Below are 56,789 nucleotides of genomic sequence, written 5' to 3'. Positions count from 1 at the left end.
GGCGATGCGGCGGTTGATCGGGAAGCCTTTGCCAAAAAAGTGATTGAACGGGCGGAGCACTACAGGGAAACGGGGCTGCCAATACGCGCCAACGCCTTTTATTGTGCGTTGACGCGCTACTATCGTCATCACGCGCCTCTTGCAACGGCTATTGAACATGGCAAAGCGGCATTGTTTAGCCACGCTTGAGGCCCAGAGGTTAAACGGGCTCGGTTAGCTGTTGGTGCAGCGACAGCATTACCTCAATTTCGTGTTCGGGGCGCATTGGCTCAAGCCCCAAGTCGCTGAAGGTGTCACCACGCAAGCGATGCCAGTCACTGGCGCTAATCTGCTCATAAAGCACCGTGGCGGGGGCAAGCTCAACAAACGGGTCGAGCCCGTAGGTATCAAACAGGCGCGCAAGCGCCGCTTCATCATCGCCATTGTCGCTGGTGTAGAGTGTTTCTGAGAAGTGATCGTTTTCCAGCTCGCGAATCACATCCAGCGGGCTCACACCCAGGCTTTCCAGCTCCTCAATGCTATATGCGCCCATCACGTTGGTATCCTCATCGATCCAGCTATCGTCTGGTTGAATCAATGTTTGCTTGATACGTCCGTCTGACAGGGACCAGGCAATAGCCAGTGGCAAGCCATTATCTTCGCCCGTCTCAATGGCAATAAATCCTGGGTATTCGGTCACGCGATAACTCCTTTTAATGTTCTGTTTAGAGGCGGAAAAATTGCTGGGCGGTCTGAGTGGTTGCTGCCCCCATTTCCGCTTCGCTAATACCTCGGCATTCGGCAAGCTCCCTCACAATCCAAGGTAGCAGGGCCGGTTCGTGTCGGCGTCCTTTTAATTTCGTAGGCAGATTACGCGGTAGCAGGTAAGGGCAATCGGTTTCTACCATCAGCCGGTCAAGCGGAATCTCACGCACCAGCGGGCGCAAATGCTGGCCGCGCCGTTCGTCACAAATCCAGCCTGTTAAGCCTATATGCAAGTCTAGATCGAGATAGCCAAATAGCGTATCCCGGTCAGCGGTAAAACAATGCACCACGGCCTGGCTAATGTCGTCCCGCCACGCATGCAGCATCTCGCGCATGCGTTGGCCGGCGTCGCGCTCATGAATAAACAGCGGTAAGCCGCTTTCAGCCGCCAGGGCGAGCTGTGCTTCAAAGGCCTGCTCTTGTTGCTGGGGCGTCGAGAAATTGCGATTGAAATCAAGCCCGCATTCGCCGACGGCGACGACTTCCGGCGCAGCATGCAGGGCGGCCATCTGTTCTGCAATATCGTTGTTCCACTGGCTCGCATCGTGGGGATGTATCCCGGCGGTGGCATAGAGACCTGGATAACGCTGTGCCAGTGAAACGGCTTGCGAAGCGTGCTCAATATCGGTGCCGGTGACGATCATGGTGGTCACCTGCGCCGCTTGGGCCCGCTGAATGACCGCTTCAAGGTCTCGCCCGAAACTCTCATGCGTTAGGTTTGCACCGATATCGACCAACGGAGTGCTTGGGCGGAACTGCAATGCATCGGGTAAAAATTCATCTACGTAAGCGGTAGCCAAAGGTCACTCCCCATCGAAAAACGTAAAGCGCCATTGTAACGGTCTGCGCGGGCATTGCTCTATTAATCGCGGGCTGCTAAAACGATTTAATCGTTATAAAAACAAGTTTAAAGGTGTGTTTATGTCCTCAGACACGCCGTAAATTTTACCCGCCACGTCTATCACCGATTCCTGGAGCGCGTGTATCAACTTGTCTATGCGTTAACGGCTCAGGGCGTGAAACCGCATTGCGGAAGTGGCGGTGACTGGGGTGACCGACGATAAGTGGGGCGAGCGAGCCGCAGCAAAATCTAGATATTCCTAGGGATCGAACGTTGCCCTTCGTATGCGCGCATGCGTTACACTGTGCGACTTATTACGAAGGAGGACACTGCGTGACCCTGTTACGACTCGAACAGCTGCAACTAGCCTATGGCACCCAAGTATTGCTCGACCGCGCCGATCTCACGGTTGAGAGAGGCGAGCGGTTGGCGCTGGTCGGGCGCAATGGCACCGGTAAGTCCACCCTGCTGAAACTGGTAGCAGGCGATATTCAAGCGGATGACGGTTCGATCTGGCGGGCGCCTGGCTTAAAAATTGGTGTGTTAGCCCAGGAACTGCCCGAATCCTCCGGTATGACGATCTTTGATATGGTCGCCCAAGGGCTGCCAGAGGCGGGGGAGTTACTTTCCGAATACCATCATTTGATTAATGATCCTGACCCGGACATGAATCGAATGGCGACCCTGCAAACGCGCCTGGAGGCGATTGATGGCTGGTCATTCCATCAGCGCATCGACGTTGTGCTTACCCGCTTGGGGTTGCCTCCCGAAGCCGAAATGAGCGCGCTCTCCGGTGGCTGGCGGCGTCGCGTGGCGTTGGCCCGTGCGCTGGTCGCCGAACCTGACCTGTTGCTCCTTGATGAGCCGACCAACCACCTGGACTTGGACACCATCGCCTGGCTGGAAGAGCAGCTACTTGCCTTTAATGGCGCGGTATTGCTGATTACCCACGACCGGGCATTTCTGTCTAAACTCGCCACCAATATTCTGGAATTAGATCGTGGTAAGCTGGGGCATTATCCTGGCAATTACGCCGAGTACCAGGCGCGTAAACAGCACGAGCTGGAAGTCGAAGCGCGGGAAAACGCCGAGTTTGATAAAAAGCTGGCCCAGGAAGAAGTCTGGATTCGCCAAGGGATTAAAGCGCGACGCACGCGTAACGAAGGCCGGGTGAGAGAGCTTGAGGCGATGCGTAATGAGCGTAGCCAGCGACGCGAGCGTCAGGGCACCGCCAATTTATCCGTGGATAGCGGCGAGCGCACGGGTAAACGTGTCGTTAAGCTAAAAGGCGTCACTCATCGGTTTGGGGATGCCGCCGTTATCCGCGATCTTAACCTGGAAGTCATGCGTGGCGACCGGATTGGTTTTCTGGGGCGTAACGGCGCAGGCAAAACAACGCTGTTGAAAATCCTGCTAGGTGAGCTTGAACCCACCGAAGGCACCGTTCAGTTAGGCACCAATCTGCAAGTGGCGTACTTTGACCAGCTGCGCGCAGGGCTTGAACTAAACAAAACCGTTTACGACAACGTGGCGCAGGGTAGCGACCGCGTCAGCGTGGGGGGCAAAGATCGTCACGTGATGAGCTATCTACAGGATTTCCTGTTCACGCCTGACCGCGTTCGCCAGCCCGTGAGAGCTCTGTCAGGGGGCGAGTCCAATCGACTGCTGTTGGCCAAGCTGTTTACCCAGCCAGCCAATGTGTTGGTGCTTGACGAGCCGACCAATGACTTGGATATGGAAACCTTGGAGCTGCTTGAAGAGTTGCTGTTGAACTTCGAGGGCACGCTGCTGCTGGTATCACACGACCGTACCTTTATGGATAACGTGGTGACCAGTATGCTCGCGTTTGAAGGTGAAGGTGTCGTGCGCGAATACGTGGGCGGCTACACTGACTGGATACGCCAGGGTGGCAAGTTACCCCCTGCTCCTTGGGAGGGCGCCGCCAGGCAAAACACCGAGCCAACGTCAAAAGCGCCGCAGGAAAAGCAAGACACACCGGCTACATCGTCGAATAAGCCGGTAAAGCTTTCTTACAAGTTACAGCGTGAACTGGATGGGTTGCCTGCTGAGATAGAGCGACTTGAAAACGACGTGGAAGCGTTGGAGAAAGAAGCCGGGGATCCGACGTTCTATCAGCAGGAAGCCAGCACTGTAACTGCTAAACTGCAAGCCTTAGAGCACGCTCAGGAAGCCTTGGAGGCGGCTATGCAGCGCTGGATGGCGCTTGAAGCCAAGGCCAACGGCGAATAAATAATGTATTGAAGGTGCCAATCCGTTGGCACCTTCAATAATCTCGCGTGCTATTCTTCGCTATTTTCGCCTTTCTTGCCCACGCGTACCGCCAGTACGTCGCATTGTGCGCCGTGTAGTACGCCGGTCGAGGTGGAGCCAAGCAGTAGCGCGAAGCCGTGCCGGCCATGCGAGCCGACCACAATCAAGTCGACATCATGTTCCTCGGCAAAGCGATGGATTTCAGTATCCGGCATTCCCACCACCACATGTTGATCTGCCTCGGCAACGTGGGGGGCGGCAATTTCGGCCAATCGCTTTTTTGCATGGTCGTCCAACTGATCCTGAATGCTGGTCAAATCCATTGGAATATCGCCGCCGTAGGCGAAGCCGAGAGGCTCAAGCGTATGCATGATGGAAATTTTAGCGCGTTCATTGCGTTCTGAAATGGCAACGGCGCGTTCAAGAATTTTATGAGAATCTTTGGTCAAGTCGACGGCAACCAAAATATGGTGATAGCTCATGGCGTATCTCCTTAGTGAGTAACAAGCGCTTTCTCAGTCGTATGTTCTCTACTTTAAGTGGCGTGCCCTCTCTTAACAACGACCTAGATCATGGTTTTTTATCTGCTTCTCTATTAAGTGTGGCTCAGTTTGAAGGAAATGTGGAAATGGAATGGTTAATTATTATATTCATCATGCTGTTTGTTTTAGCCCCGGTGATGTGGCTAAAACCCAGCCCACGCCAAAAAAGAACCATGGCGATGCGTCAGCATGTTATCCATAAAGGGGTGACGGTGAAGGAAGAAAAGCCGCCGCTGCACCAGTTTCGCGGCACCATGCCCGCTTACCGCTGGCACTATCCTAAGCAGCAGCCCGGGCCTGATTTTGTACTGGTGCGCGACCAATATGCCAGCAAGGCGCTTGAGCCGTATTACGCCGGTTGGCGTTGGCGTATCGCGCCGTTAAGGCCGATACCCGCGAGCGCAGTGGAACCGCTTAACGCCTTGCTTGAACGCCTGCCCTTGGATGCCCTGGTGCTAGAGTCGACGCCCAATTCACTGACGCTGTGGTGGTGGGAGTCTCAAAATGCGGCGCGTTTTGATACGTATTTAGCCGATTTTAATCAACTGCGCGACCAGCTGTCGGGGCAGGCCGATCGCTTACCCCAAGAACCACCCCTTTCAGGAAGTCGCACTTTGTGAGTCGCGTGTTTGAATCGCCAAGCCGTTTTGTTCAATGCGCTCTAGCCATTCGCCTAGCTGCTCTAAATCAGCTTCAGAAAGGCCTTCAAACATTTCCTTACGGGCCTCTTTAGCCACACTGTCGATCTGTTCAAGCAGTGGCATCGCGTCGGCGGTAAGGTGAATACGCTTGCTGCGGCGGTCACTATCGCAGGCGCGGCGCTCTACCAATCCCTGAGCTTCCAGCTGGCTAAGCGTTCGCACCAACGAGGGGGCCTCAACGCCTATCGCACGGGCCAGGTCGCATTGGGCTTGGCCGTCGCCGAGTCGCCAGAGGTGGTAAAGCGTTACCCAGCGCGTTTGCGTAAGGCCTAGTGGGGCCAGACGCCGATCCAATATCGAACGCCACAGGTGGGGAAGGCGAGCAATGCGAAAACCAATTGATGATGCCATGATCAGCTAGTTACCAGTCAAAGTGAATAAATGAATTGTCATAATCTCAAGCGCTGAATGCAAGGTACGATCATTATTCCGCGTCGTTTGGCTCAGCATCGCGATCACGACCGGGGATAAAGCGCTGAAGATTCAACTTGCTCAAGCCAGCTGGACGGATTCGACTGTCGGCTAACGTCGCCTGTTCGGGGTCGTCGCTAACGGTAAACCGGATCAGACCTAGTCGCTGGCCGCTATCGGTCATAATATCAACGCGCCAGCGACCGCTAGGATCCTCGGGGAAGTTTTGCTTATGGCTCCATGCCCGGTAGCCCTGTTCCCGTCCGCCGTCTATGTCTAAGTCGACAACGTCCAAAAGCTCACCGTTGTGATGCCACACATGGGAAATCGTTTCACTCAAACCACGTGGCGCCCGAATGGCCGTGTAAACATACAGCCCCTTATCGGTGATCGCCTGAGGCGTTAATGCGCTGGAGCCGCGGGGCTCTCGCTGTTGAATATTGAGTGCCGGCGAGAGTGCGCTACCTGTCATCCACAGGCTTGCCGGTGGCACCCAGGCGCGGCCGATCCAGGCGACACCCGCCAGCAAGGCCAGCAGTGTTAACAACATCAGCCAGCCCATAATGGAGCTCTGTTTCAATAGGTGCCAAACACTGGGTAGCGCCACGAAAATCGTTACGACAATCGCCAAGAGTAAGCTTTGTCCGGTGGTGAGGTGGAGCATGATGGGCAGGGTGACAAGCACCACCAAAAACACGCACATTGCATGAAAAATGAAGTAGACACTACGCCAGCGCCCGGCCATTTGGTAATAAAGTGGGTCGATGATAGACAAGGCGGCCATACCAATTACACATAGCGCGAACAGGCTTTGGCCACTGTTCCAAACGGTGGTGATTAAAATAAACGGCAGGGTGAAAAATAACGTTTCCTGGTGGATCATTTGGGCGATAAACGCGGCAATACCTTTGGGTAGGGTGGGATACCCGCGACGGGCAAGCCAGCGACCCAGTAAACTTTCTGATAGCAATAATACCCAGGCAAATAGCAACCCCAACGCCAATGCCGCGCCTAGCCATTGCTGACGGTCGACCAGAAAGAAGCTACTTAAGCCAGCCGCAAACGCCAATGGCGGCCAAAGCCAACTCCAGGGTTTTAAACGAACAACAAGTCGCTCAACGAACGACTGCAACGCGGCGATGCGCGCCTGTGTCAGCAGCGTGCTCATAACAAAGAAACCCAGGTGGTCAAAGAGCCATGATCCTATCAGCCTGAACGCATAGCGGGGAGCTCTGGTCGAAGAAGTGAATGAAATTAGCCGAAAGTATGGGCTTGACGTTCTTGGGTAACTCAACCAAGCTAACGCAATCAAACGACCGTATGAAATGCGCGGCGGGTTCAATCGCATGGGCCAGCCCGAACTTGTGGAGAGAGCGCGGATGATCTATCAAGGCAATGCCATCACGGTGGAGCGTCGTGACACCCAAGGTGGCCATAATATCGCAATGCTCACTTTCGATTTGAAAGACGAGTCCGTCAATAAACTGTCCAGCGCCGTCGTCTCCGAATTAGGGGACGCGGTAAAAGCGCTGCAGGCCGAGAGCGATTTGCAGGGCTTGGTGATTGGCAGCGCCAAAGACGCCTTCATCGTGGGTGCTGATATTACCGAGTTCCACAGCCTGTTCGATAAAGGCGAAGAGTACCTAGTGGAAATGAACCTCAAGGTACACGATATTTTCAATGCCATTGAAGATCTGCCTTTCCCGACGGTAACGGCCATTAACGGGCTGGCGCTGGGCGGTGGCTGTGAAGTGCTGCTGACCACCGATTTCCGCGTGATGAGCGAAAAGGCCAAGATTGGCCTGCCGGAAACCAAGCTAGGCATTTTGCCCGGCTGGGGTGGCTGTGTGCGCCTGCCGCGGCTGATCGGCGCCGACAACGCGATTGAATGGATTGCGGGCGGTACTGAAAATCGTGCAGATGCCGCGCTCAATATGGGGGCAGTGGACGCGGTTGTTGCCCATGAGCTTCTTCTAGACGCCGCGCTGGATATCCTCGACCGTGCCAACACCGGCGAGCTTGATTACCCGGCGCGCCGCGAAGAAAAAACCGGCCCGCTTAAGCTCAATGCTATCGAGCAGATGATGGCGTTTGAAACCGCCAAAGGCTATGTGGCGGGCAAAGCGGGGCCGCATTATCCTGCGCCGGTTGAAGCGATTAAAGTCATTCAAAAAGGCGCGGGTGAAACCCGTAGCCGTGCTCAAGCGATTGAGGCAAAGGCCTTTGCCAAGCTGGCGCTGAGCAGCGTGGCGTTTAATCTGGTCGGTCTGTTCATGAACGACCAGTTGGTCAAGAAGAAAGGCAGCAAGTACGAAAAGCAGGCGCAGCCGGTTAATCAAACCGCCGTGCTGGGTGCCGGCATTATGGGCGGCGGTATCGCCTACCAAAGCGCCTCGAAAGGCACGCCAATCTTGATGAAAGACATCAAAGACGACGCCATTGAGCTGGGCCTGAAAGAGGCGCGTAAGCTGTTTGCCAAACAGGTCGAGCGTAAAAAGCTGACCACCGAGCAGATGGCCGAAAAGCTGACCAATATTCGACCAACGCTGTCCTATGGTGATTTCGGCAACGTCGATTTAGTTGTCGAGGCGGTGGTCGAAAACCCGAAAGTCAAAGACGCGGTGCTCACCGAAGTTGAAGGCTTGGTAAGCGAAAACACCATTTTGACCTCCAATACGTCGACGATTTCGATCAATCGCTTGGCGCAAAATCTTAAGCGTCCGGAAAACTTCTGCGGTATGCACTTCTTTAACCCGGTGCACCGTATGCCGCTGGTGGAAGTGATCCGCGGTGAAAAAACCTCGGATGCTGCGGTTGCCGCCACGGTGGCCTACGCGCGTGCCATGGGCAAAACCCCCATCGTGGTTAACGACTGCCCAGGGTTCTTGGTTAACCGTGTATTGTTCCCTTATTTCGGCGGTTTCAGCTTCCTGGTTGAGCAGGGTGCTGACTTCCAGCACGTTGATAAGGTCATGGAGAAATTTGGCTGGCCGATGGGACCCGCGTACCTGCTGGACGTCGTCGGCATGGACACGGCGGTTCACGCCAATGACGTTATGGCCGAAGGTTTCCCCGACCGGATGGCGCGGGATGGCAAAACCGCCATCCAGGTCATGTACGACAATGAGCGCTTAGGCCAAAAGAACGACAAGGGTTTTTACGCTTACGAAGAGGACAAAAAGGGTAAGCCGAAGAAAGTCACCGATGATGCGGCTTACGCCTTAGTCAAAGACGTAGTCAAAGAGCACAAAGAATTTTCCGACGACGACATCATTGCCCGCATGATGGTGCCACTGTGCTTAGAAACCGTGCGCTGCCTGGAAGACGGTATCGTCGCGACACCCGCCGAAGCCGATATGGCGCTTATTTACGGCATTGGTTTTCCGCCATTCCGTGGTGGTGCGCTGCGTTACATCGACGCCATGGGCGTGGCCGAGTTTGTCAAACTGGCTGAAGGTTTGGCAGAGGAACTGGGACCGCTTTACGCGCCAACCGAGAAACTGCGCCAAATGGCTGAACAGAACGAGCTTTTCTACGCTGCCGGCGCTCAGGCCTAAGTCACCACGTACAGGAGTATTATGATGAGTTTGAATCCGAGAGATATCGTGGTGGTAGACGCCGTACGCACCGCCATGGCAAAAGCAAAAAACGGCGCGTTTCGTAACGTTCGCGCAGAAAATCTATCAGCGGCCGCTATGCAGGCACTGTTTCAGCGCAACGCCAACCTGGACGCCTCAGAAGTCGATGACGTGATTTGGGGCTGTGTGAACCAGACACTTGAACAGTCCATGAACATTGCGCGCAACGCCGCCATCATGACCGGCATTCCTCGTTCGGTGCCGGCGCAAACCGTTAACCGCCTGTGCGGCTCTTCCATGAGTGCGCTGCATATCGCATCGGCCAACATCAAAGCCGGTATGGGGGATTTCTACATCATCGGCGGCGTCGAGCACATGGAACACGTGCCGATGACCCACGGGGTTGACGTCAACCCTGCGGCCAGCAAGCACGCCGCGAAAGCCGCCATGATGATGGGCCTAACCGCGGAGTTGCTGGGTAAAATGCACGGCGTATCTCGCGAAGACCAGGACAAATTTGGCGTACGCTCGCATCAGCGCGCGCAAGCTGCCATGGAAAAAGGCTACTTTGACAACGAAATCATCGGCGTTGAAGGTCACGACCAGCGCGGCTTTAAAGTGATGGTTCAAAACGACGAAGTGATTCGCCCTGACGCGAGCCTGGAGTCGATGGGCAACCTTAAGCCGGTGTTTGATCCGCGCAATGGAACCGTTACCGCAGGAACATCCTCTGCGCTGTCAGTAGGGGCCTCAGCGATGGCTGTAATGAGCTACGAGCGTGCCCAGGCGCTAGGGCTTGAGCCCATCGCCAAAGTGCTGTCGACCGGCGTTGCCGGGTGCGATGCGTCGATCATGGGTTACGGCCCGGTGCCTGCTTCTAAAAAGGCACTGAAAGCGGCAGGCCTGTCCGCGGCGGATATTCAAACCGTCGAGCTCAATGAAGCCTTTGCCGCTCAGGGGATTCCCGTCCTGAAAGACCTTGGCTTCCTGGATGCAATGGACGAGAAGGTCAATCTTCACGGCGGCGCCATTGCGCTGGGCCACCCTCTAGGCTGTTCCGGATCGCGCATCTGTACAACGCTGCTTAACGTCATGCAGCAGCGCGACACCACCCTCGGTCTCGCCACCATGTGTATCGGCATGGGGCAGGGGGTTGCCACGGTGTTTGAACGGCTTAAGTAATCGTGGCTTGAGCAAGACAGTAAAACGGCACCTCTCGGGGTGCCGTTTTTATTACGTGCCACGTTATTTTGAAAAGTCGTTTATTCGCTTTGAAATGCGCTGCGATGGAAATGGGCCGCCGCCTCAACCTCTGCAACGCCGCAGCTGTCGGGGACGGGAATCGTCTGACCGGCGAGGACGGAAAGCACGGCGCGCGTGCCGTTGGCCAGCGATTCGAGGTTATAGCCGCCTTCCAGCACAAAGACCAGACGGCCGTCGCAGTGCTTTTCCGCCAGCTGCTGTAAAAAACCGGTCAAGGCGCCAAACCCCTCGTAGGAAACGTTGAGTGCCAGATCGTGCCAGTGCGGATCAAACCCGGCGGAAACGAGGATGATATCGGGTTTGAACCATTCGGTTGCCGGCGCCAGGATGTCATGAAACGCCTTGAGGTAGGCTTCATCCCCAGCACCGGCGGGAAGCGGCACGTTGACGGTAGTGCCTTCGGCGAGCCCGGCACCGACTTCTTCCAGGTGGCCCGAGCCTGGGTAAAAAGGGGCTGCGCGGTGTATATCAAAAAACATCACGTCGGGTTCGGCCCAAAAGATATCTTGTGTGCCGTTGCCGTGGTGGGCGTCCCAATCGATGATTAGAACTCTTTCGCAGCCCAGGGCGCTGCGTGCATGGGCCGCCGCTACCGCCACATTGTTAAACAAACAAAAACCCCGCGCGCGCACGGGTTCTGCATGGTGGCCGGGTGGTCGCACGAGGGCAAACGCGCTCTTGGTGCGTTTTTCCATGACCGCTTCTACAGCCGCAATAGCGGTGCCGGCGGCGACTTCGGCGGCGTCAATGCTGCCTGGCGAAACGGCGGTGGTATCCACATCCAGCCAGGCATTTTTGCCTCTTAAGCTAAAAATATCGCTTAAATAGGATGTGGTGTGTACCCGGGCTAGCTGTTCGTGCGTCGCGGCTTGGCCGCCCTCGATGACAAGTCCTTCGATCGGTGCTTTGTTAAGCAATTGTTGAATCGCTTTTAGCCGCCCAGGATGTTCCGGGTATTTCCACGGCACTGGCAGGCCCGCAAGCAGGTGGCGAATGCGTTTATCAATACGATCCGGTAAAAAATCCGCCTCGATATTAGGTTCGTGAGCAAGAACACGATCGTCATAAAAAGCGATGACCTTGTGCATAATGGCTACCTGAAATATATGCGTTGGCTAATAGCAAGCTCACGCGCGGTGTTAACAGGTACTTGTATGACACGACAGGCGCGGCATGCTTTCTTATAGTAAGGCAGGGTTGGCGACGTTATACAATGCCATTATCCATACTCACCGCTAAATACAGCCCTAGCTCTTCCACTTGTGTCACAAAATTATCTTGCCAATCGCCGTGCAGGATGAGCGGGGCCTGGATCCAGCGCCAGCGCAGCCCGGTCACAATGCCCTCAACCGCTCGCTGCGTGCCGGTTCCATCTAGCCCCGCGCGAATATAAAGCGCGCAAGGCAGGCCTTGTTTTTCTTCGAGTACGCCGTAGTAGCTGCGGTCGAAGAAGTCTTTGAGCGCACCGCTCATATACCCCAGATTTTCTGTGGTGCCTAACAAGATGCCATCGCAGGCCAACACATCGTCTGGTCCGGCCTCGAAAGGTGTTTTGACGACGCAGCTAACGTTTTCAATCTCGTCGTGCGTCGCTCCCCGGTAAGCAGCCTCGCTGAGTGCTCGGGTATTGGTCGAGGGCGCATGGGCGACAATCAGCAGTTGTTTCATGATAGATAGCCTGTGGGAGTAACGGTTTGCGTCGTCGACATGAGGTGCCACACTAGCCAATAGTCTACTGACGAGAGCCTATATGCCGACGAATACCACGATCAATGTGTACTACGATGCGATTTGTCCTGGCTGCCGCAAGGATCGGCGACGCTTTGAGCGTTGGGCAGGCAAACGCGCAACGGATATTGAATGGCTCGATGTGACCGAACATCAACAGCAATTGCGTGACAAGGGGATATCCCCTGAAGCTGCTCTGCGTTCGCTGCACATCGAGTGCAGTGACGGGCGTATGATTGAAGGTATCGATGCCTACCGGTTGCTCATGCAGCGTATACCAATATTGTATCCCGTGGCATGGTTAGTGGGCCTGCCGGGGATTAAACCCGCACTGCGTCGTTACTACGATCACTGGGTGGCGCAACGCTTGAAGCGTGAGGGCCGCTGGCCATCCCAATAAAACACACTGACGCGAGGTCGCATTGACAGCGTTGCGCTTTTCGTCAAGGCTTTCGGCACACCTTCATTCATTGGATGATTAAGGAGAACCCCATGGCGTTTGCCCTATCCTCAATGCACGTCACCAGTAGCGCCTTTGACAATCATCAGGCCATTCCTGATAAGCATACCGCTGAACACGAAGACGTCTCGCCAGCGCTAGCATGGCAGGGCGCGCCGGAAGGCACTAAAGGCTTTGCCGTGATCTGTCATGACCCCGATGCGCCGCTGGTAAAAGAAGGCACCTACGGGTTTGTCCACTGGGTGTTGTATAACCTGCCGGGGGATCTCAATGAACTGAGCGAAAATACCTCGCTAGGCACCGTGGGCGCCAACGATTTCGGTAAGCAGGGTTACGGCGGCCCAATGCCGCCAGAAGGGCACGGTCAGCATCTTTACTACTTCTGGGTGCTGGCGTTGGATCATCAAACGTCTTTGCCCGAAGGGCTAACCCTTGCCGAGCTACTACGTGAAGTTGAACCGAACCTGCTGGGGATGAACCGTTTGGTAGGCACCTACCAGCGCAACTAACGTGCCCTAGCTCTGCTCATCAATTTGATCAAAAGCCTGCGAAATCCTTCGCAGGCTTTTTTGGTTGAGCCGTAATAGCTTTATTAAATGATAATGATTGCCTTTTTTGATGGAAACAGCCGCGAACGTGCCACGAAATTACGCAATTTGATAAGGATTTTGCAGAAGGGCTTCACATCAAATTTATACAGGACTAAAATGGTCCCCAATTAAACGGATAGGCCAAATGCAACGGCTAACGGGAGTCGACATGCTTAAGCTTTCTCGGCTGACAGACTATGCCGCCGTGGTGATGGCGCAAATTGCCCGTCAGCCACAGGCATCGCATGCCGCTGCTGATCTAGCAGAGGCCGTGCAGTTGCCGCATCCCACAGTGAGCAAAACGCTCAAAATGCTGGTGAAAGCAGATCTGCTAACGTCACAGCGTGGTGCTCAAGGCGGCTATCGCCTCGCGAGGCCCGCCTCCCACATCACGGCGGCTGATATCATTTCAGCGATTGAAGGGCCTGTGGCAATGACCGAATGCAGCCAAGCAGAAGGTGACTGCGAACTCGTTGCGACCTGTGGTGTGGCGGACAATTGGCAGCGGGTATCCCTTGCAATTCGAACGCTGCTGGAAAGCGTGACGCTTGCGCATTTGGCTGATACCACACCGATCAAGCTACCCGTACAGCTACCTATTCAAAGTATAAGTCTATCGGCCGTCACCGCATGACTGGCATGACCGATATAGGCACTTATCTTCTATTGACGGCGAGCTAACCTCGCCACCCAACTGCCCGGAGGGTATGACCATGGCAACCGAAGAAATGGAACAGTTGGTTCGTCGCGATTACAAAGAAGGCTTTGTAACAGATATCGAAAGCGACACCCTGCCACCTGGCCTGGACGAAAACACCATCGCCTTTATATCCAATAAAAAAGGCGAGCCGGAGTGGATGCTGGAGTGGCGCTTGGAGGCTTTTCGTCAGTGGCAGAAGATGAAAGAGCCATCCTGGGCGCATCTGAACTATCCGCCGATTGACTACCAGTCGATTTCCTATTTCAGTGCTCCTAAGCGTCCGGAAGATCGTCCTCAGAGCCTCGACGAAGTCGATCCCAAGCTACTGGAAACCTACGAAAAACTGGGTATTCCGTTACATGAGCGGGCGGCGCTTGCGGGTGTGGCGGTCGATGCGGTATTTGACTCCGTCTCCGTTGCCACGACGTTTAAAAAGCAGTTGGCCGAAGCGGGGGTTATTTTCTGCTCGATCTCCGAAGCGATCCGTGATTACCCAGAACTGGTTAAACAGTACTTGGGAACCGTGGTGCCACAAAATGATAACTATTTTGCGGCGTTGAACTCTGCTGTGTTTACCGATGGGTCTTTTGTCTTCGTGCCGGAAGGCGTGACCTGCCCGATGGAGCTGTCGACCTACTTCCGTATCAATGCCGCCAACACCGGCCAATTTGAGCGTACGCTGATCATCTGCGAAAGCCGCGCCCAGGTCTCATATTTGGAAGGCTGTACAGCGCCAATGCGCGACGAAAACCAGCTGCACGCGGCGGTGGTAGAGCTTGTCGCATTAGACGATGCCTATATCAAGTATTCCACGGTACAGAACTGGTACCCGGGTGATGAAGATGGCAAGGGCGGCATTTACAACTTCGTGACCAAGCGTGGCGAGTGCCGCGGCGCGCGTTCGCGTATCAGTTGGACTCAGGTTGAAACCGGGTCAGCGATTACCTGGAAATACCCGTCCTGCGTGCTGCGCGGTAAAGACAGTATCGGCGAGTTCTATTCTGTCGCCGTGACTAACGGCCGCCAGCAGGCTGATACCGGCACCAAGATGATCCACATTGGGGAAGGTACCCGCTCCTATATCGTGGCCAAAGGTATCTCTGCCGGTAAGAGCGATCAGTCCTACCGCGGTTTGGTGAAAATCGGCCCGCGCGCCAAAGGGGCCCGTAACTTTACCCAGTGCGACTCGCTGCTGATTGGTGACAAGTCAGGTGCGCATACTTTCCCGTACCAGGAAATCGGCAACAGCACCGCCAAGGTTGAACACGAGGCGACGACCTCCAAAATTGGTGAAGACCAGCTGTTCTACTGCCAGAGCCGGGGTATCACCGAGGAAGACGCGGTCAGCATGATCGTTAACGGCTTCTGTAAGGATGTCTTCCAAGAGTTGCCGATGGAGTTTGCGGTTGAGGCTGAAGCGCTCCTCAACGTGACATTGGAAGGCGCGGTAGGCTAAGCGCGCTACGGCACTAGACAATTTTTATGAGCGTCGCATAAGCGATCGGTAAGCATTTGAAGGGTTATTATTATGTTGGAAGTTAACGATTTACACGTCACCGTTGAAGGCACGGAAATTCTTAAAGGCCTTTCCCTGACGATCAATGCAGGCGAAGTCCACGCGCTGATGGGCCCAAACGGCGCGGGCAAGTCTACGCTGTCGGCGGTCATCGCCGGGAAGGACGGCTACGAAGTCACCCAGGGCAGCATTACCTTCAAAGGTCAGGACGTGCTGGAAATGGAAATTGAAGAGCGCGCTCAGGCGGGTCTGCTACTAGGTTTCCAGTACCCGGTTGAAATACCCGGGGTTAAAAACATTTACCTGCTTAAAGCAGCTCTCAACGCCCAGCGCGCCGCGCGTGGTGAAGACGAGCTGCCGGCCCCTGAATTCATGAAGCTGGTGAAAGAGAAGCTTGGCCTGATGAAAATGGATGCCAGCTTTCTGCAGCGTGCGGTCAACGAAGGCTTTTCTGGCGGCGAGAAAAAACGCAACGAAATTTTGCAAATGCTGGTGCTTCAACCGAAGCTTGCCATGCTCGATGAGATTGACTCGGGGCTTGATATTGACGCCATGAAAGTCGTTGCCGACGGGGTCAACAGCCTGCGCGCCGAAGATCGCGCGATTCTGCTGGTCACTCACTACCAGCGCCTGCTCGATTACATCGTACCGGACAAGGTTCACGTGCTGGTAGACGGGCGCATTGTCAAAACCGGCGATGCAGAGCTTGCTAAAGAGTTGGAAGCAAACGGGTACGAAGGCATTGAGGAGTCTGCGGCATGAGCGACACGCAAACGTTCTTGGACACGCTGAACGCGCGTAGCCAACAGTGCGAAGCTGAGCCGACCTGGATTGCCGCTCGCCGTCAGGCTGGCGCGGCACGCTTCGAGGCCATTGGCTTTCCCACGCGCCGTGATGAAGAGTGGAAATATACCGATGTTCGCTCTATTGCCCAGGGCAATTTTGCCCTGGCGGAAAGCGCTGAGTTCTCCCAGGCTCAGGCAGCCGCATTGACGCTACCCCTGGATGCTTACCGGCTGACGTTTGTTGACGGTGTGTTTTCATCAGCACTTTCCGATCTGGACGCACTGCCCGATAGCGTGCAGGTACTGCCGCTCTCCAAAGCGCTAATCGACAATCACGAAGCTGTCGGTGGGCCGTTAGGGCGTCTAACAAGTGTTGATTTCTCTGCCTTCGCGGCGCTTAACACGGCGTTTATGGAAGAAGGTGCCGTGGTGCGAATCGCACCGGGTACTGTGGTTGAAAAGCCAATCCTACTGCAGTTTCTTTCCCGTGCGGGTACGCCAGTGATGAGCCATCCGCGTATTCTGGTAGAGGCGGGCGGACGCAGCGAAGCGACGCTGATTGAGCACTATGCTGGCGAAACCGATGCCACGAATTTCACCAACGTGGTGGCTGAGTTGATGCTTGATCGTGGTGCGATTCTGAACCATTACAAGCTTCAGGAAGCACCGCTAGGCGATATGCACGTGGCCAGTATTCACGTAGAGCAAAGCCGCGACACCCGGTATAGCTCCTACAACCTGAATCTGGGCGGTGCACTGGTGCGTAACGACTTGATCAGTGATTTGAATGGCCAGGGCGCAGAAACCAATTTCCTCGGGCTGTTCTTCGGCCAGGGTCGCCAGCATGTCGATAATCACACCAAGGTCAATCATAATGCGCCGCTGACGTTCTCTAATGAGAACTACAAGGGCATCCTGGATGACCGTGCCCATGGCGTATTTAACGGCAAGGTGTACGTCAAACGCGACAGCCAGAAGATAGAAGGCTTCCAGAGTAATCAGAACCTGTTGCTTTCCGACCGCGCTCACATCGATGCCAAGCCTGAGCTCGAGATCTATGCAGATGATGTTAAATGCTCACACGGCACGACCACCGGTCAGCTCGACGAAGAAGCCGTCTATGCGCTACGTACTCGGGGGATTGACGAAGCAACTGCCCGCGGCTTGCTAACCTTGGCGTTTGCCGGTGAGGTGCTGGATCAAGTTGCCCTTGACGCCGTGGCGGAACGTGTTGAGCTCGCCGTCGCCGGTAAATTGCCAGAACGTTTTAACCTAGCCGGGTTGGTAGAAGCTGCGGTTGCGCTCAACGACTAATCAAGGAGCCATCGATGCCCCATACCGCGACTGAGACGCCTTTAAAGCGTGACAATGCACGCTATGATCTGGCCGCACTGCGCAGTGAATTCCCGGTGCTTCGCCGGGAAGTGCATGGCAAGCCACTGATTTATTTAGATAACGCGGCCACCAGTCAGACGCCACAGTCGGTGATAGACGTGTTTAGCGATTATTACTCGCGCTATAACGCCAATATTCACCGTGGTTTGCATACTCTGGCGGATGAGGCCACCGCCGCGTTTGAAGGTACCCGCCAGCGCGTTAAGGGGTTTCTCAATGCGGAAGATGCCCGCCAAATCATCTTTACGCGGGGCACCACAGAAGCCATTAACCTGGTGGCCCAGAGTTGGGGGCGTACGCAGTTAAACCCAGGTGATGAGGTGTTGATTTCGATGCTGGAGCACCATTCCAACATCGTGCCTTGGCAACTGCTGGCGGCTGAGCGTGGCTTTACCATCAAGGTCATTCCCGTTGACGAGCGCGGTGCGCTGGATATGGTCGCCTACCGTTCGTTGTTAAGCGAGCGCACTAAGCTTGTCGCGGTTAATCATGTGTCCAATGCGTTGGGCACGATTAATCCGGTTAAGGAGATGGCGACACTGGCTCACCAGTACGGCGCGCTAATCCTTATTGATGGCGCTCAGGCCGCGCCGCATCAGCGGGTCGACGTGCAGGATATCGATGCTGACTTCTATGCCTTCTCAGGGCATAAAGTTTACGGGCCGACTGGCGTGGGCGTGTTATACGGTAAAAAAGCGTTGCTAGACGCTATGCCCCCTTGGCAAGGCGGTGGCGAAATGATCGACACCGTTTCCTTCGACGCAGGCACGACCTATGCCGATATCCCGCATAAATTTGAAGCCGGCACGCCGGCCATTGCCGAAGTCATTGCTTTGGGCCGCGCTTTAGAATGGATGGAAGGTGTGGGTGTTGAGGCCATAAGCGCTTGGGAAGGCGTATTGCTGGATCATGCCACCCAGGCAGTGAACCAAGTGGATGGTCTGCATATTTTAGGAACCGCTCCCCACAAAGCGGGTGTGCTGTCATTTGTTGTAGACGGTGCTCACGCTCAGGATATCGGCTTGCTGATTGACCAGTTGGGTGTGGCGATACGCACCGGCCATCATTGTGCACAGCCGCTTTTGCACCATTTTGGGGTAGAGGCAACGTGTCGCGCGTCATTTGCAGCGTATAATACCTTAGACGAGGTAGACACCTTTGTGACGGCATTAAATCGTGTCATTGGTATGGTGCGTTAAGGGAGCTTATGGATATCGAGCAAGTGGCCAGCCTGCAGCGTGGGCAAAGCTTACCTCTCCAGCGAGACGTGGAGGCGATAGCGATTCCGTTCGGGAGTACCGAGCAACTCGCGGAAGACAGTGTGGTCAGCGTTATGCAGGCTAAGGGCAGTACGGTCAGCGTCGGCTTCGAGGGTCGGTTATTCTTAATCGAAGGCAGTAATCTTGATGCGCTGGGGCTTCCTCCGCTACCTCGCCCTACGCTACATGAAAGCGCCACGGAAGATGAAATCGAGCAGTTCGTTTGGGATCAATTGCAAACCTGCTTCGATCCGGAGATACCGGTCAATATTGTCGACCTGGGGCTTGTTTACGGCTGTCGCATTGAGCGGTTGATCAGTGGTGAACGAATGGTGACCATTCGTATGACGCTCACCGCACCTGGGTGCGGTATGGGCGATGTTATCGCGGCTGATGCGCGTAATAAAATACTTGGCGCGCCGCAAATCAGTAAGGTGCATACCGAGATTGTCTTCAGCCCGCCCTGGAGCCGGGACATGATGAGCGAAGAGGCGAGGCTTGAGCTTGGTATGTTTTAACACCGGTAGGGTACGCTAGATGCGTATACCGCTGCTTAAGTGGATATCGCGAACATTAATGTCGCTGGGAGCGTTACTGCTTCTGGCGACATTACTGTTTGTGGGTGCCAATCTGTGGGTGTTAGGTCGAACGGCCCCTTTCATTTATGCGCCGGTATCCCAGTGCGTGCCTGCAGAGGTGGGCGTGGTGTTTGGCACGTCCAACTGGACACGCAGCGGCATGCGAAACCCGCACTTTCATGCGCGAATGCGCACAGCTGCTCGCTTGATTGACCAGCAAAAAGTACAGCATCTGCTGTTGTCGGGTGATAATCGCACCCAGGCTTATAACGAACCGCGCGCTATGTGGCGCGATTTATCCCGCCGTGGCGTCGCCGCCGAGCAATTGACAATGGACTTTGCCGGTTTCAGTACCTATGACACTTTAGTGAGGGCGCGTGACGTCTTTCAGCTAGACGAAGCAGTATTAATTACCCAGAACTGGCACTTGCCCAGAGCAATTTTTATTGGCCAGGCATTAGGCATGCAGGTAACAGGCTGCGTAGCGCAAGAGCGCGACGGAGCAGGTAGTTGGCAAGTGCGGCTTCGTGAGTGGGCCGCGAGGGTTGCAACGCTCGGTGATCTCTATATTTGGGGGCGGGAACCTTACTTTCTAGGCCCAGCTGAGCCCATTCACACCTTGCCCGCGCGCACGGACTAGCGGCGGGTCTTGCGTTTTTGCAGCTCGTAAAGCTCTCGGATCAACTGACGACAGCCTTTCATGCATTGCTCAATGACGGGCTCAATGGGATCCGGTAGCGGATGGGTAAACAGCGTCGACAATGCCTGCATCAAGACGCGCTCCTGCTCTAACAGCTCGTTAATCAGCACCTGACTGTCGTTGCCTACAAAGCTTTTTATACGGCTCCAAAGCCATAAAAAGTCATCCCGCTCAACGTCGGCATCGCGCGGCAGCATTTTTAGGTGCGTGCGTGCCAGCTCTTGCAGCTGGTGCATGGTGTCCAAACGTGCGGTGTAATGCGGCTTTAATGCCTCGCGCAGGGAAGGGCGCAGGCGTTCGATATTATCCTGAAAATAATCAATGCTATCGGCCAGCGCTTCCAGTGCGCTGTCCATCGCCACTTGGCGATTGTCGAGAAACATGAGCGTCTACCTCCTTCGGTGACGCAGATTGTGGCGGGGGCGCGATGGATTTGCCACCCCCATAACGAATTATTTTATGCAAATACCTATTAGCCTTTCGGCTTAGGCGGTGCTTTACGCGCGGGCATGGCATTCTTTTCGATGTGCTCAATAATCATGCTGGCAATGTCTTTTCCCGTGGCGCTCTCAATGCCATGTAAGCCTGGCGAGGAGTTAACCTCCATGATCACAGGGCCATGATTGGAGCGTAACAAGTCAACACCGGCGACCCGTAGCCCCATGGCTTTCGCCGCGCGGATGGCCGTTGAGCGTTCTTCCGGGGTAATCCGAATAACGCTGGCTGTTCCCCCGCGGTGTAGATTTGAGCGGAACTCGCCATCCGCCGCTTGTCGCTTCATGGAGGCGACCACTTTATCGCCGATCACGAGGCAGCGAATATCGGCGCCGCGTGCCTCTTTGATGTACTCCTGCACCATAATATTGGCTTTCATGCCCATAAAGGCCTGAATAACTGACTCGGCCGCTTGGTTGGTTTCGGCCAAGACCACACCAATGCCTTGGGTGCCCTCTAGCAATTTAATCACCAGCGGTGCGCCTTTGACCATAGTGATTAGGTCGGGGATATCGTCCGGTGAGTGAGCAAAGCCGGTAATCGGTAAGCCCAGCCCTTTGCGCGACAGCAGTTGAAGCGAGCGCAGCTTATCCCGTGAGCGCGTAATGGAAACGTTATCATTAATAACGTAGGTGCCCATCATTTCAAACTGGCGAAGGACTGCACAGCCGTAAAAAGTGACGGATGAACCGATGCGTGGAATGACCGCATCAAAAGGTTCGATTTCTTCACCCTTGTAGTGGATCGACGGATGGTGCGAGGCAATGCTCATATAGCAACGTAGCGTGTCGACGACCCGGGCGGTGTGTCCACGGCTCTCGGCCGCTTCCACCAGGCGGCGAGTTGAGTAAAGGTTGCGATTACGGGAAAGCAAAGCGATATGCATGCGAAACTCCAAGCCTGGTCGAAGGGCGTAGTGGAAAAAATAGCGTGGAACGTTAGGGTTCGCCGTGTAAAAACGCAGCGCCCGGTGCGACTAGAAAACGGCGCATCGCGCGGCGTCCCAGAAGCATGGGGTGGCGCATATTGCTGCGGTCCGTCAGGCTTAGTTCAACCGGAAAGTTTAAATCGCCTAGGCGCATTGGCGTACGGATGACATAACGCCATTCCCCGTGGCCGTTCGAGCTGGTCACGCGGCGTCGGTCGTGCAAATGCACCGTTAGTCGATGGGCGGGGGTTTCCGGCCCGCCGCTGTGCGTGATAAAGCTAACCCAAAGCTGGCCGTGCTCGTCTTCGTGGGTCTCTACTTGCTCGGCATGCAGCGCCGAAGTGCGCGCACCGGTGTCTGCCTTGCAACACAGGTGAAGCGACAGATCAGGCAAATACACCATTTCACGACGGCCAATGACTGCTTTGGCCTGATATGGGAGTTCTTTCAAAACCGCTCCTTAGAACGCCTATGATTCACTATCACGCTTATTATATTCATCGGGCATTCTTCAGCATTATCAATAATCAAGCTAACGGTTGGCCCGTGTGCGCCGACAGGGCATCCAAACGACTACGAATGGTTGATTCTTCCGGTGCATCACGCAGCGCCATGAGTATGGGCAAGCGTAGCCGAGGAATCAGCGCCAAGTCTCTCACCACGGCAATAAAATCGGTTCGTTCGTCATCCGCTAGACGTGAAAGAAACAGCGGTAGGCGCTCGCCATCTTCTAAATGCAACCAGCCTCGACCTGCCATCGCTGCCAGTACGTCGGGCCCGCAAGTGGTTTCATCGCGCAGCAGTTGGGAGTACCAATCGCCGACGGTGGGGGTCTCAGTGGCTCCCATCGCACGCACGCAGGCGCACAGCGTTTCTAAATCGCCAGTGGCCTTGGCATGTTCACCCCGGTCACGCAAGGCCTTAACCAGGCCTTCAGGCAGTGCCTGATGCTCTAGACAATAGCAAAATGCCTGCACTACGTCTGTGGGTAACGCCGAGAATTGCGTCGACAACCGATCCGCTACATCGTCATCCAGGCGGACAACGGTGTCGGCAACTCCCTGCAAACCCAACTGTTGCCAGTCTAGCGCCTTTGGGTTGCGCAGGTAGGCGTTCACTGATTCAAAATGTTGACTGGCAGGTAACGCAAGATCATAGGTGGCGCGAGCGTTTAGCATCGCTTGAAAAGGCGCACTCGGCGTAAAGGCGAGCGGGTTATCCTTCATCAAGTTATCCACCTTTGACGCGCTATCCTGGCCGAGCGCTGAGACGTTGCGGCCGAGGGTTTCGAGTAAGCGATCCAAAAACGCGTCGCGCTGGGCGGGCACTAAACGGCCTTCTTCGTCCAGCGGCAGAGCCAGAAACCAAATCGCCGGTTCGGGCATATCCCCCAGCCGAAACACAATGGCCATACGTGCCTGGCCCTGCCAGGGCGCGGGCCACGGGGTCTGCGCATTTTCTAATTCGCTCAACGCATTGCTGGGGCACGCTGTGACACGACGACCCATATGATAGAGCGAGACGCTTGCTCCGCTGCGTTGAAAGAATTCGTCTAGGGTGCGGATTGGCTGCATAATGTCCTTTCTCTTTGCAAGCCTGCACTCTACCTTGCAGATACCGGCCTGTCAGCCGTATCCATCGATAATATCACCTCTTTTTTTACCGTTTGGTTAAAAATTAAACAGTCATCCCTAACCCCCATGGGAAACGCAGCTGCGACATCTTTCCATAGCTTATCCACAGTCTCTTGCAGGTTTTCTGTGAATCTGTGGATGTGGTGGACGGACGGGCGATGAGTGGCAACTCGGCGATAGAGTTGGGATAATGATATTTCACACTTTAGATTTAACGTAGGTGGTTTATGAGCGTCCATCAACAGCTTCATACCGCGCTTCTTGAGCTTGAGGCTACCCTGAAGGCCGCCAACCTGTGGCGCGTGCCGACCCCGGAGGCGTCTGCTTTTGACAGCCAGCAGCCATTCTGTGTCGACACGATGTCGCTGATTCAATGGCTGCGCTTTGTATTTATTGCCCGGTTAAATGCGCTGGCTGACGCAGGTGCGGCAATGCCCGCCACGTGTGATGTAGCGCCTGCTGTGGGGGTATATCTCAAGCAAGAGAATATTCGAGCGAGTGATCATGTGTTAGTGCTTAAGGCTGTCGAGCGAATCGACCAGCTGGTCACCGATAACTAATTGAACCGGCCCCTGATGAGTCATCGGGGGCCGTAGCCGTTCAGCGTGATGCACGCTTTACCATGGCGCTACCAGTTAGAAACGATAGCTGATCCCACCCATAACTACGACGGGATCAATCTCCACATTGCCTGCAGAAGCGCCGTTAATTTTGGCATCGCTATCGATATCAATGTACCAAGCGGCTGCGTTTAACGCCCATTGATCATCAATCAGTAAATCAACGCCCACTTGCCCTGCAACCCCCCATGAGTCTTCCAGTTCTAGGGACGCCCCAATGTCGGTCTTTTCGTCCGAAAAATGGGTGTAATTGATGCCCGCCCCTAGATAGGGCTGGACACGGGCAGCGCTGCCGCCTAGTGGGTAATACTGAAAGGTGAGCGTGGGGGGAAGGTGTTCGGTTGACCCATCGGTAACGCCGTCTACTTGCAGATTGTGCTTAAAGGGTAAGGCGGCCAATAGTTCGACGCCGAAGGTGTCGTGAAAGCGATAGCCCAGCGTGAATGCCGGTCCGCTTTCTGAGTCAACGTTGACTTCAGCACCGCCGAGTAGCTCGCCGTTATCGCTGTTAGGGGCTACTTTGGCCACGCCAACGCGTGTGAAAAAGTCACCAGCGCCGTAGGCGAACGCCTGGCTGCTGGCGATCATTGCCGTAGCGGCAACAGTGGTTACAAGAAGGGTAGGTAGGATGGCTTTACGCATGGATTTACTCCTGGTTGCACACTGGGCGGCCATTCAGTAGCCGTTTAACGATGCAAACAGTTTAGCGAGACTCTTAGAGCGAGTTATTGATCCAAGGCAAAGAGTTATTAGACCAAAGTTCTGTAGGGACAGTTGACGTTTTACCGTGGTCGTCCGGAAGGGATTGAGAAATTGCCAAGTGTCGCCTTGCGATGCTGCGAATGGGGTTTCTGAAACGCAAGAGACCTTCCCGTGTCGGTGTACCTGACACGGGAAGGTCTCATTATCTTCGTATTGACTACGTTGAGTGCGTGCTTCGCGCTCGTTTAGCGAGCAATATGCTGGTACTCACCGGCATCGGCCGTTGCGCTGCTTACCGCCAGGATGGCGATGAAGGCCGCGATGAAGCCAGGGATGATCTCGTAAACGCCAGGGCCGCCCATGAACGACGCGTTCCAGCCCAATGCAATCCAGATCATGACGGTGGCGGCACCCACGACCATGCCGGCAATGGCGCCGGCACCGTTGGTGCGCGACCACATCAGCGAGAGGATAATCAGCGGGCCAAACGCCGCACCGAAGCCTGCCCAGGCGTTACTCACCAGCCCGAGCACCTGAGAGTCCGGATCCGACGCAATCACGGCGGCGACCAGGCCCACCAGGACGACGCTGATACGGCCCACGTTCACGCATTCCTTGTCCGTGGCTTCTTTGCGCAGGAACAGGCGATAGAAGTCCTCGGTAAGCGAAGAAGAGGCTACCAGGAGCTGACTGGAAATGGTGCTCATGACCGCCGCCAGCAGCGCCGCATACAGGAAGCCGGTGATCAGCGGGTGGAACAGCAGCTCCGCCAGGATAATAAAGATGGTTTCCGGATCTTCGACATCCATGCCGTTGCGAACGGCGTAGGCCCGGCCAAAGATACCCAGCGACACCGCGCCGATCAGCGAGATGGCCATCCAGCTCATGCCGATGTTGCGGGCAATCGGCACATCCTTGAGCGTCCGGATCGCCATGAAGCGTACGATGATGTGCGGCTGGCCGAAGTACCCAAGCCCCCAGGTGACCGCTGAAAGCCAGCCGATAAAGGTCAATCCTTCCGTCCAAGATAGCAGCGTGGGATCGACCTCATTGAGGGTCTGTGACGCCTGGCCGTAGCCGCCACCGCCTTCGCCAAAGAGTACCACCGCCGGCATGATCACCAGTGCCAGCATCATGATGCAGCCTTGCACGAAGTCCGTCATGCTGACCGCCAGGAAACCCCCGACCACGGTATAGACCAGTACGACGCCCAGCGTGATCAACACGCCCGCCCCGTAGTCGCTCATGCCCCCAATGTTCACGACCCCGGCAAAGGCGCTTTCAAACAGCTTGCCGCCGGCCACCAGGCCAGATGCCGTGTAGACCGAGAAGAAGATGACGATGACGATGGCCGACACCGTGCGCAGTGAAAGCGCGCGGGTCGGGAACCGGTTTGCCAGGAAGGCTGGAATGGTGATCGCATTGCCATAGTGAACCGTCTGCTCACGAAGCCGCGGCGCCACCAGCACCCAGTTGAAGAAGGCACCGACAAACAGACCAATACCGATCCAGGCCGAGCCAAGGCCCGATACGAACATTGCCCCCGGCAGGCCCAGCAGCAACCAACCGCTCATATCCGATGCGCCCGCCGAAAGGGCCGCGACCTTGGGGCTGAGGGTTCGTCCACCCAGCATGTAGTCTTCGGAGGTGGAGGTGGCTTTGCGCATGGCATAAAGGCCGATGCCGATCATGAGCACAAAGTAAGCAATAAGGCTGATCCAAACGCCAATGGCCATAAAAACGTCTCCTGTTTCTTAGTTATTAAGTCGGGCGTGGTGCCGACAGATTGGTGCGCTTACCAACAAGGCGTTGGTAGCGGCGCAGTCTTGTTGTTGTCACCCCGATTCGTATTCACGAAAGGAGCCCCATAGATCGTCTGGCTGTGATGTTCTCAGCGAGGTTGTTTGCACGGTGGTGCTCAGCGTTCCCCAGGTTGAGCACACGACCGGCGATATCCCTATTATTTTTCCCCATCAGACGCTTCCTTTTCAGGAGTTTAGGTTATTGATGTGATGAGCGGCTCACTCATCGCCAAGCGCCAGTAGCGACGCGTTCCCACCTAGAGCGGCGGTATTATTGGTAATGGTTTTCTCAGTCGCAAAACGCAGCAGGTAATGCGGCCCACCGGCTTTGGGGCCGGTACCTGACAGTCCTTGACCACCGAATGGCTGGACGCCTACTACCGCACCGATGATATTTCGGTTTATATACACATTGCCTACCCGAATTTTCTGCGCTATTTCAGCGGCAAAGGATTCGTTGCGGCTATGTACCCCAAACGTCAGGCCATATCCCCGGCCGTTGATGTCGTTAATCACTTGATCGATCGCATTGGCCTTGTAACGCACGATGTGCAATATCGGGCCAAACTGCTCGCGGGTGAGGGCGTCGATGCTGTCGATGATAAAGGCGGCTGGCGCCACAAAGGTGCCATCCTGGGTGTGTTCGGCGGCCATGGGGGTTTCAGCCACCAAACGGTTCTCGCCTTTTAATTTTTCAATATGTTCTAACAACCCGTTTCGCGCGTCTTCGTCGATGACGGGGCCCACATCGGTGCCGAGATCACGAGGGTCGCCAATGCGCAGTTCGTTCATCGCGCCCTTAAGGATCTCAATAACCCGGTCGGCAACGTCGTCTTGTAGATACAAAACGCGTAGCGCTGAACAGCGTTGCCCTGCGCTCTGAAACGCCGACTGAATCACATCCACCACGACTTGCTCGGGCAATGCAGTCGAGTCAACGATCATGGCGTTCATGCCGCCGGTTTCGGCGATCAAAGTTGGCAGCGGTGCGTTTTCGCGGGCCACCAGGGCGCGGTTGATAATTTGCGCGGTATCGGTGCCTCCGGTGAACACCACGCCGGTAATGCGAGGGTCGGAGGTCAATACGCTGCCCACCGTCGGGCCATCGCCAGGCAATAGCTGCACCACATCGCGGGGCATACCGGCTTCATGGAGCAGCTCGATCACGCGGTGGGCAACGATGGACGTTTGCTCGGCGGGTTTGGCCAGCACGGTATTACCCGACACGGCAGCCGCTACCACCTGGCCGCAGAAAATAGCCACCGGGAAGTTCCAAGGGCTAATCGCCGCAAACACGCCTTTGCCGCCCATCACTAGCTGATTGGATTCGCCAGTAGGGCCGGGTAAATCGATTGGCTCGCCAAACGATTCCTCAGCACGCATGGCGTAGTAACGGCAAAAATCGACGGCTTCTTTAATCTCATCAACGCCGTCGGTGAGTAGCTTGCCACCTTCGCGGGAGCACAGCGTCATCAACTCCGGCATGTGCTCTTCCATCAAATCGGCTAGCCGACGCAGGATAGCGGCGCGCTCGGCAGCCGGTGTGGCCTCCCAACGGGGGAAAGCAGCCCAGGCGGCGTCTACGGCCTTAGCGGCTTGCTCTTTGCTAGTCCATTGAACGCTGCCGACGGTTTGACGACGGTCGTAAGGCGAGGTGACCTGGTGGGTATTGGCTGCGTCGTCTTCGACGTCAAACGCCAGTAACGGCTTAGCCGGATACTGCTTGTCCATGAAGCTCGCCATTGCATCCATCAACGGCTGATAGTGGCTTCTGATATTCAAATTCACTCCTTTTGAATTTTTGCGTTTCGGGCCGTAGATATCCTTGGGGAGGGGGATAAGTGGGTTGGCGAGCGACGATTGTTGGCGAAGCGTTTCCACAGGGTGTTGGCAAAGTGACTCAATCGGCACGTCAGGGTCGACCAACTGATGCACAAACGAGGAGTTAGCGCCGTTTTCTAATAGGCGGCGCACCAAGTAGGGCAGCAGATCCTTATGGGCGCCTACGGGCGCATAAATACGGCAGTAGGTGCCTTTGGGGGCGCGCTCGAGGGCCGCATCGTAAAGCGCTTCGCCCATTCCGTGCAGGCGCTGAAACTCGAACGGACGGCTGTCGTGGTTAGCCAGTTCCAAAATGGTGGTGATGGTATGCGCATTGTGAGTGGCGAACTGGGGGAAGATGCGCCCGTTAGTGTCGCTGGAAAGAAGGAACTGGGCGCAGGCCAAATAGGCCACATCGGTGCCCGCCTTACGGGTAAAGACCGGGTAGCCTTCCACGCCTAACTGCTGGGATTCTTTGATCTCGGTATCCCAGTAAGCACCTTTTACCAAACGCAGCGGAATCTCGTCGCCCTGTTGCTCGGCCAGTCGGTTAATGTAATGCAGTACCGGCAAAGCGCGTTTGGCGTATGCCTGAACCACCAGGCCAAAGTGTCCCCAGCCTTTTGCGGCGTTGCTTTCATATACGGCACGGAATACTTCAAGCGATAGCTCAAGACGGTCGATTTCTTCGGCGTCGATGGTGACCGCGACATCAAGTTCGCGCGCCTTAGTCACCAGCTTAATCACGGTATCGACCAGTTCAGTAAGTACCTGCTCGCGGCGGCCAAATTCGTAGCGGGGATGAAGTGCCGATAGCTTAATAGAGATCGACGGGGCAGGCGTTTTATCGCCCATGGTCTTGCATGCTTTGCCGACCTGTTCGATCGCTCGGGCGTAGTCATCAAAGTAACGCTTCGCGTCGTCCCGCGTGCGGGCGGCTTCACCCAGCATGTCGTAGGAGTAGGTGTAGCCTTTATTAAACAGTGGTTTGGAGCGTTTGAGTGCTTCGTCGATGTCACGTCCCAAGACGAACTGCTTGCCCATGATTTTCATGGCTTCATACATCGCGCGGCGAATAACGGGCTCGCCCAGGCGATTAACCATGCGATTGATGAAGTTGGCCGGTTGTCCTTCGCGCGGGTGATCCATTTTGAGTACGCGGCCGGTCATCAATAAGCCCCAGGTAGAGGCGTTGACCATCCAGGACTCGCTTTTACCCACGTGCGACTGCCAATCGGCAGGGCCCAGTTTGTCTTCAATTAACGCATCGGCGGTGGCTTTATCGGGAATACGCAGCATGGCTTCCGCCAGGCACATCAGCATGAGTCCCTCGTGGGTATCCAGGCTGTACTGCTGGAGAAGCTCGTCAATCGTATCAACCGCGGTGTCCATCTTGCGCACGTCGCGCACGAGCGCTGCGGTATTGGCTTCGATTCGCTTGAAGTCATCGCTGTCAACGTCGAGCAGTGTTATCAATTCGCCAACGAAGCTTTCTTCATCGACGACATAATGATCGCTAACGCGAGCCATTAAGGTGTCGAGGTCGGTTTGCCAGATGGCCGGGTCACGCATTGTCTTGGCGTTGAGCATCGAAGCCCCCCAAAGTCGGAACGGATGGGTAACAGGACGTAATCCTGAGCTAACGGTCGAATGTAGAGTGCGCCAACCGTTGGTGTATGTCGTTTTCGCGGGAAAACGTGTCAATTTCTTGGCAAGTCGTTAATATTACGACTTTAGTAGAGTTAGCTAGGCTCCGCCAGCGCGCTGTTTGAACGCGATGTCAACGGGCTGGACGGTAGGTGTGTTTGGCGAAGCTGGCGTGGAGATAGGCCATAACCTCGACGAAATGCATGCGAGAGCGCGCTTTGATTGGCAAACCCGGTTTGTAGAGCAATATCGGTTAGCGACACATGACTTTGAACCACAAGCTGGTGGGCGGCATGCAATCGTTGTCGCTTAACGTACTGCCAGGGGGAAAGGCCTGTCTGCTGTCGAAACCGTTCAGAAAAGTGGGCTTCACTTAAGCAGACAAGCCGTGCCAGGTCGGCAACGCGTAGGTCATCGGCAAGGTGCTGCTGAATGAAACGGTCAAGCTGGCGTATATTTAGGCGGCGCAGGGGTGGGCTGGAGTCGTTGCCCAAACGTGTTTTAAGCGCGCCTACAAACGCCGCCGCTAGGCGGTCGTGCTGAAAGGGGTTGGTAGCAGAAGGGATGGTTTGGCCCAGTTCGCTCTCCATAAATGCCAGGTAATGGCGCAGCGATTCATCCAAGGTAAAAAAGCGCGGCGCATCGAACAGGGCGACAAGTTCGCGCTGTTCGCCGGTTAACGCTGGAGCCTCTTCGGGTAAATCCAAAATTAGCTGGCGGTTATAGCCACTACCTGAGTAATAATGCTCATGGTTGGCGGGCACTATGCATCCAGAAAACGCATTGACGCGGCCGCCAAGCCCCTCTATTTCAAATTCCGACGCGCCACATAGGGTAATAACAATCTGGTGAAAGTCATGGGAATGGTGGCGCGTGGCACTTTCCAACGGAATTCGGCGAATTGTACTGGGCATAAAACCTCCGTCGCCACCTGCGTTAACGTGCATGGAGGGCGCTATGGGCGGCTAAGTGATCGCGCAGGGCTTGCAACTCCGCTTGTCCCTCGTCGTTGAGTAAGGGTTTGCCTTGGGCGAGTTGCCAGCGCCTGCCATGTTGATCCATCAAGTGAGCTGCCCGGCGTCGCACGCCCTCTAAATACTCATTATGCCGGATAGGGTAGCCTATCAGCGCATTCCATTCCGTTTCGCTGACCTGGCTGGAAAGAGCTTTATCAAATAGAGCCAGCAGGTCTTTTGGTTCGGTGCGATATCTAGGGGTACGGGAGGTCATTAACACTGCAATGACGCTGCCGATCACCAGAAAACACACTCCAAATACCAAAAGATAGAGGGCCATGCAGAGCTCCCGTGGGGTTGAGCGCAAGAATCATAGGTCTTTGAGTATACCGCTCACGGCTTTCGATACGAAAATTTTACTAATTAACGAACTTTTTCCGCACAGCGTGTCTGAGAATGTACAAGCAATGCAGCGATAGCAGTCGTTAATGGTGTTGCTTAGTCTATTGTTTTGATCCCTTGCTTCCGCTGCTCCATGAGCAGCGGTTTTTTTTGCTATCTACTTGTTAACTATTCATAGCAGTAGCGCTGTTTGTTGCAGTGCTGACATGGCTCTTGTTGGGTAACGATGCAGGCGTTAATGACGGCGAATGGTCAGCAGTGCCACAAGGATATCTCGCCGGGTGACGATTCCGACAAGGCGCCGCTGCTCAACTACGGGGTATATTTTCGGTTTAGCTCCCAGCATCTCCTGGGCTAAGTCGGTAATGCTTTTGGCCGGGGTGACGCTAAGCACTTCATTGCGCATTAACTCTTTGACCAACGGCGCCTCATCGTCATGGTATATGCTGTCGAGAACACGGCCTAACACATCCTGTTCTGAGATAAAGCCGATTAAATTGTCGTGCCGGTCAACCACTGGTGCGCCCGGTAAGCGGTGAAGGGCAAGCCCTTGGGCGAGCGTGGTAATCGACATCTCGGGCGAGACACGATAACAATCGCGAGACATAATATCGCGTACGTTATGGGGCGTTGGTGTTGCCATAATGGCTCTCCTTTAGCGTGAGAGGGTCGTCTTGTAACCAACCGTCGCACTATTCACTTTAGGTGATTCACCTTCAGATGCGAAGGTCATCCACTTAGGGCATTCAACGCTTTTAAAGCGCTGACGAAAGGGACGCGGACGTCGCAATCGTTGTCTTTATCTGATCGAATAGCCCATGGCCCAGCTTGAGGAGCCAGCGTGAGGAGAAACTATGGACGCACGTGAATATTTGAACCGCAAAGGGCTGCCCCAAGATCGTGATGCCGATCGTCCCAACACACTGGAAGAGAAATCCTGGGAGCGTGCCAGAGGGGCAGGGCAGCAACGCCCCAAGTCGGGTACGCCTCATGATTGGGAAGAATGGGAGCGCTATCACGATGACTTGGCGCACGATGCTGACGCACTGGCGCAAAAAATCGATAAAGACGCCCATCGCAAAGCAACCGCCGAGAAACAGGCAGCCACAGAGACAGCTCGGCCTGTTGATAATAGCGTTGAACATTTTACGCCTGAAAAACCATCCAGCGATGAGCCTGCAGAGCCACCAGCACCGTTAACCGTCATGCCTTCGTCGGTTAAAGCCGCGTATTTTGCGCTGGCCGTGCTGTTCCCGCCGTTGGCGGTTGGGCTGACGGAAGGGGGCGCGCGTCGCGTGGTGATCGCGGCGTTACTTACCCTATGCGTTTGGTTGCCGGGGGTTATTTTCGCATTGGTGTGGCTACGCCGGCAGACATAAGTAGGTTGCCCACAGGCTGCATTCTCCCCATGCTTCCCGCAAGCGCGAGGGTTTTCGTCACTGAGCCATTGGCAACGGTGGTACGATACGTATAATTCGTGTCAACTTTTATAAATACCGAGGTTTACGATGGCGTATCTTGTCGGTGTCACCGTCCTGTGGGCGTTCTCCTTTTCATTAATAGGGGTGTATCTGGCAGGGCAGGTCGATAGCTATTTCGCGGTACTGCTGCGGGTTGGGCTAGCCGCTCTGGTTTTTTTGCCGTTTTTACGGCCCAGCCTCTTACAAGGTAAGCAGCGTGTAGCGCTGATGGCGCTCGGGGCTATCCAGCTCGGCATCATGTATACGTTCTTTTATCAGTCGTTTTTATTGCTGTCGGTGCCCGAGGTATTGCTGTTTACTATCTTTACGCCGATTTATATTGCACTGCTCGACGACCTTTTATTTGGGCGTTTCACACCGATTTACCTGGTGAGCGCTGTCTTGGCGGTGATTGGCGCTGCGGTTATCCGTTACGACGGGGTAGACAGTGGTTTTTGGATGGGGTTTTTGGTGGTTCAAGGCGCTAACCTGTGCTTCGCCATCGGTCAAGTGGGCTATCGGCGCTTAACCGCTGATTTGCCAGCGGATTTGCCCTGGCACAATGTCTTCGGCTGGTTTTATGTAGGCGCCATGATTATTGTGCTGCCGGTGTTCTTGTTGTTCGGTAATAGCGCCGCCTTACCGACAACCGGCATACAATGGGGTGTGTTGGCGTGGCTTGGGCTGGTGGCATCGGGCGTGGGCTATTTTGCCTGGAACCAAGGCGCTACCCGAGTGGATGCCGGTACACTGGCGGTCATGAATAACGCGCTGATACCCGCTGGCCTAGCTGTCAATCTGCTGATCTGGAATCGCGAGGCCGATATGTCGCGGCTGTTGCTTGGCGCGGCGATCATGGCCGCTTCGCTCGGGCTGAATCATTGGTGGCGGCAGCGTCAGCAGGCACAGCCGGTGTAAGTCGATTTGCTCGCATTGTTTCCCCTCGCCATAATGGGCTGATTGTCTATGAGTCGGCTCACGACCCATCATGTTCAGGAAGCTGCTGTGTCATCGAATATGCCAAAGGAGTCACGGCGGCCATTTAACACCATTGGGTTAATTGGCCGGTTGGGCAGCGATAAAGTCGTCGACTCGCTGCAGCGCTTAGTTAACTACCTGGTGGAGCACCGTTACCGTGTGCTGGTTGAAGATCGCACCGCCACGGTGATTCCGCACCACGGCCAGCCAGAAGCCAATCGTCGGGCGTTAGGCGAGCTGTGCGATTTGGTGATTGTGGTCGGCGGCGACGGTAGCTTGCTGGGCGCAGCGCGTACGCTATGCCACAGCGGTACGCTGATGTTGGGTGTTAATCGGGGTCGTCTGGGTTTTTTGACCGATATTTCCCCGGATGAATTGGAAACCCGCGTTGGTGAAGTGCTGGCCGGTGAGTTCGAGCGTGAAGAACGTTTCCTGTTGGACATGGCGCTATACCGCAATGGTGTGATGGTCGGCTCTGGCGAAGCGCTCAACGAGATTGTGGTTCACCCAGGGAAAGCCGTTCGCATGATTGAGTTTGAACTGTTTATTGACGGGCAGTTCGTCTATAGCCAACGCAGTGATGGGCTGATCATCGCCACGCCGACAGGGTCTACCGCTTATGCGTTATCCGGCGGCGGGCCGATCATGCACCCGAAGTTGGATGTCATTACCCTGGTGCCGATGTTCCCTCATACGCTCTCCAGCCGCCCCATCGTAATCGATGCGGCCAGCGAAATTCGCCTGCATATCGGCGAGACCAACCAATCCTATCCCCACGTAAGCTGCGATGGGCAAACGCGGTCGGTTGCCAAACCGGATGATGTCGTTGTCATTACCCGAAAGCCAGAACGAGTCCAGCTAGTGCATCCCATTGGGCACAACTTTTACGAGGTGCTACGCAGCAAGCTCGGCTGGAGCCACCGGTTGGGAGACTGAGCATGGTCAACCGAATCGCCGCCAAGCCGGTATTTGAAGGCTACGATTTAATCGGTGATGTGCATGGCTGTGGTGCCACGCTCGTGACGCTGCTTGAAAAGCTCGGGTATCGTAAACGCGGCGGTGTGTATCGCCATCCGCGACGGCGGGTCATCTTTTTGGGGGATCTTATCGACCGTGGGCCACGTATTCGGCTGGCCGTGACGACGGCCCGGCGGATGGTTGAAGCCGGCGAGGCGCAAATCGTGATGGGGAATCATGAATACAACGCGCTTGCCTATACCCATCCCGCACCGCCGGGTAGCGAGAAACGCTGGTTGCGCGAGCATACCCCGCGTCACAACCGCATTATTCAAGACACACTGGCGCAATACCGTGACCACACCAACGAATGGGAAGATACCCTGGCCTGGTTTAAAACCATTCCATTGTTTATCGAACAAGACGGCATGCGCGTGGTGCACGCCTGCTGGGATGACGATCTAATCAGTCAGTTTAAACAGCGTTATCCCGATGGGCGTCTAGATGACCGCTTTCTGGTGGCGTCTCACGACCCCTCGACCCAGGCGTTTCGCATTTTGGATCGCTTAACGCGGGGCAGTCATCTTCAGCTTCCGCGTAACGTGGCGATTCATTCAGGCGATGGCTTTACGCGACGCAGTTTTCGCACTCATTTTTGGGCGGCATCGCCACAGTGCTGGGGGGACGTCGCCTTCCAGCCCGATAACTTGCCCGGCGATTTAGAGCAGCGAACGCTCACCCAAGCCGAGCGTGAAACGCTTAGTTATTACGGGCCAGACGAGCCCCCCTTGTTTATTGGCCATTATTGGTGTGAGGGCATCCCCGCGCTTCCGACTGGCAATATAGCTTGTTTAGATTACAGTGCCGTCAAATATGGTCGCTTGGTCGCTTATCGTTGGCAGGGCGAAGTACAATTAAATGCCGATCATTTCGTTTGGATTCAGGTGGATAGAGAAGAGCAAAGCTTTTTAAATACGGTGCTGGATGACGAAGACTAAGTTGAATGATTGATAGATACATTAAGTTACATATTTTTTTCGAAACATCTGAACTAACCCTACTGCCGTCCGTCTGAATAGGTGTTCCCTTGAATGATCCCTTGCTATTGACCCGGCGGCCCCCTCCGCCGGTTTTTTTTGGTGGAAATGATTACCACTGTACTGCCACGCCAAGGCGTGTTCTATTCAATTGGCCGCATGGCCCACGCTGTTACCACGAGGCAAGCCTATGCACCCAGTGATGCGTTTACCCCCCGATGCAGACACTCAGGCGTTACGCAAAGCGCTTTGGCGTTATCGCATTGGACACCGCATTACCGCTGAAGACGATGCTCAGGTGCTTTGGGTCGCCGACCCAGGTCAACGTGAAGCGCTTGTCAACCTGGTGGCCCGCTGGCAGCAAGGCGAGTCTCTTGAATTAGCCGAGCATACTTCAACGACGGATTCCCCCGCGCTGCTCTCAACGCTTAAGCGTCTACCGGTCACCGTGTCCATGGTGGCGGCGAGCTTGGTTATCTTTGCGTTGATAGGCGTCTTGGGCGATCGGTTGATTGTGGCCTTGACCATTGTGCCGATAGGCATTGCGGGCGGTGAGCTAACCTACAGCTCGCTAACGGATACGCTGGCCAGCGGTCAGGTTTGGCGGCTGCTTTCGCCAGCGTTTCTGCATTTTGGCTGGATGCATCTGATTTTTAACTTGATGTGGGTGTGGTATTTCGGTCGTCAGGTGGAAGCATTGCAGGGTGGGCGCACGCTGTTGTTGCTATTAGTCGTGGCAGGGGTAGGCGCCAACCTTGCCCAATACGCCACCGGCACGGTGTTGTTCGGTGGTATGTCCGGGGTGGTGTATGCCTTGCTGGCGCATGTTTGGCTGATGTCGCGCCGGGTACCCGGAAGCGGTTTTTTTGTTCCGCAAATGCTGGTTGTGTTCATGCTGGGGTGGATGGTGTTCACCATGACAGATATGGCTGGTCTGGTCGGCTTTGGCAACGTGGCCAATGAAGCCCACCTTGGCGGACTGCTCGTCGGGTTGGTGACAGGCTGGTATTATAGCGCGCGGCGTTTACGGTCTTAATTGAGGAGCTTGGCATGAGCGATATGACCTTCGACAAAATGATTCACCAGATGACCCCGGCGATTTACGAAAGCCTCAAGCAGGCCGTGTCGTTGCGTAAATGGCCCGATGGGCGCCGCCTGACCGACGAGCAAACCGAACTGTGTTTAGAGGCAGTGATGCGTTTTGAGGCCGAAAACAATGTGCCCGAAGCCAGCCGGGTAGGGTATCTGGAGCAGCGTACCTGTGGCGCAGGGGCCACCGGGGAAGGTGTGTCGCCGGAAATGGCGGGCTTGGCCAAGGATGCCACGCGTGATTGAGGCGGCAACGCAAGGTTGTTTGAGCAAAATGGCGGCAACGCTACCTGGTCGTCAAGAGGAGCAAGTCGTCTACCATTTGCGCGCCGGTGAGCATCGCATTGCGCTTAATGAGCGGCTCGGTGAGCCCCTTAATTTGCGTTGGACAGGGGCCATTGCTTGTACCCACTGTGGCCGAGCTACCAAAAAAAGCTTTGCCCAGGGCCATTGCTACCCCTGCTTTAAGCGTTTGGCCCAGTGCGATACCTGCATCATGAAGCCGGAAACCTGCCACTATTTCCAAGGCACCTGCCGTGAGCCTGAGTGGGGCGAGCGACACTGCTTCCAGCCGCATATTGTTTACTTGGCCAATTCGTCGGGTTTAAAGGTCGGTATTACCCGCAAGACGCAAATGCCTACCCGTTGGCTAGACCAGGGGGCTATTCAAGCGCTGCCCATTCTTGAAGTGGATACTCGCCAGCAGTCTGGGTTTGTCGAAATGCTGTTTAAAGAGCACGTAGGCGACCGCACCAACTGGCGCGCTATGCTCAAAGGCGAGGTGACGGAACTGGATTTAAAAACCGAGCGAGACCGCTTGTTAGCAGCGACAGCCAACGGCCTTGGGCAACTTAGAAGCGAATTCGGTGCCGATGCCATTCGCGAGCTAGACGCCTCAAGTTCTGACTTCCACTATCCAGTGGCGTCGTTTCCCAGCAAAATCGTCTCGCATAACTTTGATAAAAAGCCTGAGGTCAGCGGTATACTGCAGGGCATCAAAGGCCAGTACTTAATGTTGGATACTGGGGTGATCAATCTGCGTAAGTTTACCGGCTATGAGGTTAGCGTGGCTTAATAATACTTAAACGCCACCATAGCCCAGCGCCTGCCGCAAGTGCTGGGCGTGGCTAGCCACCCAGTGCGGGTCAATCGCGCCCCAATCCTGGATGTGATAGCGGCCGATGTTATGACGTTCGCCCTCATCTTTAGTAAACGTACAGGCAATATCCAATTCGGCAAGCGAGGCGATGGTGTCTTGCGCCGTGCGCCGCGGCATGCCGGTGTCCTCCATCAAAGCTGGGACACTGACCACCCCCTGGTCAATCAAATACGCCACGTAAAGACGACGATAAAAGCTTGATTTTGTTTTACTAAGCGGCGCGGTCATGGCGTATCCTTTATACAATGAAAATAACGCTCACCAGTTTAATTGAATAAATCGCCCTGTGCGCGCGGCGGACAAAAGTCGCGGGTATTCAAACCCTGTTCGGAGCGCGGCTGCATGTTCCACTGGCGGCTGGCGCGATTAAACCGCTGGGCGATCATCTCGGCAAATACTCCTTCACCGCGAAAGCGCTTCCCAAAACGCGCATCGTAGTTCTGCCCACCCCGGCACTGGCGAATCAAACTCATCACCTTGGCGGCGCGCTCGGGGTAGTGGGCTTCCAGCCATGCTTCAAATAGTGGCGCCACCTCGTGGGGTAGGCGTAATAGCATCCAGGTGGCAGTGCGTGCGCCTGCACGACTGGCTGCTTCTAAAATGCGCTCAATTTCATGGTCGGTGAGCCCCGGAATAACGGGCGAAACCAGCGCGCCCACGGGAATGCCAGCCGTGTTTAGCTCGCGGATGACTTTTAAACGTGCCTGGGGCGATGCCGTGCGCGGTTCCAGGGTGCGTTTTAGATTGGCATCCAGGCTGGTCAAGCTCACAAACACACGCACCAAGCGATGTTCAGCCATTTCCGCCAGCAACTCCAAGTCTCGCAGTATCAGGCTGCTTTTGGTCACAATGGTGACGGGATGTCTGCATTGCAGCAGCAACTCCAGCAAGCGGCGAGTGGTTTGGTGCTTTGCCTCTAACGGTTGGTAGCAATCGGTATTGCCCGAAAGATTAATCGGCCGGCACACGTAGTTAGGGTGACAAAGTTCCTCGGTTAGGCGTTCTACCAAGCCGCTACGGGCTATTAGTTTGGTTTCAAAGTCCAGCCCCGGCGATAAATCCCAGTACGCGTGTGAAGGGCGGGCATAGCAATAGACACAGCCATGCTCACAGCCACGATAGGGGTTCAGCGAGCGATCAAATGGTAAATCCGGCGAACGGTTCCACGAAAGCGCGCTTTTGCTCGGCTCCTCGCGTACTTCAGTCGCAATCGAGGTAGAACTTTCCTCCCGCCACCAGCCGTCGTCTTCCTCCACGCTGCGGGTCGGCGCAAAACGATTGTGCGGGTCGTACGTCGCTCCGCGCCCTTTATGTAAGATTGAGCCGCCAGGTTGATAAGAAACCGCCATTTGCCACCTCTGCACGTTATGAGTGTGCTTGTCGTCTGTGTCGACACATGGATGTATGTACAGTATATGGTGTTTGGCAAAAGTCGCAAGGGAGGGGTTGGTCGTAGATGAAAAACTCAGTGATGAACAAACGACGCCACTATTTCATACTGTAAAAAGGTTCGCTTGCGCTAGTATCGAAAGAGGAAATTGACGAATGGGAATGCAACAAGATCTGGAATTAATGGCATCTTACAATCAGTGGATGAACGCTAAGCTGTATGAGGCTGCCAGTCAGCTCACGCCGGCTGAGCTTATCGAAGAGCGGGGCGCTTTTTTCGGCTCGATTTTTGGCACGCTTAACCACATCGTAGTGGCGGACACTATCTGGCTTAAGCGGTTTGCAACCACCCAAACCGCTTCTGCAAGAACGCTTGCGGTAATGGTTGACCTTCCTATGCCAGCGCGCCTTGATCAGGTGATGTTTGATGACTTACCAGGCCTGAAAGCGCATCGCCAATGGCTCGATACCGTGATTATTAACTGGGTCGCGGCGCTGACAGACGACGATCTAGAGACGCTACTGAGTTACCACAACACAAAAGGGATAGCCTCAAAACGGCGCTACTCAAGTCTGATTGTCCAATTCTTCAACCACCAAACCCACCACCGCGGGCAGGTATCTACATTGCTCTCGCAAGCGGGTGTGGATATTGGTGTCACCGACCTGCTGGCGCTGATTCCGGATGAGCAACAAGCTAAACTATAGTTTAGGTATCCATGATGACACCGTTAAGGACAACGTATGAAACCCTTCTCAATCCTATTGATACGAATATTAGCTATATATCTTGCCATTAAACCACTCATAGCCATGTCGCCTCTGCTATTTAGCGCTAACTTGGATGCAGAGTTGCATCAGTGGTTGCCCGGCGTTGTGGCAACCGTTTTCATTCCCGTTCTCGCAGGCATTGTGTTGTGGTTTGGAGCAGGCGCGCTGGCGACCAAGATTTATGGCCCTTATGGTGTCGAGACGAGTGTTCAGGTAAACGAAGCTGGTTTAGTGCGTGCTGGCAGTTTCCTTATTGGTGTGTACCTATTTGTACAACACACCGGCACAGCGCTTAGCCAATGGGCTTGGGGAGGCATTATTGACTATGGGTCGTTGGTTGTTATCGCGCTAGGTTCGGGCTTGATAGTGGGCACTAGTTTAATTGGTAAGCTTTACAATAAAATAAAGTATGCGGGCGGCGATGTTTAAGGGTCTGCTGCGAATATCTAAATGCAGGTATGTTGCGTATAAAGGGAAAACGCCCTGGCTTCTCAGCCAAGGCGTTTTGCTTTCCGATTCATTTACCACGTCAACCTAACGCTTCTTCCGTGTCGGCTTCTTATCGTTATCGCCACCGGCCGGTGCGCTTTCCTTTGCGCTGCTACCGCCATTGGGGAAGTGGCCACGTAACAGTTCCAGCAGGCCTTGTGTGGAGGCGTCGAAGTCGGCGGCGTTGGTGTCGATGCGTTCGCTGATTTCACCGGCAATACGTTTGCCAAGCTGCACGCCCCACTGGTCAAAGGAGTTGATGTTCCAGATCACCCCTTGGACAAACACCTTGTGCTCGTAGAGTGCGATCAGGGCCCCCAGGTTTTTCGGCGTTAGCTCATCCAGCAGTAGCGTGCTGGAAGGGCGGTTGCCGGGGCAGCTGTAGGGGTCGTGCTGGCTGAGTTCTTTGCTATTGCCTTGGCTGCCCTCCATAAAGGCGTTGGCCTGGGCGAGCATGTTGGTTAGCAGGGCGAAGTGATGATCTTCCACGCCTGGCTCGGGCTTGAGCGAGGCGATAAAGTCGATAGGCACGTAGCGGGTGCCCTGGTGCAGCAGCTGGAAAAACGCATGCTGGCCGTTAGAACCGGTTTGTCCCCAGACAATCGGGCCGGTTTTGTAGTTGACCGGATGTCCGAAGATATCCACCGATTTACCGTTGGACTCCATATCCAACTGCTGCAGGAAAGAAGGCAGCTGGTTGAGCGCTTGGTCGTAGGGCACGATGGCCTGGGTTTCAGAACCGATGAAGTTGATATACCAGATACCAATCAATGCCATGAGCACCGGCATATTTTCCGAGAAGGGCGCTTCGATAAAGTGGCGATCCATCTCGTGGGCGCCTTCCAGCAGCTCGATAAAACCTTCAAAGCCGATGGAAAGTGCGATGGGCAGACCAATCGACGACCACATGGAGTAGCGTCCGCCGACCCAGGCCCAGAATTCGAACACGTTCTCTTCACGGATGCCGAATTCCATTGCCGCCTTGCGGTTGGTGGAAGCGGCGATAAAGTGCGCGCCCACGTCGGCATCTTCACCGGCGTTTTCCAGGAACCAGCGCCGCGCCGTTTTGGCATTGAGCAGCGTTTCCTGGGTGGAAAACGTTTTGGTCGAGACGATAAACAACGTGGTAGCCGGATCGAGCCGCGATAGCACCTTCTGGATATGGGTACCGTCGACGTTCGATACAAAGTGGAAGTGCAGCTCCGGGTGGCGGTATTTCAACAGCGCACGCACGGCCATGTTGGGGCCAAGATCCGAGCCGCCAATGCCGATATTCACGACGTCTTTAATGCGCTGGCCGTTGTAGCCTTTCCACTCGCCGCTGCGCACCGCTTCGGAAAACAGCTTGATCTGTTCGCGGGTGCGGGTGATTTCAGGCATCACGTCTTTGCCATCAACGAAAACCGGCTCATCGCCTAGATGCCGGAGCGCAGTGTGTAGCACGGGACGGTCTTCGGTGACGTTGATAATATCGCCCGAAAACATTTGGGCACGACGCTGAACCAGCGCTGAGTGGTCGGCCAGTTCGATCAGCTTGGCCATGACGTTTTCGGAGACGTGGTGTTTTGAGTAGTCGAGGAATAGGCCGCCTACCCGCAGGCTCATTTTTTCAAAGCGCTGCGGGTCATTCGTGAAGTAGTCACGGATGCGATCGTTTGCGGTCTCGTCGCGCAGGCGTTCAAGTGCCTGCCACGTCACACTGCGGGTTAGTTGAAACATAGAAAAGTCCGTTGTTGTAGGTTGGCGAGGGGCCTTGATGCTATGTGTGTAAAAATACTACATAAACGACACGCTGTGACAACCGAAAGCGGATAAAAGGGTGGTTGGCGGTAATAAAACCAATCACAAAATCAATAAAAAGGCGGGCCTTAGCCCGCCAAAGGTGCAATTAGCTGGCAATCGCTACCTGGGTGGCCCCACGCTTGATCATGGCGTAGCTCAGGCCGGTAATCAGCGAGCCCACCACGATGGCGCCTAAATACAGGACAACCGGGGTAATCGCGTTGGGAATCAGCAGCACAAAAATACCGCCGTGGGGAGCCATCAGCTTGGCACCGATCAGCATTGAAAGCGCCCCGGTGACCGCGCCGCCCACCATACAGGCAGGAATGACCCGCAGCGGGTCTTTAGCGGCAAACGGAATCGCGCCTTCGGTGATAAAGCATAAACCCAGCACAAACGACGCTTTACCCGTTTCACGCTCTGGCTGAGAGAACTTGGGGCGGGCCACAAAACTGGCGATGCCCATGCCAATCGCCGGCACCATGCCCGCCGCCATAATCGCCGCCATGGGCCCGTAGGTTTCCGAGGCGAGCAGACCCACGCCGAAAGTATAGGCAGCTTTGTTGACCGGGCCGCCCAAGTCGAAGCACATCATCGCCCCCAGCAGAATGCCCAATAGCACGGCGTTGGTAGACCCCATGGACTCTAAAAAGCTGGTCAGACCATCGAGCAGTGCCGCTACGGGTTCGCCAATCACGTAGATCATGGTCAGGCCGGTGACCAAACTGGCCACCAGCGGAATGATCAGAATCGGTTTAAGGGATTCAACGCTGGAGGGAAGTTTGACATAGCGCGTAACCGCTAAGGCGACGTAACCGGCTAAAAAGCCTGCCAGGATACCGCCGATAAAGCCGGAACCGATATTGGACGCCAGCATGCCGCCAATCATGCCTGGCGCGATGCCGGGCCGGTCGGCAATGGAGTAGGCAATGTAGCCTGCCAGCACCGGAATCATCAGTGCAAAGGCGGTGCCACCACCAATCTGCATTAGCGCTGCAGCCAAGGTGCCTTCCTGCTCAAAAGCTTCAATGCCGAACACAAATGAAAGCGCAATCAGCAAACCGCCGGCAACCACCATCGGCAGCATAAACGAGACACCCGTCAGCAGGTGTTTATACACGCCTTTCTCTTTGATGCTTTTGCCTTCGCCAGTGGCTGCTGATTGGTTGCCATCCTCCACACTGGCGTGGGCGAGGGCGGCTTCCAGCGTCGGGCGAGGCTTCTTCAAGGCATTGCCGGTAGAGGTGCGATAAATACGCTTGCCGGCAAAGCGCGCGGGGTCAACGTCGATATCACAGGCGAGTACCACGACATCCGCTTCGGCAATTTCTTGCTCGGTCAGTTGATCCTGGGCACCCACTGAACCTTGGGTTTCCACACGGATGGCGTGACCCATGGCGCTACCAGCTTCAGCCAGCGCTTCGGCGGCCATGAACGTATGCGCAACGCCTGTTGGGCAGGCGGTCACGGCAACAATTTTCTGGCCTTCTGCGGCACTTGGCTTGGCGGTGGGGGCATCGGCGGGCGCCTGATAAAGTGGCGCATCGCGTTTTGCCGTCGCCAAAAAGGCGTCGGGGTCGGGTAGCGCATCGGCAATCGGGGCTTGATAGAGCCGTTTGCCTTCAAAGCGCTCAGGCGCGGGGACGTGATTCGCTGCAACGACAATCAGGTCGGCATTGGCAATCTGCTCGGCGGTGGCGGGTTGCAGCGGTGCGAGCTCGCCGTGCATTTCCACGTGGACGTGCCAGCCCTGGCGCTCGGCTGCCTGTTCCAGCCGCTTGGCGGCGAGGAAGGTGGTCGCCATGCCGCTTGGGCAGGCGGTAATCAGTATTAAATTCATAGCGGTGCTCCCTCGGTGATGGGGTCGTCAAGACGCCGTACCCGGGTCTGTTGTTGGAGTGAATCAAAGTCGTCGGCTTGGGGATTGCCCACCCCGACGTGGCGAACTGCGTCTGCGGAGAGGGCCGTGGCGAAGCGCAGTGTTTGGTCGGGCGTGTGGCCGCTCAACAAGCCATGCAGCATGCCCGCAACGAAAGTATCACCGGCGCACACGGTGTTGACGGCGGTGACGTGAGGCGGCGTTGCCTGCCACACACCCAGCGGGCTGACCCACAGAACGCCATCGGCACCGGCGGACATCAGCGCGTGTTCTACGCCGCTGTGATGCAGCCGTTGCGTGGCGTCAAGGCGGGCAGTGTCATGGGTAAGCGCTGCACCGGCCCACTCGGCTAGTTCAAGCTCATTGGGCTTAACGGCGGCTGGCTGAATCCCAATTGCCGCATTGAGCGCCTCACCGCTGGTATCTACCCACAGGGGGACGCCGCTTGCTTTTAGATGGCCCAGTAGGTCGCGAAAATCATCCAGGCTAAGCCCCGGCGGTAAGCTACCAGCAACTACCACCGCGAGCGGCGGTGTAGCGCTTTTTAGGTGAGTATCCAGGCGTGCCGTTAAATGTTGCAGGTCTTCTGACGTGATGGGCATGCCCGGGCCGTTGATGTCGGTGACGCGGCCGCTTTGCTCGGCTAGTTTGGCATTAATGCGCGTTTCGCCCGCGACGCGCACAAAGTCGTCGTTTAACCCGGCGTGGCGAAAAGCCAGCGTAAAGGGGGCGTCGTTATCACTGCCGAGAAAGCCGCTGACGGTGACCTCGTGGCCTAATCCCGCCAGCACTCGGGCGACGTTGACGCCTTTGCCTGCGGCTTCTAGCTGCGCGTGACTAGGGCGGTTAACCCCCCCTAACGTGAGTTGCTCAAGGCTGAACGCCAAATCCAGCGCCGGATTGAGCGTAATGCACAGGACGCGAGCCATTAGCGGGCCTCCAGCGCGTCGCGGACGGCATCGCTGGTGGCCTGTTTCAGGGCAAGCTGAGCGCTAGCCTGAGCATCGGCAAAATCAAACTCGCGCAGCCGCGCTTTGACCAGCGGGATTTGTCGCGCACTCACCGACAGCTCGTCAACGCCTAGGCCGACTAGCACCGGCACCGCCATGGCGTCGGAGGCTAATTCGCCGCAGACGCCGACCCATTTGCCCTGGGCGTGGGCGGCGTCCACGGTCATTTGAATCAAGCGCAATACCGCCGGGTGTAGGCCGTCGGCCTGGGCGGAAAGTTCGGGGTGGCCACGGTCGATGGCCAGGGTGTATTGGGTTAAATCGTTGGTGCCCACTGAGAAGAAATCGACCTCGGCGGCAAGCGAATGCGCAAGCAGGGCGCTGGAGGGCACTTCAATCATCACGCCGAGCTGAACATCGGTGGCTCGTTGTGACGGGGCGATCTCGCTCAGCAGTCGATCGTAAATCGCCTTGGCAGCGCGAAATTCGGCGATGTCTTTAACCATCGGCAGCATGATGCGCAATGGCTGATCCGTACTGGCCATCAGTAAGGCGCGTAGTTGGGTTTCCAGTACATCGGGCTGGGTTAATGCTAAACGAATACCACGCAGGCCCAGGAAGGGGTTGTCTTCTTGGGGAACGGGCCAGTAGGGCAGCGGTTTATCGCCGCCGACATCCAGTGTACGGGCGACCAGCGGGCGCCCTTTGAGGGCGTCCACGGCCTGACGGTATTCATCGATCTGAGTTTGTAAATCCGGCGCGCTGGCGTGGGCCATAAACAGAAACTCGGTGCGCAATAGGCCAACGCCCTCCGCTCCCCGCTCGACGGCATCGTCGGCGTGGGCGGTATTGCCTAGGTTGGCGGCCACTTCCACCCGATGACCGTCGCGGGTTTGGGCGGTCTCAAAGCGTGTTTCCCAGGCCTCGGCTTCACGCTGCTGCTGGTCGAGTAGCTGTTGTTCCGCGCGTTGCAGACGCGCTTCCGAGGGTTTGTGGGTTACCCGTCCACGCTCGCCATCCAAAATCATCATGCCGCCGTTGGGCAACGCTATGACTGCTTCGCCAGCGCCCACCACAGCGGGGATGCCCAAGGCGCGGGCCAGAATCGCGCTGTGCGAAGTGGCGCCGCCGCGCACGGTCAGCAGGCCACGCACGCGGGCGGTATCCAGACGGGCGACATCGGAAGGGCCGATATCGTCCATCACCAGAATATACGGGTAGTCGGGCGGGGTGGGCAGTTTGGCGTTACACAGCACACCCAGTACCCGGCGGCCAACGTCGCGTAGGTCGGCGGCGCGCTCGGCCAATAAGCGATCAGCCAGCATTTCCTGGGCGTGGGCAGCGGTATCGATGGCCTCCCACCAGCCGGCTTGTGCTGAACGCCCTTCACGAATGGCTTCAATAGCGGCCTGGTGTAGTTCGGGGTCGTCGAGCATTTCTTCATGCATAGAAAGAATGTCGGCGACCTCACCGCCCGGTGCGTTATGCACGAGTTCTCTTAGCTGGTCAGCCCCTTCTTTCAATGCCTCGCGTAAGCGGGCAATTTCATGCTCAGGGTTATCGGCATCCTGCGGGTAGTCAAACTGTAGCGGACGCATAACAAATACGGGCGCAATAGCCAGCCCCGGCGATGCGGCCACGCCTGAATGGGGAGTGTCGTCGGTAAGTGGCTCGACGGCTGGTTTGGCGGTGTTTGATAGCGGTGCAACGCTATCGCGCTCGCCCTCCCAGGGGGCGACCTTTTCGCCCAAACCGGTTTCAATGGACTCGGCGACCGCCGCCAATGCCTGGCTGGCCTGTTCGCCCTCGGCTGATAACACAAGCCATTGGCCGCGCCTCGCGCCCAAGCCAATCACTTTGGTTAAGCTGGCGGCAGATACTGGCGTGGCGCTGCCTTCCTCGAGGCGTACGTTGATCGGAATGCCCTGAGCTCGTGCGATTTGTACCAGCTGCTTGGCCGGGCGGGCGTGCAACCCATGGGGGTTTAACACCCGGGCGCGCTGGGTTTGCGTGCTGGCGGTTTCGCCCGCAAGAGCGGCCAGCAACTGCGCGCTGGTTTTGTTGACGAGGCTTTCGCTTTCACTGCGTTCCAGCAAAGGGAGTAATTGTTCAAGCAGCGGGCGGTGGCTTTCGCCGCTGGCCGCTAGGCAGAATAGCGCATGAACCGGATGACCTTGATGGCTAAGCGACGGGGCGGCAGGGGTGGCGACCCCAAGGGCGGGTTGCACTACCCCATGAGCGTGGCTGGCCAGCCAAAGTCCGTTGCCCAGCCAAGTGGGCTCAGAGGTGGCGATGGCGCTGATAAAAGTGTTATCCACGCAGCCGCTTTGCCGCAACCGCGCGGCAGCCGCCAGGGTTAATTCCTCAAGGTCTTTGGCAGGGAAACTGACGCACAGCGTGTCAGCATCCAGGCGTGGCGTTACGGCCGGTTTGGAAAGCAAGCGCGCCACATCGGCGGCAGACGTGGCGCTGGCCAACTGCTCGGCGACGCCTTCTCGATCGAGTACATGGGTTAGCTGGCGCAGAATGTCGAGGTGTTCATCGTTTTGCGCAGCAATAGTGACTAAGACGTGTACCTGTTGGCCATCGTGCCACTTTACGCCGTGGGGGAACTGAAGAACGCGAACCCCGGTTTGCTTGACGTATTCGCGGCTTTCGGGCGTGCCGTGGGGAATGGCAATAGCATTGCCTAAAAACGTTGAGGACTGCGCCTCCCTGGCGTGAAGGCCGTCACGGTAGCCGGGCTCGACAAACCCGGCTCCCACCAGCGCGTTGGCGGCGCTGTCCAGTGCCGCCTGCCAATCGGTTGCCTGGCAGTCCAGCAAGATGTCATCAGAGCCGAGCGTCAGCATAGGTGTCTCCTGTAAAACGATAGTCGTAGCACACCGAGGTGAGCTGGATGAATCGTGTCATCTGTGTATAGTTGGCTATGCTGAATCGATTCACTTATAGACACAAGAGCTTCGCGCCTAGACTTTGGTCTGATGAGCGGCTGCCGCCTGCTAAAATACCGCGGCAACCAGAGGGGGAACTGCATGACACTCGCCGATATTGCCCGACTTGCCGGGGTATCACGCACCACCGCCAGCTACGTCATTAATGGCCAGGCTGAGAAGCGGCGCATTAGCGCGTCGACGATTGAAAAAGTCATGGTGGTGGTTCGCCAGCACCGTTATCACATCGACCCCCAGGCCGCTGCGCTTCGCCGAGGTGCCAGCCGCTTGCTAGGGCTGATCGTGCCTGACCTGGAAAACATCAGCTATGCGCGGCTAGCCAAACGGATAGAGCGGGGCGCCCGTGAGCGCGGCTATCAATTACTCATCGTGAGTTCTGACGACTGCCCTGAAAGTGAGCGGGCGTTAGCGCTAGCGCTGCGCGCGCAGCGCTGTGAAGTATTGATTACGGCAAGCTGCTTAGCCAGAGATGACTCTTTCTACGCCGATCTGGTTCATGAAGGCTGGAGTGTGGTGGGCATGGATAGGGGGCTAGACCCGAAACAGTTTGCCAGCGTGGTCAGTAACGACCGGCAAGCCGCATTGACGTTAACGCAATCAGTGATAGGTCCGACGACTCAGCGGGTGGCGTGGCTAGAAGCAATGCCAGAACTGTCTATCAGCCGTGAGCGCCGTGCCGGGTTTCAGGCAGCGCTGGCAGACACCTCCATTACGCCGCTATATTTTAGCGGCGCCCATTACGAACGCAGCGAGGGCGCGCGCTTGGCGGCCGAGCTGTTGGATGAGTGCGGTGGCGCAGATGCGCTGGTGACGGCGTCCTATACGCTATTGGAAGGGGTGTTCGATGTGTTTCTTGAGCGTGGTGGGCTGCCCGAGGGCATGAGGTTAGCGACCTTTGGCGACCACCGCCTGCTGGATTTTTTGCCTCAGCCGATCAACTCGGCGCTGCAAGATTACGATCGAATCGCTGAGTTAACGCTGCGCTGTGCGCTGGCCGCGACGGAAGGCGAGTACGTATGCGGGCAACAAGTCGTCTCACGGCATTTGCGCACCCGACAGCCGGTGCGCAAATGATCGTTTAAGCCAACGGTGCTATGTCAGGCGAGTTATACGCTACGCGCCTGGGCCCAGGCGTCGGCGTCCGGGATCGACATCTCGTAGCGTTTGCCAAGGTAGGGGGAGGAAAGTACAAAGTCCGCGCTGGCCGCATTGCAGGCTACCGGCACGTTCCACAGTGCGGCGAGCCGTAGTAGGGCTTTGACATCCGGGTCATGGGGCTGAGGCGCGAACGGATCCCAGAAAAAAACCAGCACGTCGAGTGCCTGCTCGGCGATGCGCGCGCCAATTTGCTGATCGCCGCCCAGCGGGCCGCTCATCAAGCCTTCCACCGGCAACCCCAACTCATTGCGCAAGCGCCCCGCCGTGGTGCCGGTGCCGATCAGTTCGTGGCGGCTCAGTGTGTCCTGCCAGCGAGTCGCCCACTCCAGCATTTCGGTTTTTTTGCCATCGTGGGCAATTAACGCAATACGCTTGCGGGGTTGCAGCGTACGTATCGCCTGACGAGGGGGTCGCGCATCGTTCATAGCATGGCGCTCCTATCAATTGGATGGCGCGTCTTAGGGATTAAAGCGTCGTCTTGTTGAGTATATCGCATACTCAGTTTGGGTCGACGGCAAGAATTTTCATGGTGTTGGTGCCGCCATGGGCATTCATGTGGTCGCCGCGGGTAAGAATGACATGTTCCCCGGGGCGAGCCATACCGTGAGCTTTTAAGAGCGCCAGTGCTTCGCGGTTAAGATCCTGGGCTTCCATGTGGGAGGTGTCGAACGGAATCGAGACAACGCCGCGGTACAGCGCCATACGCCGCTGAGCGATGGGGCTGTGGGCCAGGCCGACAATCGGTAATTTGGAGCGAATACGCGAGGCAATCAGCGGGGTGTAGCCCGTGGCGGTCATGCAAGCAATCACGCTCACGCCTTCAAGGTGGTTGGCCGCGTACATCGCGGAGAGCGCGATGGTTTCGTCGGTACGCTCGAAACCTTCATGAATGCGATGGCCGGACTCTTGGGCGATGCGTTCGCGCTCAGCCCCCAGGCATACGCGATTCATGGCCTCAATGGTTTCAACCGGGTAGTCCCCCGCGGCTGTTTCGGCCGACAGCATCACCGCATCGGTGGCATCCAGCACCGCATTGGCCACGTCAAACACCTCAGCGCGCGTGGGGAGTGGCGACTCAATCATCGACTCCATCATTTGCGTGGCGGTAATCACCGCGCGGTTCATTGTGCGAGCGTGCTTGATGATGCGCTTCTGAGTGCCGATCAGCGATTCGTCACCAATCTCAACGCCCAGGTCGCCGCGTGCCACCATGACCGCTTCCGAGGCCTCGATAATACCGTCCAAGGTAACATCGTCTGCTACGGCTTCGGCGCGCTCTAGCTTGGCAATCAAGCCGATTTCTTTGCCTTTCTCACCCAGCAGCGCGCGGGCTTCATGCATATCGGCGGCGCCACGTGGGAAAGAGACGGCCAAATAATCCACGCCGATCTCGACGGCAGTGGTGAGGTCGGCCTTGTCCTTTTCGGTTAACGCCGGGGCTGAAAGGCCACCGCCTTGCTTGTTGATGCCTTTATTGTTGGACAGCTTGCCGCCCACGTGAACCCGGGTGTGAACTTCTTGGCCGATGACCTGAGTCACATCCAATACCAGGCGACCATCGTCGAGCAGTAAGCGGTCGCCGGTGGTGACGTCATCAATCAGCGACGTGTAGTCACAGCCTACGCGTTCTTGGTTGCCAAGATCCGCATCCAGCGCCATGTCGAGGATGAACGGCTGGCCTTCCGTTAACTGGATGGCCCCTTCTTTAAATCGGGATATGCGAATTTTAGGCCCTTGGAGGTCACCCAGAGCCGCCACGCTGCGGCCCAGTCGGTGAGCAATCTCGCGAACAGACTCAAGGCGACGACGATGGTCGTCGGCAGCACCGTGGGAAAAATTCAGGCGAACGACATCAACGCCCGCTTTCAGCATTGCTTCCAGCACACCGGGGCGATCGCTTGCTGGACCTAAAGTGGCGACGATCTTCGTGCGGCGTAAGGGAAGCGAGAGGGTTTGGCTCGTCATTTACACATTCTCCTGGGTCGGCCATGGTTGTTGTTAGCGCCACGTTGGGCGTTCAAATTGCGAGTGATTAAGTTATGGACTACGATAGCTTTTATATAGTAATTTTACTACATATTGATCGGCAAGGCGCCTTATGAGGGATCCAAAACGCCCAGAAGATCCCCTTAAGACGCTTAAATACGTATTTTTAGTAATTTTTGCCGAGATTGGAACTGAATGCATGGCAGGAGGTTTCGTCAAATCTCGGTAAACGTTCTCTGCAAATGTGAGGTGCTTTCATGGCAATAAGAGTCGCTATTAACGGCTTTGGCCGCATTGGCCGCAACGTCCTACGCGCCCTGTACGAAAACGGCTATCGTGATCGTATGCAGGTTGTCGCGATCAACGACTTGGGTGATCCGTCGCTCAACTCCCACCTGTTGCGCCACGACACCGTTCACGGCCACTTCCCCTATGCGGTAGAGCACGATGCCGAGAGTATCAGCGTCGACGGCGACCGCATCGCAATCTCTTCTGAGCGAGATCCTGCCAAATTGCCTTGGGCGTCAATGGATATCGATATTGTGATGGAGTGCACCGGCTTATTCACCAAGCGAGAAGCAGCGGCCAAGCATATCGACGCGGGTGCAAAGCGCGTGTTGATTTCAGCGCCCAGCCCCGATGCTGATGCCATGATTGTTTACGGTGTCAACGAAGAAACACTCACCGCTGAACATAAAGTGGTCTCGAATGCCTCGTGCACAACCAACTGCCTGGCGCCAGTGGCCAAAGCGTTGAACGATGCAGTAGGTATCGAAAACGGCTTGATGACAACGGTGCATGCCTACACCAATGACCAGAACCTGTCTGATGTCTATCACACTGACCCCTACCGGGCACGCAGTGCGACTCACTCGATGATCCCGACCAAAACCGGCGCTGCGGCGGCCGTCGGGAAGGTGCTGCCTGAACTGGCGGGTAAGTTCGATGGTCTGGCGGTTCGCGTCCCGGTGATTAACGTCTCCTTGGTGGATCTGACCTTCACCGCTGGTCGTGATACCACCGCAGAAGAGATCAATGCGGTTGTTGAAAAAGCGGCTGTCAATTCACCGGTCATGGCGGTGAATGCCCAGCCATTGGTGTCGATCGATTTCAACCACGACGCTAATTCGTCGACTTTCGATACCAATCACACCCGTGTAAGCGGTCGCCTTGTGAAAATCATGGCCTGGTACGACAACGAGTGGGGCTTCTCCAACCGCATGCTGGATACAGCCGAGGCCATGCAGGCCGCTGCCAAGTAATCCAACTTGTCAGGGGCAGGTATCGCCGGGCAGCAGCTCAGTTTTTAGCAGCTGCTGCTCGGCGGGCAGTTGGCCAAGAATCATCTGCGCCGCGACCCGACCCTTGCCCACGCTATCCTGGCGCACAGTGGTTAAGCGCGGCGCCCGGTACTGGCCCTCTGCGATGCCATCAAAGCCGGTAATGCGTAAAGCTTCAGGCACCCGAATGCCACGCTGTTCGGCAAGCGTCAGAGCCGTTAGCGCAATACGGTCTGACATGCACAGCAGCAGGTCAGGGCGTAGATGCTCGGGCTGATCGAGTAGCTCAGCCAGCACTGGGCTACACACGTCGAAGGTATTCTCCTCAATATTCCAAAGCGGCACCGCGCCGGGCGTTATGCCGTGTTCTTCCAGTGCTTCATTAAAGCCCGCCAGCCTCGCGCGGCTGATGGTGCTGGTGCTCGGCAGCATGGTATGGGCCGCCGTCACGCGGCCATTGCAGGGCTCGACGGTCAGCCTCAGGTTGATGATCGCCGGTCGCTCAGGGCGCTGCTTAAGTGCATGGCAGGCAATGTGGTAGCTGGCCTCGGTGTCATCAATGTGCACCGTCGGGCAACCCTCCACGTCAAAATCTACCGACACCAGCGGGCGCTGGAACGGCAACCGTTGCAGCAACTGATTGTTGGGCATCAGACCGTAGACGATAAAGCCGTCGGCGATGTTGGCCGAGCCTGCGGGTTGCGAGTCGTGGCCACGTCCGGGCAGTAATAACAGTGTGTGACCATGGGCGTCGAGTACTTCGGCGACGCCGGATAGGAACTCGCTGGCGACTGCATCATTCAAACTGTAGGTAAGGCTTTCTGCCAGCACCACGGCGACAATCCGCGATCGCCCCGTGCGTAAACTCCGTGCTTTGGCATCCGGGCCGCTATAGCCGAGGCGCGAGGCCTCGCTTAGGATGCGTTCGCGCAGATTTGGTGAAAGCTGATCAGGCCGGTTAAAAGCGTTGGAAATGGTCGCAGTCGAGACGCCGAGTTCACGGGCAAGATCCTTGAGCGTCATTCGGCGTGGTGGTGTCACGGTATTTCCTATGCAGACTTATAATAAAACTCCCATCCGCAAGAATACCGACCCCCGCGTGGCCCCGACAAGCCTTATAGACATCATCACGGTTCACGGGGGCTAGTGGATGAGGTTGGTGAAACGCGCTGCTTAAGCGGCTTGCCGTTGGGCAGGCAGATCCAGTGCAGTGCCGCTTTCGTTAAATAAATGTACGTGTTGGGTGTCGGGCACCAGCGCAACGTGTTGACCTTCTTCCCATTGGCTAGGCGCTTCGCTGCGGTGAATCAGCAGTGTGTTACCTTCTTTGGGTTCCAGATACACGTAGACCTCGTTACCCAGGTATTCGACATTGACTATCTCAAAGCGATTATCGCCCGAGGGTGGGGCCAAACGAAGATGTTCGGGACGCACGCCCAGCGTTAGTGCAGCGCTTTGCGGTAGGGTTTGAGCATCTTGAGGTAGAGCCAGCTCACCCACGCCATTCGCATGTACACGACAGCCTTGGTCGTCGTTGGCCAACAGTTGGGCTGGCATGAAGTTCATGGTAGGCGAGCCCATAAAACCAGCGACAAACTGGGTAGCGGGGCGCTGGTAAAGCTGCTGGGGAGTACCGACTTGTTCTATACGACCGCCGTTTAGCACGACGATTTTATCCGCCAGGGTCATCGCTTCCACCTGATCGTGAGTCACATAGATCATGGTGGAGCCCAGGCGGTTGTGCAGACGGGCGATTTCGTTGCGCATTTGCACGCGCAGCGATGCATCCAGATTAGAAAGTGGCTCATCAAACAGTAGGATGCGCGGCTCGCGAGCCATGGCACGACCCATGGCTACCCGCTGTCGCTGTCCACCGGAGAGGGCTTTAGGCTTGCGATGCAGCAGCTCTTCCAACTGAAGAATTCGCGCGGTGCTCATCACCCGTTCATGGATCGTTTCCTGGGCCGTTTTAGCGAGTTTCAGGCCAAACGCCATATTGTCGTACACGCTCATATGCGGGTATAACGCGTAGGATTGAAACACCATTCCTACGCCGCGCTCGCGTGGCGGGAGGTCGTTGACGATGGTGTCGCCAATACGCAATTCGCCATCGGTAATCGACTCTAGGCCGGCAATCAAACGCAGCAGGGTCGACTTGCCGCAGCCCGATGGCCCCACGAAGACAACGAATTCACCATTGCCTACGTCGAGGTCGATATCATCGATGATGTGGTCGCGGCCAAACACCTTGTTAATTTTTTCAAGCTTGACACTTGCCATGGATGACTCCTTGCCAGCCTCAGAAGCTGAACCTCTGGACCGGCCTGTTGTTGTATTAAAACGATGCCCCTAAATGCTTAGGCAACGCGCATAAAAGCCGCTTGATAGGCCGGGAGCAATAAGCTGTCGCCATCGCGCTGAAACGTAAAGCCATGGCTGTCCAGGTCGCTGTTGACCGGCACCGGTAGCGCCACCTGATGTTGCTTGTCGGTCAGGTTGAACACACAGAGCAACGTTTCCTCATCGTGCTGACGGGTAAAGCCGAGCAGGTCGTCGCCCACATCCACTAGCGTTAAGTCGCCATCGAACAGCGCGGGGTGCTGGCGACGGAAGGCCAGTATGTTGCGCAGTGCATTTAAGGTTGAGTTGGCATCATCCTGTTGGCGGCTTACCGCTAGGTCGCGGTGACTGGCCTCCATGGGTAACCAGGGCTCAACGCTGGAAAAACCGCCATGTTCGCTGTCGTTCCAGGGCATTGGCGTGCGGCAGCCGTCGCGGCCTTTGAATTCCGGCCACAGCACTTTGCCATAAGGGTCTTGGATGCGTTCAAACGGCACGTCGGCTTCCGGCAGGCCCAGTTCTTCGCCTTGATACAAGCAGACACTACCCCGCAGCGATAGCAACATGGCTAGGGCGATTTTCGGATAAGCATTGGGATCTTCGTCTGCCCCCCAGCGCGAAGCACTGCGTTCGACATCATGATTCGAAGTGGCCCAGCACGGCCACGCATCTCCTGCCAGCCGCTGGAAGCGCTCAATTACCTCGCGCAAATAAGTAGCGGAATGCGGCTTGTTCAGCAGGTCGAAGGTGTAAGCCATGTGCAGTTTGTCGCCGCCGGCGGTGTACTCGGCCATACGCGCTAGCGGGTTGTCATCGCCAATTTCACCCACCGTGGTGGTCCCTGGGTATTCGTCCATTAGCGCGCGCAGGTCTTTCAGGAAGTCGAGATTTTCCGGGCGGCTAAGGTCGTAGACGTGGCGCTGCCAGGTATAGGGATTACTATCTGGCGCGCCCAGGGTTTTGGCTTCGCCTTTGGGCACCGGCGGGTTATCGCGCAGCTCGGCATCGTGGAAGTAGAAATTGACGGTATCCAAGCGGAAACCGTCGACGCCCAGGTCGAGCCAGAAGCGCATGTTGTCCAGTTGGGCCTGGCGAGCCTCCGGGTGGTGGAAGTTGATATCCGGCTGGCTGGTTAGGAAATTATGCATATAGTACTGCTTACGGCGGGGTTCAAACGTCCACGCAGGCCCCCCAAAGATCGACAGCCAGTTATTGGGCGGTGTGCCGTCGGGCTTGGGGTCGGCCCATACAAACCAGTCGGCTTTGGGGTTAGTGCGGTTCTGGCGGCTTTCCTGAAACCAGGAGTGCTGGTTCGAGGTGTGGCTGATCACCTGGTCGATCATCACTTTCAAACCGAGCTGGTGTGCCTGCGCAAGGAGCGTTTTGAAGTCGTCCAAAGTGCCGAACATCGGGTCGACATCGCAGTAGTCGCTAATGTCGTAGCCGAAATCGAGCATTGGCGAGGTGAAAAACGGCGATAGCCAGATACCGTCGACGTTGAGCGAGGCCACGTAGTCGAGCTTTTCGGTAATGCCGCGTAAATCGCCGACGCCGTCACCGCGGCTATCCATAAAGCTGCGCGGGTAGATTTGGTAGATAACGCCGCCGCGCCACCAAGCTTTCGTATCGTGCATAGTTAAGTCCGTTGATAACATTTAAAAATCCTCAGCCTTTAACCGCGCCGGCGGTCAGTCCAGAAACAATGCGGCGTTGGAAGATAATCACCAGCACCACAAGGGGGACAGTGACGATGACCGACGCGGCCATGATCGGCCCCCAAGGAAGCTCGTAGGCGCTACCGCCCGATAACAGCGCGATAGCTACCGGTACGGTGCGCTGGGCATCGGTGAGCGTAAACGTGAGTGCGAACAAAAATTCGTTCCACGCAGCGATAAAGGCGAGTAACCCGGTGGTGGCCATGGCAGGCCACATGAGCGGGAGAAATACTTTGGTGATCGTCACCCAGGGCGTGGCGCCGTCCATGATCGCGGCTTCTTCAAGCTCCATCGGTAACTGCTTCATAAAGGTGGTCAGAACCCACACTGTGAAAGGCAGCGTGAAG

Annotated in this window: 55 protein-coding genes (2 of these 55 only partly in view); 26 read left to right on the top strand and 29 right to left on the bottom strand. The window is 56.1% G+C overall.

The annotated features are described in order from the left end of the window. Window positions 1–189, top strand: partial view of an elongation factor P hydroxylase gene (locus BLR97_RS14735; RefSeq protein ID WP_089707290.1) — the end only. It extends 381 nt beyond the left edge of the window; the window shows 189 of its 570 coding nt (coding positions 382–570); its start codon lies beyond the left edge, outside the window; it ends in the stop codon at window positions 187–189. A 10-nt stretch (window positions 190–199) separates the two neighbouring features. Here the strand turns inward: BLR97_RS14735 and BLR97_RS14730 are convergent, their stop codons facing one another. Beyond that, entirely contained in the window at window positions 200–679 is a 480-nt protein-coding gene (locus BLR97_RS14730) for a hypothetical protein (RefSeq protein ID WP_089707289.1), read from the bottom strand. A 25-nt stretch (window positions 680–704) separates the two neighbouring features. Beyond that, window positions 705–1,544, bottom strand: coding sequence for a TatD family hydrolase (locus BLR97_RS14725; protein ID WP_089707288.1), 840 nt, complete (start codon window positions 1,542–1,544; stop codon window positions 705–707). A gap of 374 nt (window positions 1,545–1,918) precedes the next feature. On the opposite strand from BLR97_RS14725, the gene BLR97_RS14720 reads away from it, so the two are divergent. Beyond that, window positions 1,919–3,835: an ATP-binding cassette domain-containing protein gene (locus BLR97_RS14720; protein ID WP_089707287.1), complete on the top strand. Its 1,917-nt coding sequence runs from the start codon at window positions 1,919–1,921 to the stop codon at window positions 3,833–3,835. Window positions 3,836–3,885: 50 nt separating this feature from the next. Here BLR97_RS14720 and BLR97_RS14715 read toward each other — a convergent pair whose 3' ends face one another. Then, window positions 3,886–4,338 carry a universal stress protein gene (locus BLR97_RS14715; RefSeq protein WP_089707286.1) on the bottom strand — a complete coding sequence of 151 codons (453 nt, stop codon included), beginning with the start codon at window positions 4,336–4,338 and terminating at the stop codon, window positions 3,886–3,888. 146 nt (window positions 4,339–4,484) lie between these two features. On the opposite strand from BLR97_RS14715, the gene BLR97_RS14710 reads away from it, so the two are divergent. Next, complete coding sequence (locus BLR97_RS14710; protein ID WP_089707285.1) at window positions 4,485–5,018, top strand: preprotein translocase subunit YajC; 534 nt, start codon at window positions 4,485–4,487, stop codon at window positions 5,016–5,018. Here BLR97_RS14710 and slyA read toward each other — a convergent pair. Both slyA and BLR97_RS14700 read right to left on the bottom strand, forming a co-directional pair. After that, window positions 4,998–5,450 (bottom strand): transcriptional regulator SlyA, encoded by a 453-nt coding sequence (gene slyA / locus BLR97_RS14705; protein WP_089707284.1) that lies wholly within the window; start codon window positions 5,448–5,450, stop codon window positions 4,998–5,000. The genes BLR97_RS14710 and slyA overlap by 21 nt on opposite strands. Before the next feature lie 73 nt (window positions 5,451–5,523). After that, a complete protein-coding gene (locus tag BLR97_RS14700; protein ID WP_089707283.1) occupies window positions 5,524–6,678 on the bottom strand; it encodes a DUF5924 family protein in 1,155 nt (384 codons plus the stop codon). Window positions 6,679–6,889: 211 nt separating this feature from the next. Here BLR97_RS14700 and fadB point away from each other — a divergent pair, with 211 nt between their 5' ends. Then, window positions 6,890–9,067, top strand: a complete 2,178-nt coding sequence (gene fadB, locus BLR97_RS14695) for a fatty acid oxidation complex subunit alpha FadB (RefSeq protein WP_089707298.1) — start codon at window positions 6,890–6,892, stop codon at window positions 9,065–9,067. A gap of 24 nt (window positions 9,068–9,091) precedes the next feature. Continuing rightward, window positions 9,092–10,270 carry an acetyl-CoA C-acyltransferase FadA gene (gene fadA / locus BLR97_RS14690; protein WP_089707282.1) on the top strand — a complete coding sequence of 393 codons (1,179 nt, stop codon included), beginning with the start codon at window positions 9,092–9,094 and terminating at the stop codon, window positions 10,268–10,270. A gap of 80 nt (window positions 10,271–10,350) precedes the next feature. Here the strand turns inward: fadA and BLR97_RS14685 are convergent, their stop codons facing one another. Next, entirely contained in the window at window positions 10,351–11,439 is a 1,089-nt protein-coding gene (locus tag BLR97_RS14685; protein WP_089707281.1) for a histone deacetylase family protein, read from the bottom strand. Between the two features lie 118 nt (window positions 11,440–11,557). Further along, entirely contained in the window at window positions 11,558–12,019 is a 462-nt protein-coding gene (locus tag BLR97_RS14680) for a flavodoxin family protein (RefSeq protein ID WP_089707280.1), read from the bottom strand. 82 nt (window positions 12,020–12,101) lie between these two features. Between BLR97_RS14680 and BLR97_RS14675 the strand changes: the two genes are divergently transcribed. The 9 genes from BLR97_RS14675 (at window position 12,102) to BLR97_RS14635 (ending at window position 20,002) form a co-directional block, all read left to right on the top strand. Beyond that, complete coding sequence (locus tag BLR97_RS14675; RefSeq protein ID WP_089707279.1) at window positions 12,102–12,479, top strand: thiol-disulfide oxidoreductase DCC family protein; 378 nt, start codon at window positions 12,102–12,104, stop codon at window positions 12,477–12,479. A gap of 92 nt (window positions 12,480–12,571) precedes the next feature. Further along, entirely contained in the window at window positions 12,572–13,048 is a 477-nt protein-coding gene (locus tag BLR97_RS14670) for a YbhB/YbcL family Raf kinase inhibitor-like protein (RefSeq protein ID WP_089707278.1), read from the top strand. A 250-nt stretch (window positions 13,049–13,298) separates the two neighbouring features. Then, window positions 13,299–13,763, top strand: a complete 465-nt coding sequence (locus BLR97_RS14665) for an SUF system Fe-S cluster assembly regulator (protein WP_089707277.1) — start codon at window positions 13,299–13,301, stop codon at window positions 13,761–13,763. A gap of 79 nt (window positions 13,764–13,842) precedes the next feature. Further along, window positions 13,843–15,285 carry a Fe-S cluster assembly protein SufB gene (gene sufB / locus BLR97_RS14660; protein ID WP_089707276.1) on the top strand — a complete coding sequence of 481 codons (1,443 nt, stop codon included), beginning with the start codon at window positions 13,843–13,845 and terminating at the stop codon, window positions 15,283–15,285. 72 nt (window positions 15,286–15,357) lie between these two features. Further along, on the top strand, window positions 15,358–16,107 hold the full coding sequence (gene sufC, locus BLR97_RS14655; protein ID WP_089707275.1) for a Fe-S cluster assembly ATPase SufC: 750 nt from the start codon (window positions 15,358–15,360) through the stop codon (window positions 16,105–16,107). Then, window positions 16,104–17,444 carry a Fe-S cluster assembly protein SufD gene (gene sufD / locus BLR97_RS14650; protein ID WP_089707274.1) on the top strand — a complete coding sequence of 447 codons (1,341 nt, stop codon included), beginning with the start codon at window positions 16,104–16,106 and terminating at the stop codon, window positions 17,442–17,444. The genes sufC and sufD overlap by 4 nt, the downstream gene beginning before the upstream one ends. A 14-nt stretch (window positions 17,445–17,458) precedes the next feature. After that, on the top strand, window positions 17,459–18,724 hold the full coding sequence (locus BLR97_RS14645) for an aminotransferase class V-fold PLP-dependent enzyme (protein WP_089707273.1): 1,266 nt from the start codon (window positions 17,459–17,461) through the stop codon (window positions 18,722–18,724). Window positions 18,725–18,732: 8 nt separating this feature from the next. After that, the gene (gene sufT / locus BLR97_RS14640) at window positions 18,733–19,302 is read left to right on the top strand and encodes a putative Fe-S cluster assembly protein SufT (RefSeq protein ID WP_089707272.1); all 570 of its coding nucleotides are present in this window, start codon (window positions 18,733–18,735) and stop codon (window positions 19,300–19,302) included. Between the two features lie 19 nt (window positions 19,303–19,321). Then, window positions 19,322–20,002 (top strand): SanA/YdcF family protein, encoded by a 681-nt coding sequence (locus BLR97_RS14635; RefSeq protein WP_089707271.1) that lies wholly within the window; start codon window positions 19,322–19,324, stop codon window positions 20,000–20,002. Here the strand turns inward: BLR97_RS14635 and BLR97_RS14630 are convergent. The 4 genes from BLR97_RS14630 to BLR97_RS14615 all read right to left on the bottom strand — a co-directional run bounded on the left by BLR97_RS14630 (window position 19,999) and on the right by BLR97_RS14615 (window position 23,059). Continuing rightward, window positions 19,999–20,445: a hypothetical protein gene (locus BLR97_RS14630; RefSeq protein WP_089707270.1), complete on the bottom strand. Its 447-nt coding sequence runs from the start codon at window positions 20,443–20,445 to the stop codon at window positions 19,999–20,001. The genes BLR97_RS14635 and BLR97_RS14630 overlap by 4 nt on opposite strands. A gap of 89 nt (window positions 20,446–20,534) precedes the next feature. Then, a complete protein-coding gene (rimK, locus tag BLR97_RS14625) occupies window positions 20,535–21,443 on the bottom strand; it encodes a 30S ribosomal protein S6--L-glutamate ligase (RefSeq protein ID WP_089707269.1) in 909 nt (302 codons plus the stop codon). A gap of 52 nt (window positions 21,444–21,495) precedes the next feature. Continuing rightward, window positions 21,496–21,936, bottom strand: a complete 441-nt coding sequence (locus tag BLR97_RS14620; RefSeq protein WP_089707268.1) for an ATP-dependent zinc protease family protein — start codon at window positions 21,934–21,936, stop codon at window positions 21,496–21,498. Between the two features lie 76 nt (window positions 21,937–22,012). Continuing rightward, window positions 22,013–23,059, bottom strand: a complete 1,047-nt coding sequence (locus tag BLR97_RS14615) for a DUF3549 family protein (RefSeq protein WP_089707267.1) — start codon at window positions 23,057–23,059, stop codon at window positions 22,013–22,015. Window positions 23,060–23,346: 287 nt separating this feature from the next. Here BLR97_RS14615 and BLR97_RS14610 point away from each other — a divergent pair, with 287 nt between their 5' ends. Continuing rightward, window positions 23,347–23,679: a YqcC family protein gene (locus BLR97_RS14610; protein WP_089707266.1), complete on the top strand. Its 333-nt coding sequence runs from the start codon at window positions 23,347–23,349 to the stop codon at window positions 23,677–23,679. 75 nt (window positions 23,680–23,754) lie between these two features. On the opposite strand, the gene BLR97_RS14605 is transcribed toward BLR97_RS14610, so the two are convergent. The 6 genes from BLR97_RS14605 to BLR97_RS14580 form a co-directional block, all read right to left on the bottom strand. Then, window positions 23,755–24,381, bottom strand: a complete 627-nt coding sequence (locus BLR97_RS14605) for an OmpW/AlkL family protein (protein WP_089707265.1) — start codon at window positions 24,379–24,381, stop codon at window positions 23,755–23,757. A gap of 305 nt (window positions 24,382–24,686) precedes the next feature. Further along, entirely contained in the window at window positions 24,687–26,177 is a 1,491-nt protein-coding gene (gene putP, locus BLR97_RS14600; RefSeq protein ID WP_089707264.1) for a sodium/proline symporter PutP, read from the bottom strand. A gap of 285 nt (window positions 26,178–26,462) precedes the next feature. After that, window positions 26,463–29,654 carry a bifunctional proline dehydrogenase/L-glutamate gamma-semialdehyde dehydrogenase PutA gene (putA, locus tag BLR97_RS14595; protein WP_089707263.1) on the bottom strand — a complete coding sequence of 1,064 codons (3,192 nt, stop codon included), beginning with the start codon at window positions 29,652–29,654 and terminating at the stop codon, window positions 26,463–26,465. A gap of 152 nt (window positions 29,655–29,806) precedes the next feature. After that, on the bottom strand, window positions 29,807–30,625 hold the full coding sequence (locus BLR97_RS14590) for an AraC family transcriptional regulator (RefSeq protein ID WP_089707262.1): 819 nt from the start codon (window positions 30,623–30,625) through the stop codon (window positions 29,807–29,809). 22 nt (window positions 30,626–30,647) lie between these two features. Next, window positions 30,648–31,007 (bottom strand): hypothetical protein, encoded by a 360-nt coding sequence (locus BLR97_RS14585; RefSeq protein ID WP_089707261.1) that lies wholly within the window; start codon window positions 31,005–31,007, stop codon window positions 30,648–30,650. A gap of 297 nt (window positions 31,008–31,304) precedes the next feature. Beyond that, window positions 31,305–31,712 (bottom strand): CBS domain-containing protein, encoded by a 408-nt coding sequence (locus tag BLR97_RS14580; RefSeq protein ID WP_089707260.1) that lies wholly within the window; start codon window positions 31,710–31,712, stop codon window positions 31,305–31,307. 211 nt (window positions 31,713–31,923) lie between these two features. On the opposite strand from BLR97_RS14580, the gene BLR97_RS14575 reads away from it, so the two are divergent. The 7 genes from BLR97_RS14575 to BLR97_RS14545 all read left to right on the top strand — a co-directional run bounded on the left by BLR97_RS14575 (window position 31,924) and on the right by BLR97_RS14545 (window position 37,665). After that, window positions 31,924–32,448, top strand: coding sequence for a YqaE/Pmp3 family membrane protein (locus tag BLR97_RS14575; RefSeq protein WP_089707259.1), 525 nt, complete (start codon window positions 31,924–31,926; stop codon window positions 32,446–32,448). A 129-nt stretch (window positions 32,449–32,577) separates the two neighbouring features. Further along, window positions 32,578–33,447 (top strand): carboxylate/amino acid/amine transporter, encoded by an 870-nt coding sequence (locus BLR97_RS14570; protein WP_089707258.1) that lies wholly within the window; start codon window positions 32,578–32,580, stop codon window positions 33,445–33,447. Window positions 33,448–33,546: 99 nt separating this feature from the next. Then, complete coding sequence (locus BLR97_RS14565; RefSeq protein WP_089707257.1) at window positions 33,547–34,443, top strand: NAD(+) kinase; 897 nt, start codon at window positions 33,547–33,549, stop codon at window positions 34,441–34,443. Between the two features lie 2 nt (window positions 34,444–34,445). Next, on the top strand, window positions 34,446–35,462 hold the full coding sequence (locus BLR97_RS14560; RefSeq protein WP_089707256.1) for a metallophosphoesterase: 1,017 nt from the start codon (window positions 34,446–34,448) through the stop codon (window positions 35,460–35,462). 229 nt (window positions 35,463–35,691) lie between these two features. Continuing rightward, a complete protein-coding gene (locus tag BLR97_RS14555; RefSeq protein WP_089707255.1) occupies window positions 35,692–36,537 on the top strand; it encodes a rhomboid family intramembrane serine protease in 846 nt (281 codons plus the stop codon). Between the two features lie 14 nt (window positions 36,538–36,551). Continuing rightward, on the top strand, window positions 36,552–36,836 hold the full coding sequence (locus tag BLR97_RS14550; protein WP_089707254.1) for a YeaC family protein: 285 nt from the start codon (window positions 36,552–36,554) through the stop codon (window positions 36,834–36,836). Further along, on the top strand, window positions 36,820–37,665 hold the full coding sequence (locus tag BLR97_RS14545; protein WP_089707253.1) for a DUF2797 domain-containing protein: 846 nt from the start codon (window positions 36,820–36,822) through the stop codon (window positions 37,663–37,665). Before BLR97_RS14550 ends, BLR97_RS14545 begins: the two co-directional genes overlap by 17 nt. Window positions 37,666–37,671: 6 nt before the next feature. Here BLR97_RS14545 and BLR97_RS14540 read toward each other — a convergent pair whose 3' ends face one another. Together BLR97_RS14540 and BLR97_RS14535 are read right to left on the bottom strand one after the other, a co-directional pair. Beyond that, the gene (locus BLR97_RS14540) at window positions 37,672–37,977 is read right to left on the bottom strand and encodes a winged helix-turn-helix domain-containing protein (RefSeq protein ID WP_089707252.1); all 306 of its coding nucleotides are present in this window, start codon (window positions 37,975–37,977) and stop codon (window positions 37,672–37,674) included. A gap of 38 nt (window positions 37,978–38,015) precedes the next feature. After that, complete coding sequence (locus tag BLR97_RS14535) at window positions 38,016–39,098, bottom strand: PA0069 family radical SAM protein (RefSeq protein ID WP_089707251.1); 1,083 nt, start codon at window positions 39,096–39,098, stop codon at window positions 38,016–38,018. A gap of 196 nt (window positions 39,099–39,294) precedes the next feature. Here BLR97_RS14535 and BLR97_RS14530 point away from each other — a divergent pair, with 196 nt between their 5' ends. Both BLR97_RS14530 and BLR97_RS14525 read left to right on the top strand, forming a co-directional pair. Further along, window positions 39,295–39,846, top strand: a complete 552-nt coding sequence (locus BLR97_RS14530; protein ID WP_089707250.1) for a DinB family protein — start codon at window positions 39,295–39,297, stop codon at window positions 39,844–39,846. A gap of 36 nt (window positions 39,847–39,882) precedes the next feature. Next, on the top strand, window positions 39,883–40,338 hold the full coding sequence (locus tag BLR97_RS14525; RefSeq protein ID WP_089707249.1) for a hypothetical protein: 456 nt from the start codon (window positions 39,883–39,885) through the stop codon (window positions 40,336–40,338). Between the two features lie 105 nt (window positions 40,339–40,443). Here BLR97_RS14525 and pgi read toward each other — a convergent pair whose 3' ends face one another. The 4 genes from pgi to ptsP all read right to left on the bottom strand — a co-directional run bounded on the left by pgi (window position 40,444) and on the right by ptsP (window position 47,861). Then, the gene (pgi, locus tag BLR97_RS14520) at window positions 40,444–42,117 is read right to left on the bottom strand and encodes a glucose-6-phosphate isomerase (protein WP_089707248.1); all 1,674 of its coding nucleotides are present in this window, start codon (window positions 42,115–42,117) and stop codon (window positions 40,444–40,446) included. 169 nt (window positions 42,118–42,286) lie between these two features. Then, entirely contained in the window at window positions 42,287–44,020 is a 1,734-nt protein-coding gene (locus tag BLR97_RS14515) for a PTS fructose-like transporter subunit IIB (RefSeq protein ID WP_089707247.1), read from the bottom strand. Next, window positions 44,017–44,988, bottom strand: a complete 972-nt coding sequence (pfkB, locus tag BLR97_RS14510; RefSeq protein WP_089707246.1) for a 1-phosphofructokinase — start codon at window positions 44,986–44,988, stop codon at window positions 44,017–44,019. The genes BLR97_RS14515 and pfkB overlap by 4 nt, the downstream gene beginning before the upstream one ends. After that, complete coding sequence (ptsP, locus tag BLR97_RS14505; protein WP_089707245.1) at window positions 44,988–47,861, bottom strand: phosphoenolpyruvate--protein phosphotransferase; 2,874 nt, start codon at window positions 47,859–47,861, stop codon at window positions 44,988–44,990. Before ptsP ends, pfkB begins: the two co-directional genes overlap by 1 nt. A 183-nt stretch (window positions 47,862–48,044) precedes the next feature. Here ptsP and cra point away from each other — a divergent pair, with 183 nt between their 5' ends. Continuing rightward, window positions 48,045–49,037 (top strand): catabolite repressor/activator, encoded by a 993-nt coding sequence (cra, locus tag BLR97_RS14500; protein ID WP_089707244.1) that lies wholly within the window; start codon window positions 48,045–48,047, stop codon window positions 49,035–49,037. Window positions 49,038–49,069: 32 nt separating this feature from the next. Here the strand turns inward: cra and BLR97_RS14495 are convergent, their stop codons facing one another. After that, window positions 49,070–49,546 (bottom strand): methylglyoxal synthase, encoded by a 477-nt coding sequence (locus BLR97_RS14495; RefSeq protein ID WP_089707243.1) that lies wholly within the window; start codon window positions 49,544–49,546, stop codon window positions 49,070–49,072. Between the two features lie 73 nt (window positions 49,547–49,619). Further along, window positions 49,620–51,086 (bottom strand): pyruvate kinase, encoded by a 1,467-nt coding sequence (gene pyk, locus BLR97_RS14490; protein WP_089707242.1) that lies wholly within the window; start codon window positions 51,084–51,086, stop codon window positions 49,620–49,622. Between the two features lie 278 nt (window positions 51,087–51,364). Between pyk and gap the strand changes: the two genes are divergently transcribed. After that, window positions 51,365–52,369 (top strand): type I glyceraldehyde-3-phosphate dehydrogenase, encoded by a 1,005-nt coding sequence (gene gap, locus BLR97_RS14485; protein ID WP_089707241.1) that lies wholly within the window; start codon window positions 51,365–51,367, stop codon window positions 52,367–52,369. Window positions 52,370–52,378: 9 nt separating this feature from the next. On the opposite strand, the gene BLR97_RS14480 is transcribed toward gap, so the two are convergent. From BLR97_RS14480 to BLR97_RS14465, 4 genes are all read right to left on the bottom strand, one after another. After that, window positions 52,379–53,428 carry a LacI family DNA-binding transcriptional regulator gene (locus BLR97_RS14480; protein WP_244511319.1) on the bottom strand — a complete coding sequence of 350 codons (1,050 nt, stop codon included), beginning with the start codon at window positions 53,426–53,428 and terminating at the stop codon, window positions 52,379–52,381. A gap of 132 nt (window positions 53,429–53,560) precedes the next feature. Beyond that, a complete protein-coding gene (locus BLR97_RS14475) occupies window positions 53,561–54,667 on the bottom strand; it encodes an ABC transporter ATP-binding protein (RefSeq protein WP_089707239.1) in 1,107 nt (368 codons plus the stop codon). Window positions 54,668–54,744: 77 nt separating this feature from the next. After that, entirely contained in the window at window positions 54,745–56,361 is a 1,617-nt protein-coding gene (locus BLR97_RS14470) for an alpha-glucosidase family protein (RefSeq protein ID WP_089707297.1), read from the bottom strand. A 31-nt stretch (window positions 56,362–56,392) separates the two neighbouring features. Next, window positions 56,393–56,789 carry the 3' end of a carbohydrate ABC transporter permease gene (locus tag BLR97_RS14465; RefSeq protein WP_089707238.1) on the bottom strand. It continues 446 nt past the right edge of the window, so 397 of the gene's 843 nt are visible here — the last part of the coding sequence; the start codon falls outside the window, past its right edge; the stop codon is at window positions 56,393–56,395.

Origin of the sequence: Vreelandella arcis (assembly GCF_900103865.1) — a bacterium.
GTDB classification, from domain to species: Bacteria; Pseudomonadota; Gammaproteobacteria; order Pseudomonadales; family Halomonadaceae; genus Vreelandella; species Vreelandella arcis.
Note: the sequence above shows the minus strand (reverse complement) of the source record. Positions and strands in the feature narration are given on the sequence as shown.

Excerpts from the sequence above, each read along its gene's own strand:
- BLR97_RS14715 (WP_089707286.1), bottom strand. The coding sequence starts at position 4,338 with ATGAGCTATCACCATATTTTGGTTGCCGTCGACTTGACCAAAGATTCT.
- BLR97_RS14710 (WP_089707285.1), top strand. The coding sequence starts at position 4,485 with ATGGAATGGTTAATTATTATATTCATCATGCTGTTTGTTTTAGCCCCG.
- slyA (WP_089707284.1), bottom strand. The coding sequence starts at position 5,450 with ATGGCATCATCAATTGGTTTTCGCATTGCTCGCCTTCCCCACCTGTGG.
- BLR97_RS14700 (WP_089707283.1), bottom strand. The coding sequence starts at position 6,678 with ATGAGCACGCTGCTGACACAGGCGCGCATCGCCGCGTTGCAGTCGTTC.
- fadB (WP_089707298.1), top strand. The coding sequence starts at position 6,890 with ATGATCTATCAAGGCAATGCCATCACGGTGGAGCGTCGTGACACCCAA.
- fadA (WP_089707282.1), top strand. The coding sequence starts at position 9,092 with ATGAGTTTGAATCCGAGAGATATCGTGGTGGTAGACGCCGTACGCACC.
- BLR97_RS14685 (WP_089707281.1), bottom strand. The coding sequence starts at position 11,439 with ATGCACAAGGTCATCGCTTTTTATGACGATCGTGTTCTTGCTCACGAA.
- BLR97_RS14680 (WP_089707280.1), bottom strand. The coding sequence starts at position 12,019 with ATGAAACAACTGCTGATTGTCGCCCATGCGCCCTCGACCAATACCCGA.
- BLR97_RS14675 (WP_089707279.1), top strand. The coding sequence starts at position 12,102 with ATGCCGACGAATACCACGATCAATGTGTACTACGATGCGATTTGTCCT.
- BLR97_RS14670 (WP_089707278.1), top strand. The coding sequence starts at position 12,572 with ATGGCGTTTGCCCTATCCTCAATGCACGTCACCAGTAGCGCCTTTGAC.
- BLR97_RS14665 (WP_089707277.1), top strand. The coding sequence starts at position 13,299 with ATGCTTAAGCTTTCTCGGCTGACAGACTATGCCGCCGTGGTGATGGCG.
- sufB (WP_089707276.1), top strand. The coding sequence starts at position 13,843 with ATGGCAACCGAAGAAATGGAACAGTTGGTTCGTCGCGATTACAAAGAA.
- sufC (WP_089707275.1), top strand. The coding sequence starts at position 15,358 with ATGTTGGAAGTTAACGATTTACACGTCACCGTTGAAGGCACGGAAATT.
- sufD (WP_089707274.1), top strand. The coding sequence starts at position 16,104 with ATGAGCGACACGCAAACGTTCTTGGACACGCTGAACGCGCGTAGCCAA.
- BLR97_RS14645 (WP_089707273.1), top strand. The coding sequence starts at position 17,459 with ATGCCCCATACCGCGACTGAGACGCCTTTAAAGCGTGACAATGCACGC.
- sufT (WP_089707272.1), top strand. The coding sequence starts at position 18,733 with ATGGATATCGAGCAAGTGGCCAGCCTGCAGCGTGGGCAAAGCTTACCT.
- BLR97_RS14635 (WP_089707271.1), top strand. The coding sequence starts at position 19,322 with ATGCGTATACCGCTGCTTAAGTGGATATCGCGAACATTAATGTCGCTG.
- BLR97_RS14630 (WP_089707270.1), bottom strand. The coding sequence starts at position 20,445 with ATGTTTCTCGACAATCGCCAAGTGGCGATGGACAGCGCACTGGAAGCG.
- rimK (WP_089707269.1), bottom strand. The coding sequence starts at position 21,443 with ATGCATATCGCTTTGCTTTCCCGTAATCGCAACCTTTACTCAACTCGC.
- BLR97_RS14615 (WP_089707267.1), bottom strand. The coding sequence starts at position 23,059 with ATGCAGCCAATCCGCACCCTAGACGAATTCTTTCAACGCAGCGGAGCA.
- BLR97_RS14610 (WP_089707266.1), top strand. The coding sequence starts at position 23,347 with ATGAGCGTCCATCAACAGCTTCATACCGCGCTTCTTGAGCTTGAGGCT.
- BLR97_RS14605 (WP_089707265.1), bottom strand. The coding sequence starts at position 24,381 with ATGCGTAAAGCCATCCTACCTACCCTTCTTGTAACCACTGTTGCCGCT.
- putP (WP_089707264.1), bottom strand. The coding sequence starts at position 26,177 with ATGGCCATTGGCGTTTGGATCAGCCTTATTGCTTACTTTGTGCTCATG.
- putA (WP_089707263.1), bottom strand. The coding sequence starts at position 29,654 with ATGCTCAACGCCAAGACAATGCGTGACCCGGCCATCTGGCAAACCGAC.
- BLR97_RS14590 (WP_089707262.1), bottom strand. The coding sequence starts at position 30,625 with ATGCCCAGTACAATTCGCCGAATTCCGTTGGAAAGTGCCACGCGCCAC.
- BLR97_RS14585 (WP_089707261.1), bottom strand. The coding sequence starts at position 31,007 with ATGGCCCTCTATCTTTTGGTATTTGGAGTGTGTTTTCTGGTGATCGGC.
- BLR97_RS14580 (WP_089707260.1), bottom strand. The coding sequence starts at position 31,712 with ATGGCAACACCAACGCCCCATAACGTACGCGATATTATGTCTCGCGAT.
- BLR97_RS14575 (WP_089707259.1), top strand. The coding sequence starts at position 31,924 with ATGGACGCACGTGAATATTTGAACCGCAAAGGGCTGCCCCAAGATCGT.
- BLR97_RS14570 (WP_089707258.1), top strand. The coding sequence starts at position 32,578 with ATGGCGTATCTTGTCGGTGTCACCGTCCTGTGGGCGTTCTCCTTTTCA.
- BLR97_RS14565 (WP_089707257.1), top strand. The coding sequence starts at position 33,547 with ATGCCAAAGGAGTCACGGCGGCCATTTAACACCATTGGGTTAATTGGC.
- BLR97_RS14560 (WP_089707256.1), top strand. The coding sequence starts at position 34,446 with ATGGTCAACCGAATCGCCGCCAAGCCGGTATTTGAAGGCTACGATTTA.
- BLR97_RS14555 (WP_089707255.1), top strand. The coding sequence starts at position 35,692 with ATGCACCCAGTGATGCGTTTACCCCCCGATGCAGACACTCAGGCGTTA.
- BLR97_RS14550 (WP_089707254.1), top strand. The coding sequence starts at position 36,552 with ATGAGCGATATGACCTTCGACAAAATGATTCACCAGATGACCCCGGCG.
- BLR97_RS14545 (WP_089707253.1), top strand. The coding sequence starts at position 36,820 with ATGCCACGCGTGATTGAGGCGGCAACGCAAGGTTGTTTGAGCAAAATG.
- BLR97_RS14540 (WP_089707252.1), bottom strand. The coding sequence starts at position 37,977 with ATGACCGCGCCGCTTAGTAAAACAAAATCAAGCTTTTATCGTCGTCTT.
- BLR97_RS14535 (WP_089707251.1), bottom strand. The coding sequence starts at position 39,098 with ATGGCGGTTTCTTATCAACCTGGCGGCTCAATCTTACATAAAGGGCGC.
- BLR97_RS14530 (WP_089707250.1), top strand. The coding sequence starts at position 39,295 with ATGGGAATGCAACAAGATCTGGAATTAATGGCATCTTACAATCAGTGG.
- BLR97_RS14525 (WP_089707249.1), top strand. The coding sequence starts at position 39,883 with ATGAAACCCTTCTCAATCCTATTGATACGAATATTAGCTATATATCTT.
- pgi (WP_089707248.1), bottom strand. The coding sequence starts at position 42,117 with ATGTTTCAACTAACCCGCAGTGTGACGTGGCAGGCACTTGAACGCCTG.
- BLR97_RS14515 (WP_089707247.1), bottom strand. The coding sequence starts at position 44,020 with ATGAATTTAATACTGATTACCGCCTGCCCAAGCGGCATGGCGACCACC.
- pfkB (WP_089707246.1), bottom strand. The coding sequence starts at position 44,988 with ATGGCTCGCGTCCTGTGCATTACGCTCAATCCGGCGCTGGATTTGGCG.
- ptsP (WP_089707245.1), bottom strand. The coding sequence starts at position 47,861 with ATGCTGACGCTCGGCTCTGATGACATCTTGCTGGACTGCCAGGCAACC.
- cra (WP_089707244.1), top strand. The coding sequence starts at position 48,045 with ATGACACTCGCCGATATTGCCCGACTTGCCGGGGTATCACGCACCACC.
- BLR97_RS14495 (WP_089707243.1), bottom strand. The coding sequence starts at position 49,546 with ATGAACGATGCGCGACCCCCTCGTCAGGCGATACGTACGCTGCAACCC.
- pyk (WP_089707242.1), bottom strand. The coding sequence starts at position 51,086 with ATGACGAGCCAAACCCTCTCGCTTCCCTTACGCCGCACGAAGATCGTC.
- gap (WP_089707241.1), top strand. The coding sequence starts at position 51,365 with ATGGCAATAAGAGTCGCTATTAACGGCTTTGGCCGCATTGGCCGCAAC.
- BLR97_RS14475 (WP_089707239.1), bottom strand. The coding sequence starts at position 54,667 with ATGGCAAGTGTCAAGCTTGAAAAAATTAACAAGGTGTTTGGCCGCGAC.
- BLR97_RS14470 (WP_089707297.1), bottom strand. The coding sequence starts at position 56,361 with ATGCACGATACGAAAGCTTGGTGGCGCGGCGGCGTTATCTACCAAATC.